At 71.5% G+C, this 56,929-nt stretch carries 49 protein-coding genes (2 of these 49 only partly in view); 20 read left to right on the forward strand and 29 right to left on the reverse strand.

Annotated features, from left to right (window positions below; all coding sequences use genetic code 11):
* Window positions 1–836 carry the 5' portion of a PRC and DUF2382 domain-containing protein gene (locus tag ACZ3I4_RS36500; protein ID WP_465386661.1) on the reverse strand. Its footprint begins 49 nt before the window's first position, so the window shows 836 of its 885 coding nt (coding positions 1–836); its start codon is at window positions 834–836; the stop codon falls past the left edge of the window.
* 245 nt (window positions 837–1,081) lie between these two features.
* On the opposite strand from ACZ3I4_RS36500, the gene ACZ3I4_RS36505 reads away from it, so the two are divergent.
* The gene (locus tag ACZ3I4_RS36505; protein ID WP_465386662.1) at window positions 1,082–3,334 is read left to right on the forward strand and encodes a catalase; all 2,253 of its coding nucleotides are present in this window, start codon (window positions 1,082–1,084) and stop codon (window positions 3,332–3,334) included.
* Window positions 3,335–3,338: 4 nt separating this feature from the next.
* Here the strand turns inward: ACZ3I4_RS36505 and aat are convergent, their stop codons facing one another.
* Complete coding sequence (gene aat, locus ACZ3I4_RS36510; protein WP_465386663.1) at window positions 3,339–4,064, reverse strand: leucyl/phenylalanyl-tRNA--protein transferase; 726 nt, start codon at window positions 4,062–4,064, stop codon at window positions 3,339–3,341.
* Window positions 4,065–4,081: 17 nt separating this feature from the next.
* Entirely contained in the window at window positions 4,082–5,092 is a 1,011-nt protein-coding gene (locus ACZ3I4_RS36515) for a M14 family zinc carboxypeptidase (protein ID WP_465386664.1), read from the reverse strand.
* Between the two features lie 89 nt (window positions 5,093–5,181).
* Here ACZ3I4_RS36515 and ACZ3I4_RS36520 point away from each other — a divergent pair, with 89 nt between their 5' ends.
* From ACZ3I4_RS36520 to ACZ3I4_RS36545, 6 genes are all read left to right on the forward strand, one after another.
* Window positions 5,182–5,523, forward strand: coding sequence for an ArsR/SmtB family transcription factor (locus ACZ3I4_RS36520; protein WP_465386665.1), 342 nt, complete (start codon window positions 5,182–5,184; stop codon window positions 5,521–5,523).
* Between the two features lie 3 nt (window positions 5,524–5,526).
* Window positions 5,527–6,027 (forward strand): SRPBCC family protein, encoded by a 501-nt coding sequence (locus ACZ3I4_RS36525; protein ID WP_465386666.1) that lies wholly within the window; start codon window positions 5,527–5,529, stop codon window positions 6,025–6,027.
* Window positions 6,027–6,704, forward strand: a complete 678-nt coding sequence (locus ACZ3I4_RS36530; RefSeq protein ID WP_465386667.1) for a dihydrofolate reductase family protein — start codon at window positions 6,027–6,029, stop codon at window positions 6,702–6,704. Before ACZ3I4_RS36525 ends, ACZ3I4_RS36530 begins: the two co-directional genes overlap by 1 nt.
* Before the next feature lie 98 nt (window positions 6,705–6,802).
* Window positions 6,803–7,375: an NADPH-dependent FMN reductase gene (locus ACZ3I4_RS36535; protein ID WP_465386668.1), complete on the forward strand. Its 573-nt coding sequence runs from the start codon at window positions 6,803–6,805 to the stop codon at window positions 7,373–7,375.
* A gap of 154 nt (window positions 7,376–7,529) precedes the next feature.
* Window positions 7,530–8,381, forward strand: coding sequence for an FAD binding domain-containing protein (locus ACZ3I4_RS36540; RefSeq protein WP_465386669.1), 852 nt, complete (start codon window positions 7,530–7,532; stop codon window positions 8,379–8,381).
* A gap of 11 nt (window positions 8,382–8,392) precedes the next feature.
* On the forward strand, window positions 8,393–9,256 hold the full coding sequence (locus ACZ3I4_RS36545) for a P1 family peptidase (RefSeq protein ID WP_465386670.1): 864 nt from the start codon (window positions 8,393–8,395) through the stop codon (window positions 9,254–9,256).
* Between the two features lie 69 nt (window positions 9,257–9,325).
* Here the strand turns inward: ACZ3I4_RS36545 and ACZ3I4_RS36550 are convergent, their stop codons facing one another.
* Window positions 9,326–9,481, reverse strand: coding sequence for a hypothetical protein (locus tag ACZ3I4_RS36550; protein WP_465386671.1), 156 nt, complete (start codon window positions 9,479–9,481; stop codon window positions 9,326–9,328).
* 143 nt (window positions 9,482–9,624) lie between these two features.
* Between ACZ3I4_RS36550 and ACZ3I4_RS36555 the strand changes: the two genes are divergently transcribed.
* A complete protein-coding gene (locus tag ACZ3I4_RS36555; protein WP_465386672.1) occupies window positions 9,625–10,659 on the forward strand; it encodes a Mom family adenine methylcarbamoylation protein in 1,035 nt (344 codons plus the stop codon).
* Here the strand turns inward: ACZ3I4_RS36555 and ACZ3I4_RS36560 are convergent.
* From ACZ3I4_RS36560 to ACZ3I4_RS36570, 3 genes are all read right to left on the reverse strand, one after another.
* On the reverse strand, window positions 10,622–12,217 hold the full coding sequence (locus tag ACZ3I4_RS36560; protein ID WP_465386673.1) for a PfkB family carbohydrate kinase: 1,596 nt from the start codon (window positions 12,215–12,217) through the stop codon (window positions 10,622–10,624). The genes ACZ3I4_RS36555 and ACZ3I4_RS36560 overlap by 38 nt on opposite strands.
* A gap of 169 nt (window positions 12,218–12,386) precedes the next feature.
* Entirely contained in the window at window positions 12,387–15,413 is a 3,027-nt protein-coding gene (locus ACZ3I4_RS36565) for an FtsX-like permease family protein (protein ID WP_465386674.1), read from the reverse strand.
* Window positions 15,410–18,352, reverse strand: coding sequence for an FtsX-like permease family protein (locus tag ACZ3I4_RS36570; protein WP_465386675.1), 2,943 nt, complete (start codon window positions 18,350–18,352; stop codon window positions 15,410–15,412). Before ACZ3I4_RS36570 ends, ACZ3I4_RS36565 begins: the two co-directional genes overlap by 4 nt.
* 87 nt (window positions 18,353–18,439) lie before the next feature.
* Between ACZ3I4_RS36570 and ACZ3I4_RS36575 the strand changes: the two genes are divergently transcribed.
* Window positions 18,440–19,309, forward strand: a complete 870-nt coding sequence (locus ACZ3I4_RS36575; protein WP_465386676.1) for an LLM class F420-dependent oxidoreductase — start codon at window positions 18,440–18,442, stop codon at window positions 19,307–19,309.
* Here ACZ3I4_RS36575 and ACZ3I4_RS36580 read toward each other — a convergent pair.
* Both ACZ3I4_RS36580 and ACZ3I4_RS36585 read right to left on the reverse strand, forming a co-directional pair.
* Window positions 19,306–19,845 (reverse strand): hypothetical protein, encoded by a 540-nt coding sequence (locus ACZ3I4_RS36580; protein WP_465386677.1) that lies wholly within the window; start codon window positions 19,843–19,845, stop codon window positions 19,306–19,308. The two genes, ACZ3I4_RS36575 and ACZ3I4_RS36580, sit on opposite strands and share 4 nt — an antisense overlap.
* A gap of 110 nt (window positions 19,846–19,955) precedes the next feature.
* Window positions 19,956–22,442: an ATP-binding protein gene (locus tag ACZ3I4_RS36585; RefSeq protein ID WP_465386678.1), complete on the reverse strand. Its 2,487-nt coding sequence runs from the start codon at window positions 22,440–22,442 to the stop codon at window positions 19,956–19,958.
* Window positions 22,443–22,573: 131 nt separating this feature from the next.
* Here ACZ3I4_RS36585 and ACZ3I4_RS36590 point away from each other — a divergent pair, with 131 nt between their 5' ends.
* The gene (locus tag ACZ3I4_RS36590) at window positions 22,574–24,004 is read left to right on the forward strand and encodes a gamma-aminobutyraldehyde dehydrogenase (protein ID WP_465386679.1); all 1,431 of its coding nucleotides are present in this window, start codon (window positions 22,574–22,576) and stop codon (window positions 24,002–24,004) included.
* Window positions 24,005–24,164: 160 nt separating this feature from the next.
* Here ACZ3I4_RS36590 and ACZ3I4_RS36595 read toward each other — a convergent pair whose 3' ends face one another.
* Window positions 24,165–25,370, reverse strand: coding sequence for a saccharopine dehydrogenase family protein (locus tag ACZ3I4_RS36595; protein WP_465386680.1), 1,206 nt, complete (start codon window positions 25,368–25,370; stop codon window positions 24,165–24,167).
* A 221-nt stretch (window positions 25,371–25,591) separates the two neighbouring features.
* Between ACZ3I4_RS36595 and ACZ3I4_RS36600 the strand changes: the two genes are divergently transcribed.
* The 3 genes from ACZ3I4_RS36600 to ACZ3I4_RS36610 are packed head-to-tail and all read left to right on the forward strand — an operon-like array spanning window position 25,592 to window position 28,323.
* Window positions 25,592–26,050, forward strand: a complete 459-nt coding sequence (locus ACZ3I4_RS36600; RefSeq protein ID WP_465386681.1) for an Lrp/AsnC family transcriptional regulator — start codon at window positions 25,592–25,594, stop codon at window positions 26,048–26,050.
* Window positions 26,047–27,309 (forward strand): NAD(P)/FAD-dependent oxidoreductase, encoded by a 1,263-nt coding sequence (locus tag ACZ3I4_RS36605; RefSeq protein WP_465386841.1) that lies wholly within the window; start codon window positions 26,047–26,049, stop codon window positions 27,307–27,309. Before ACZ3I4_RS36600 ends, ACZ3I4_RS36605 begins: the two co-directional genes overlap by 4 nt.
* A gap of 60 nt (window positions 27,310–27,369) precedes the next feature.
* Window positions 27,370–28,323: an AraC family transcriptional regulator gene (locus ACZ3I4_RS36610; RefSeq protein ID WP_465386682.1), complete on the forward strand. Its 954-nt coding sequence runs from the start codon at window positions 27,370–27,372 to the stop codon at window positions 28,321–28,323.
* A gap of 3 nt (window positions 28,324–28,326) precedes the next feature.
* On the opposite strand, the gene ACZ3I4_RS36615 is transcribed toward ACZ3I4_RS36610, so the two are convergent.
* From ACZ3I4_RS36615 to ACZ3I4_RS36630, 4 genes are all read right to left on the reverse strand, one after another.
* Window positions 28,327–28,689: a VOC family protein gene (locus ACZ3I4_RS36615; protein WP_465386683.1), complete on the reverse strand. Its 363-nt coding sequence runs from the start codon at window positions 28,687–28,689 to the stop codon at window positions 28,327–28,329.
* Window positions 28,690–28,758: 69 nt separating this feature from the next.
* Complete coding sequence (locus ACZ3I4_RS36620) at window positions 28,759–29,628, reverse strand: AraC family transcriptional regulator (RefSeq protein WP_465386684.1); 870 nt, start codon at window positions 29,626–29,628, stop codon at window positions 28,759–28,761.
* 72 nt (window positions 29,629–29,700) lie between these two features.
* Window positions 29,701–30,543 (reverse strand): DUF72 domain-containing protein, encoded by an 843-nt coding sequence (locus ACZ3I4_RS36625; RefSeq protein ID WP_465386685.1) that lies wholly within the window; start codon window positions 30,541–30,543, stop codon window positions 29,701–29,703.
* A 34-nt stretch (window positions 30,544–30,577) separates the two neighbouring features.
* A complete protein-coding gene (locus ACZ3I4_RS36630; RefSeq protein ID WP_465386686.1) occupies window positions 30,578–31,564 on the reverse strand; it encodes a LacI family DNA-binding transcriptional regulator in 987 nt (328 codons plus the stop codon).
* 30 nt (window positions 31,565–31,594) lie between these two features.
* Between ACZ3I4_RS36630 and ACZ3I4_RS36635 the strand changes: the two genes are divergently transcribed.
* Window positions 31,595–32,761 (forward strand): MFS transporter, encoded by a 1,167-nt coding sequence (locus ACZ3I4_RS36635; protein WP_465386687.1) that lies wholly within the window; start codon window positions 31,595–31,597, stop codon window positions 32,759–32,761.
* Window position 32,762: 1 nt separating this feature from the next.
* Here the strand turns inward: ACZ3I4_RS36635 and ACZ3I4_RS36640 are convergent, their stop codons facing one another.
* Window positions 32,763–34,385 carry a hypothetical protein gene (locus tag ACZ3I4_RS36640; RefSeq protein WP_465386688.1) on the reverse strand — a complete coding sequence of 541 codons (1,623 nt, stop codon included), beginning with the start codon at window positions 34,383–34,385 and terminating at the stop codon, window positions 32,763–32,765.
* An 86-nt stretch (window positions 34,386–34,471) separates the two neighbouring features.
* Here ACZ3I4_RS36640 and ACZ3I4_RS36645 point away from each other — a divergent pair, with 86 nt between their 5' ends.
* Both ACZ3I4_RS36645 and ACZ3I4_RS36650 read left to right on the forward strand, forming a co-directional pair.
* Window positions 34,472–35,731: a prolyl oligopeptidase family serine peptidase gene (locus ACZ3I4_RS36645; RefSeq protein ID WP_465386689.1), complete on the forward strand. Its 1,260-nt coding sequence runs from the start codon at window positions 34,472–34,474 to the stop codon at window positions 35,729–35,731.
* A 54-nt stretch (window positions 35,732–35,785) separates the two neighbouring features.
* Window positions 35,786–36,970, forward strand: a complete 1,185-nt coding sequence (locus ACZ3I4_RS36650) for a low temperature requirement protein A (RefSeq protein ID WP_465386690.1) — start codon at window positions 35,786–35,788, stop codon at window positions 36,968–36,970.
* A gap of 98 nt (window positions 36,971–37,068) precedes the next feature.
* Here ACZ3I4_RS36650 and ACZ3I4_RS36655 read toward each other — a convergent pair whose 3' ends face one another.
* Together ACZ3I4_RS36655 and gabT are read right to left on the reverse strand one after the other, a co-directional pair.
* Window positions 37,069–38,451, reverse strand: coding sequence for an aspartate aminotransferase family protein (locus tag ACZ3I4_RS36655; protein WP_465386691.1), 1,383 nt, complete (start codon window positions 38,449–38,451; stop codon window positions 37,069–37,071).
* Between the two features lie 18 nt (window positions 38,452–38,469).
* Window positions 38,470–39,762, reverse strand: a complete 1,293-nt coding sequence (gabT, locus tag ACZ3I4_RS36660; RefSeq protein WP_465386692.1) for a 4-aminobutyrate--2-oxoglutarate transaminase — start codon at window positions 39,760–39,762, stop codon at window positions 38,470–38,472.
* A gap of 106 nt (window positions 39,763–39,868) precedes the next feature.
* On the opposite strand from gabT, the gene ACZ3I4_RS36665 reads away from it, so the two are divergent.
* Window positions 39,869–41,293, forward strand: coding sequence for an aldehyde dehydrogenase family protein (locus ACZ3I4_RS36665; RefSeq protein WP_465386693.1), 1,425 nt, complete (start codon window positions 39,869–39,871; stop codon window positions 41,291–41,293).
* Between the two features lies 1 nt (window position 41,294).
* Here ACZ3I4_RS36665 and ACZ3I4_RS36670 read toward each other — a convergent pair whose 3' ends face one another.
* The 10 genes from ACZ3I4_RS36670 to ACZ3I4_RS36715 all read right to left on the reverse strand — a co-directional run bounded on the left by ACZ3I4_RS36670 (window position 41,295) and on the right by ACZ3I4_RS36715 (window position 51,982).
* Window positions 41,295–41,669 (reverse strand): type II toxin-antitoxin system VapC family toxin, encoded by a 375-nt coding sequence (locus ACZ3I4_RS36670; protein WP_465386694.1) that lies wholly within the window; start codon window positions 41,667–41,669, stop codon window positions 41,295–41,297.
* Window positions 41,666–41,893 (reverse strand): type II toxin-antitoxin system Phd/YefM family antitoxin, encoded by a 228-nt coding sequence (locus tag ACZ3I4_RS36675; protein ID WP_465386842.1) that lies wholly within the window; start codon window positions 41,891–41,893, stop codon window positions 41,666–41,668. The genes ACZ3I4_RS36670 and ACZ3I4_RS36675 overlap by 4 nt, the downstream gene beginning before the upstream one ends.
* Before the next feature lie 123 nt (window positions 41,894–42,016).
* Window positions 42,017–43,390 (reverse strand): NAD(P)/FAD-dependent oxidoreductase, encoded by a 1,374-nt coding sequence (locus tag ACZ3I4_RS36680; protein WP_465386843.1) that lies wholly within the window; start codon window positions 43,388–43,390, stop codon window positions 42,017–42,019.
* A 3-nt stretch (window positions 43,391–43,393) separates the two neighbouring features.
* Window positions 43,394–44,251, reverse strand: coding sequence for an ABC transporter permease (locus tag ACZ3I4_RS36685; RefSeq protein ID WP_465386695.1), 858 nt, complete (start codon window positions 44,249–44,251; stop codon window positions 43,394–43,396).
* On the reverse strand, window positions 44,248–45,111 hold the full coding sequence (locus ACZ3I4_RS36690; protein ID WP_465386696.1) for an ABC transporter permease: 864 nt from the start codon (window positions 45,109–45,111) through the stop codon (window positions 44,248–44,250). Before ACZ3I4_RS36690 ends, ACZ3I4_RS36685 begins: the two co-directional genes overlap by 4 nt.
* A 1-nt stretch (window position 45,112) precedes the next feature.
* Entirely contained in the window at window positions 45,113–46,366 is a 1,254-nt protein-coding gene (locus tag ACZ3I4_RS36695; RefSeq protein ID WP_465386697.1) for a polyamine ABC transporter substrate-binding protein, read from the reverse strand.
* Window positions 46,367–47,521, reverse strand: coding sequence for an ABC transporter ATP-binding protein (locus tag ACZ3I4_RS36700; protein WP_465386698.1), 1,155 nt, complete (start codon window positions 47,519–47,521; stop codon window positions 46,367–46,369). It abuts the gene before it with no gap.
* Window positions 47,522–47,560: 39 nt separating this feature from the next.
* Window positions 47,561–49,000, reverse strand: coding sequence for an aminobutyraldehyde dehydrogenase (locus ACZ3I4_RS36705; RefSeq protein WP_465386699.1), 1,440 nt, complete (start codon window positions 48,998–49,000; stop codon window positions 47,561–47,563).
* A gap of 160 nt (window positions 49,001–49,160) precedes the next feature.
* The gene (locus ACZ3I4_RS36710; RefSeq protein WP_465386700.1) at window positions 49,161–50,498 is read right to left on the reverse strand and encodes an aminotransferase class III-fold pyridoxal phosphate-dependent enzyme; all 1,338 of its coding nucleotides are present in this window, start codon (window positions 50,496–50,498) and stop codon (window positions 49,161–49,163) included.
* Window positions 50,495–51,982, reverse strand: coding sequence for a CoA-acylating methylmalonate-semialdehyde dehydrogenase (locus ACZ3I4_RS36715; RefSeq protein WP_465386701.1), 1,488 nt, complete (start codon window positions 51,980–51,982; stop codon window positions 50,495–50,497). Before ACZ3I4_RS36715 ends, ACZ3I4_RS36710 begins: the two co-directional genes overlap by 4 nt.
* Before the next feature lie 58 nt (window positions 51,983–52,040).
* Here ACZ3I4_RS36715 and ACZ3I4_RS36720 point away from each other — a divergent pair, with 58 nt between their 5' ends.
* Together ACZ3I4_RS36720 and ACZ3I4_RS36725 are read left to right on the forward strand one after the other, a co-directional pair.
* Complete coding sequence (locus ACZ3I4_RS36720; protein WP_465386702.1) at window positions 52,041–53,363, forward strand: aminotransferase class I/II-fold pyridoxal phosphate-dependent enzyme; 1,323 nt, start codon at window positions 52,041–52,043, stop codon at window positions 53,361–53,363.
* A gap of 32 nt (window positions 53,364–53,395) precedes the next feature.
* Entirely contained in the window at window positions 53,396–53,962 is a 567-nt protein-coding gene (locus ACZ3I4_RS36725) for a Uma2 family endonuclease (RefSeq protein ID WP_465386703.1), read from the forward strand.
* Between the two features lie 187 nt (window positions 53,963–54,149).
* On the opposite strand, the gene ACZ3I4_RS36730 is transcribed toward ACZ3I4_RS36725, so the two are convergent.
* On the reverse strand, window positions 54,150–54,413 hold the full coding sequence (locus ACZ3I4_RS36730) for a hypothetical protein (RefSeq protein WP_465386704.1): 264 nt from the start codon (window positions 54,411–54,413) through the stop codon (window positions 54,150–54,152).
* Between the two features lie 110 nt (window positions 54,414–54,523).
* On the reverse strand, window positions 54,524–56,278 hold the full coding sequence (locus ACZ3I4_RS36735) for a serine/threonine-protein kinase (RefSeq protein WP_465386705.1): 1,755 nt from the start codon (window positions 56,276–56,278) through the stop codon (window positions 54,524–54,526).
* A gap of 139 nt (window positions 56,279–56,417) precedes the next feature.
* Here ACZ3I4_RS36735 and ACZ3I4_RS36740 point away from each other — a divergent pair, with 139 nt between their 5' ends.
* A protein-coding gene (locus tag ACZ3I4_RS36740) for a LacI family DNA-binding transcriptional regulator (protein ID WP_465386706.1) crosses the window boundary here: on the forward strand, window positions 56,418–56,929 show its beginning. The gene runs 520 nt beyond the window's last position; only the first 512 of its 1,032 coding nucleotides appear in the window; the start codon lies at window positions 56,418–56,420; its stop codon lies beyond the right edge, outside the window.

The following is a 56,929-nucleotide window of genomic DNA, read 5'->3' on the forward strand; positions in this document are numbered from 1 at the left end:
CGCTCCTTGCGCACCTCGCCGCCGACGGTCTGCTCCTCGCGTACGGTCTCCTTGCCCAGGCGCACCCGCTCGACCGGCACCACCTCGGTGTCGACCGTGGGGCGCTGGGCGTGCAGGGTCACCTCGTGCTCGGACTCGGTGATGTCCGGGCCACCCAGCGCGGCATCGCGGTTGGCTTCGGTGATGGGCTCGCGCTCGAGGCGCACTTCCTCCCGCTCGACCGGCACCGTGACCTGCTGCTGCTCGGTCACCACGTACTTGCGCAGGCGGGCCCGGCCGGCCTGCTCGACCTCGGTGTCGACGTTGAGCCGCTCCTCGGACCGGGTCATGGCGCCGTCGCCGCCGGTGCGGCCCAGATCGGTGCGGTCCAGGTCGGTGCGGTCCAGGTCGGTGCGGTCGGTGCCGGCCGAAGCGCGCCGCCCGGTGTTGTCGATGGCCGGGTCCGCGTAGCCGGCGTCCGGCCCGCTGTAGCCGGCGTCGGCCGTGGTGCGGCCCGCCTCGTACGAGCGGTAGCTGTCCTCCCAGCTCAGCCCGTAGTACTGGTACAGCCGCCGGACGTCGTCGCCCTCCAGCGGCTCGTCGTCGTCCGCGTCGATGTTCGGCGCGTCCTTGACCGTGGCCTTGTCGAACGGCACCATGAGCCGGTCGTCGCGCAGATCGGCGTTCTCCAGGGGGACCAGGGACTCGTTCAGGCCGAACAACCCGGTGCGGACGCTGGCCCACGCGGGCCGTCCGAACCCGTCGTCCCACACCTGGCCGACACTGCCGATCTTGTCGCCGTCAGGACCGTAGACGTCGGTGCCGTGAAGCCGGTTGGCGTGCTCGAGGTTCAACATCGGGGGGGCTCCTTTCGCTGGTTTCGCCTCCGGACCCCGACCTACCCGGTGCCCCGGGCGTCATGCCGCCGACCACGCGAATGAGTCAGACGTTCACCCGATCCGTTTGCATCTGGCCCCGGCGGGCATGCGTGGCCCCGGCGGGCCACCCAGCGGGCATTTTCCTGATCTGATCCAGTTTGTGACGATCCTCCCCGGGTAGGTCTGGCCCCGGTAGTAACGAAACACAGGAGGAGCGCCGACCGATGAGCACAAGCAAGCCCGCCAAGAAGGTCAAAGACGTCGTCGAGGCGGCCGCCGCGAAGGTGTCGGAGGCTCTCAGCGATCGCATTCCGGGCTCGCCGGGCAGCCGGACGCCGGCCGTCGAGGAGCCGACCACGCCGCAGGGCCCGCCACCGCCCAAGAGCGAGCAGGACGCCCCCGAGACCGTCACGCCGACCGGCGCCCCCACCGGCGCGCCCAAGGTCAGCAAGTCGCAGCAGGGCGAGTTCCTGACCACCTCGCAGGGCGCCCGGCTGCGCGACACCGACCACTCGCTGAAGGCCGGCCCGCGCGGGCCGATCCTGCTGCAGGACCACCACTTCCGCGAGAAGATCACGCACTTCGACCACGAGCGCATCCCGGAGCGCGTCGTGCACGCCCGCGGCGCCGGGGCGCACGGCATGTTCACCGGTTACGGCACGGCCACCGAGATCACCAAGGCCGGGTTCCTCGCCAAGGGCAAGGAAACCCGGGTCTTCGTACGCTTCTCGACCGTCCTGGGCTCGCGCGGCTCGGCCGACACCGTGCGCGACACCCGCGGTTTCGCCACCAAGTTCTACACCGACGAGGGCACGTTCGACCTGGTCGGCAACAACATCCCGGTGTTCTTCATCCAGGACGCCATCAAGTTCCCCGACGTCGTGCACGCGGCCAAGTGGCACCCCGACCGCGAGATCCCGCAGGCGCAGAGCGCGCACGACACGTTCTGGGACTTCGTCTCGCTGCACACCGAGGCGCAGCACCACACCATGTGGAACATGTCCGACCGCGGCATCCCGCGTTCGTACCGGCACATGGAGGGCTTCGGCGTTCACACCTTCCGGCTGGTCAACGAGGCCGGCGAGACGGTGCTGGCCAAGTTCCACTGGAAGCCCAAGCTCGGCGTGCACTCCCTGGACTGGGAGGAGGCCCAGATCGCGGCCGGCGTCGACCCCGACTTTCACCGGCGCGACCTGTACGACTCGATCGAGGCCGGCGCGTTCCCCGAGTGGGAGCTCGGCCTGCAGGTCTTCCCGGACACCCCGGAGGAGACGTTCGCCGGCATCGACCTGCTCGACCCGACCAAGATCGTGCCGGAGGAGCTGGCGCCGGTGCAGCCGGTGGGCAAGCTGGTGCTGACCGGCGTGCCGACCAACTTCCACGCCGAGGTCGAGCAGGTCGCCTTCCACCTCGGCCACCTGCCGCCCGGCATCGACGTGACCAACGACCCGCTGCTGCAGGGCCGCCTGTTCTCGTACCTGGACACGCAGCTGAGCCGGCTCGGCGGGCCCAACTTCATGCAGATCCCGATCAACCGCCCGCACGCGCCGGTCAACGACATGCTGCGCGACGGGCTGCACCAGCACGCGGTGCACGGCGGGGTCGCGCCCTACCGGCCGAACTCGCTCGACGGCGGCAACCCGTTCACCACCGACACCGGTTTCCTCGACATTCCCGTACGGGTGGCCGAGTCGACCAAGGTGCGGGAGAACCCGGTCTCGTTCGACGACCACTACACCCAGGTGCGCCAGTTCTGGCAGAGCATGTCGCCGGTCGAGAAGGAGCACATCGTCCGGGCGTACACGTTCGAGCTGGGCAAGTGCTACGAGCAGGCGATCAAGGAGCGTCAGGTGCAGTGCCTGGCCAACATCGACCCGGTGCTGTGCGAGCAGGTGGCCACCGGCCTGGGCCTGCCCGTGCCCGAGCCCACGGTCCCGTTCGCCGCGGTCGAGCCGAGCCCGACGCTGTCGCAGGTCGTCGGCGAGTGGCCCGCGGACGGCCGGCTGATCGGCATCGTCGTCGACCCGGCGGCCGGGCTCGACGGGGTGGCCGCGGTGCGTTCGGCGATCTTCAGCGCCGGCATGGTGCCGCTGGTCATCGCCCCGCACGGCGGTGAGGTCGGCGGCGTGACCGTGCAGCGCACGTTCGCCACCGCCCGGTCGATCGAGTTCGACGCCATCCTGCTCGCGGGCGCCCCGGCCCCGGCTCCCGACGCGATCCCGGCCCGGGACGCCAAGGCCGGCGCCGAGGCTTCCGTCACCGTCGACCCGCGGGTGCTGCTGCTGGTCGAGGAGGCCTGGCGGCACGCCAAGGCGATCGGCGCGTGGGGCGCGGGCGCCGAGGTGCTGGCCCAGGCCGGTATCGCCGGCACCCCCGGCGTGATCAGCGCCGACTCGGGCCCGGCGGCGCTGACCGAGCTGCAGCCGCTGCTGGCCAAGCACCGGGTGTGGCCGCGCTTCCCGGCCACCATCGCCTGACCCCTCAGGCGCGATCGGAGTCGGGAGACCACGGCCCACGCCGGGTCTCCCGCTCCAGCGCCTTGTGCAGCTGCTCCTGGAAGTGGTCGAGTTCCCATTCCTGCGCGCCCAGCCGGCGGACGTGCGGGGTCATCATCTGGCAGTCGACGAACCGGAAATCCCAGGCGTGCAGCTGATCGAGCAGTTCCACCAGCGCCAGCTTGGAGGCGTCGGACTCGCGCCGGAACATCGACTCGCCGAAGAACGCCGCGCCCAGCGACACCCCGTAGAGGCCACCGACGAGCCGGTCGCCGTTCCACGCCTCGACCGAATGCGCGAAGCCGAGCTCATGCAGCCGGATGTAGGCCTGCACCATGCCGGGCACGATCCAGGTGCCCCCGTCCGCGCGCGGCGCCGTCGCACAGGCCCCGATCACCTCGGCGAACGCCCGGTCGTAGGTCAGCCGGAAGGGCGCGCGTCGCACCACCTTGCGCAGGCTGCGGCCGACGGTGATCCGGCCCGGCACGAGCACCGTCCGCGGGCTCGGGCAGAACCACGGCAGCACCTCCGAGCCCGGCGAGGGCCAGGGGAAGATCCCGTTCGCGTACGCCACCAGCAGCCGCTCGGCGCCGAGGTCTCCCCCGACCGCGAGCAGCCCGTCGTCGCGCGCCTGGCTCACCGGCGGATAGCCGAACGCCTGCCGCAGACCCCTCAGTTCGAGACCCAGGTTCGCCTCGGCACCCCGCCCCATGCCGCGACGATAGCGGGTCAGGCCGCGTCCACCCGGGCAAGGGTGGAGGCCACACCGGGCACGGCCGGTCCGCGGGCCGGGATGCTGTCGGCGCGGGCCGGATCAACCCGCCGCAGCGAACCGTCGGCGGCGGCCCGGGCGGTCGACACCATCGAGACGTACGCGGAATTGATCTGGAACTGGGTCTGGGCGGACGGAAGGTCGGACAGCTCGACCAGCAGCGAGGCACTGCCGAGGATCCCGTACGCGTTCCGGGCGATGCCCTCGTAGTCGCCACCCGGATAGCGCGTGACGTTGGCCCCCGCACGCTGCGTCATGGCGTCGTAGTTGAAGACCGCCAGCCGTCGCGAGGCCTCCAGCGGTCCGCTTTCGGCCAGCGGGCTCGTCGGCCAGAGCATCGAGGCGGTCGTCTCCCGGCCGTCGGGCTGCAGATAGCGCCCCTGCATGTGATAGTCGACAACCACGCGCGGGTGGGTCGCGTGCCAGTAGCGCAGCACGGCCCGCGACTCCGGCACCGGGTTGTCCTCGATCGGGGTCAGCGGGTTGTGGAACCGGTTGATGTCGTAGCCCACGCCCGGCTGCGTGTACTCCCCCGTCGCGCTCGGGTCGTGGTTGTAGCGCTGGTCGCGCACGGCCCCGTCCGGGTTGGCCTGCACCACGAAGTCGACCGTCACCCGGCTGCGTAGTTGCCGCTGCCAGGGGGCGTTGCCGACACCGAGGGTCCACAGGGCCCGTACGGCGGCCGGGGTTCCCAGAGGCTCGTCGCCGTGCTGCTGCGTGACGAAGAGCAGCCGGGTCCGGCCGTGCCCGACGCTGGCCAGGCGCAACGGCCGCCCCTCGTTGCTGCGGCCGATCACCCCGAGCCGGACGCGCCCGTCACTGGCCCGGGCCACCCGGGACAGGGCCTTTCCCACCTCTTCCGGGCTGGGCCGGGCCAGGATCGAGGGCGGTCCGGCCTGGGCCGGAGCCGGCACGGCGATCAGACCGGCGGCGAGCAGGGCAGCGGTGGCAGCGGTCTTCCATCTCAACGGATTACCTCCCGATCGAGGGACGTCGATGTCCCTGTCACTCTAAGGGAGCCTTGACGTTTTCCCATATCGGAATATGATTCTCGCTCATGGCACGAGCAGCGACGACGTCGGACGCGTTCAACGCGATCGCCGAGCCGCAGCGCCGGGACATTCTGGCGCTGCTGCGGGCGGGTGAGTGGCCGGTCTCCGACCTGGCCGAGCGGCTGGGAATGAGCCAGCCCGGGGCGTCCAAGCACCTGCGGGTGCTCCGCGAGGTCGGGCTGGTGCGGGTGCGCGGGGTGGGCAAGCAGCGGCTGTACGGCCTGGACGCCCGCGGGCTGCGCCCGATCCACGAGTGGGTCGGCGGGTTCGAGCAGTTCTGGAACGAGAGTTTCGACCGGCTCGACACGTACGTCCAGGAACTCAAGCAGACACGACAGGAGGACTGACCGGTGACCGGAGCAGAGCAGGACACGAACGCGGCGACGGCCGATCGGGAGATCGTGGTCTCCCGGGTCATCGACGCACCGCGCGAGCTGGTGTTCGAGGCGTTCACCGAGGTCCGCCACCTGTCGCGGTGGTGGGGGCCGGACGGGTTCAGCACCACCACCCGGGCCTTCGAGTTCCGCGCCGGCGGGGAGTGGGACTTCGTGATGCACGGGCCGGACGGCACCGACTACTCCGAGTGGATCACCTGGACCGAGATCGTCCCCCCGGAGCGGATCGAACTGCGGCACGGCGAGTCCCGCGACGACCCGAACGCCTTCGAGTCGGTCCTGACCTTCACACCGGACGGGGTGGCGACCCGGATCGTGATGCGCACGCTGTTCCCCACCAAGCAGGTGCGCGACGAAGCGGTCGAGAAGTACCACGCGATCGAGGGCGGCCGGCAGACCCTGGGCAACCTCGCGGCCTACGTCAGCGAGATGGCCCGTACGGGAATGGCGGGCTGATGACCACGGTGTTCTTCAGCGTGACCATGTCGCTCGACGGCTTCATGGCGCCGGAGGAGGTGCCCGTCGAGCGCGTCTTCTCCCCCGAGGGCCGGACCGACCCGGGGGTGCGGCGCTGGATGTCGAAGTGGTCGGAGCTGCAAGCGTGGGCTTTCCCGCTGCGGTTCTTCCGCGAGAACCTCAAGCTCGGCGAGGGCGGCGAGGAGGGACCCGACAACGACCTCGCCCGGGCGACGCACGAACGCACCGGCGCGAGCGTCATGGGCAAGCGCATGTTCGACGGCGGCGCGCTGGCCTGGCCGGAGGAGGCGCCGTTCCACACGCCGGTCTTCGTCGTGACGCACGAGAAGCGGGACCCGTGGGAGCGGCCGGGCGGGACCATCTTCCACTTCGTCAACGACGGCATCGAGGCCGCCCTCGACCGGGCCCGCGAGGCCGCGGGCGACCGCGACGTGCGGATCGCGGGCGGCGGCGCGACGATCCTGGAGTACCTGAACGCCGGCCTGATCGACGAGTTCTCGATCACGCTGTCGCCGGTGCTGTTCGGCTCGGGGATCCGGCTGTTCGAGGGGGTGGACGAGTCCCGGATCGCGCTCGAGCCGCTGCGGTCGGAGCCGTCGTCGCGGGTGACCCACCTGACCTACGCCGTCCGTTCGCGTGCCGGAGCGCCGGGGTAAGAACATAGGCGTGTGATGCTTCCGACTCCCCGAGATCGTCGCGGCCTTGGTGGCGTTAGTGTTTGCGGAAGCAAATACTTCGCGTTCAAGGGAAGAACATGAGCGAGCTCAACCTGCTGGTCGTCATCGGAAGCACGCGCCCCGGCCGGATCGGCCCGACCGTGGCCGAATGGTTCGTCGACGCGGCCAAGGCACACGGCGGTTTCCAGGTGACCGTGGCCGACCTGGCCGAGGAGAACCTGCCGCTGCTCGACGAGCCGCACCACCCGCGGATGCAGAACTACCAGCACGACCACACGAAGCAATGGAGCGAGAAGGTCGCCGCGGCCGACGCCATCGTCTTCGTGATTCCCGAGTACAACTACGGGCTCGGAGCCGCCTTCAAGAACGCGCTCGACTACCTGCACGCCGAGTGGGCCTACAAGCCGGCCAGCGTCGTCAGCTACGGCGGCGTCTCGGCCGGCACGCGCTCGGCCATGGCGCTGACCGGGGCCGCGTACGCCCTCCGCCTGTTCCTGATCCCGGCCGCGGTCAACATCCCGTTCGTGCACAGCCTCGTCCACGACGGTCAGTTCCAGCCGACCGACGTCACCACCGCTGCCGCCACCGCGATGCTCGACGAGCTGGCCCGCGTGGCGCCGGCGTTGCTTCCGCTGCGCGCCCAGCACTGACCAGCACACGGGACCCTGGACAGCCTGTCCACAAGTGAGCAGAATCAGCGACGCGGGGCCCGGATTCCATCGGCATTCATCCGATCGATGACGTCTGACCTTCTCGTCACTGGGTAACCGCTTCTCCCACTCATTGGGGAAGGGGCCTGGGGACGTGGAGTACATCGCTGCCCGCGAGCCCGCGGAAGTGCTCGCGGCGCTCGCTGATGGAGACACCTCGGTGCTCGCGGGTGGACAGAGCCTGGTGCCTGACATGGCGGACGGGCTGATCGCGCCGCGGCGGCTGGTGGACATCAACCAGGTGGCGGAGTTCGATCTGCTGGCCGAGGCGGACGGGGTGCTGCGGGTCGGGCCGCTGGTGCGGCACCGCACGTTCGAGTCGGACGCCGTCGACGGCGGGCTCGGCATTCTGCTGCGCACCGTCGTGCGTTTCATCGGGCATCCACCCGTACGCGCCCGGGGCACGATGCTGGGCAGCCTGGCCTATGCGCATCCGGCCGCGGAATGGCCGGTCGTGGCGGCGGTGCTGGGCGCGGAGTTCGACCTGGTCGGACCGGACGGGCGGCGCAGCCTGAAGGCGGAGCAGTTCTTTATCGACCCGCTGAAGACCGCCCGCCGCCCCGAGGAGCTGCTGGCCGAGATCCGCCTGCCCGTGCTGCCCGCCGGCACCGGCGCGGGCTTTGCCGAGCAGCGTCCCGGGAACGCGAAATACGCCGAGGACGCCGCCATGGCCGCGGTGACCGTGACCGACGGCGTCATCACCGGCGCCGCGATCGGCCTGGTCAACGCCGGGCCCTGCCCCGTGCGGGCCCGCGCCGCCGAGAAGGCGCTGCTCGGCTCGACGTTCTGCGACGCCGCCATGACGGCCGCGGCCGAGGCGGCCGCCACCGTGGACGCGAACCTGAGCCACCGCCCCGACCTCAACCGGCGCGCCCACCGGCGGATCGTCGAACGCCTGACGCGCCGCGCGCTGACCCAGGCCCGCGAAACGCTGGTCATCGGGTAGATCATGGGACGATGACGACTCCGCAGCTCCTCTCGGCCTGGGCCGGCCACTGGTCCGGCGACGGCACGGGCGTCACCGTGATCATCCCGCCGCCCGGCACGATGGGCTCGGGTGAGGTGCGCGGCGGCGCCCCGGCCACCCGCGAGTTCGCCCTGCTCGATCCCGTACGCCTGGTCGGTCGGATCGACGCCGTGGTCCTGTCCGGCGGCTCGGCGTTCGGCCTGGCCGCGGGCGATGGCGTGATGCGGCTGCTGCGCGAACGCGGTCTGGGCTTCCCCACCCCGGCCGGCCCGGTCCCGATCGTGGTCGGCATGTCGCTGTTCGACGCATCGGTGGCCTCGGCCGACCGTCCCGACTTCGCCGCCGGTGGCCGCGCGGCCGCCGAGGCTGCCCTGTCCGGCGCCGGGTTCGCCACCGGCCGGGCCGGCGCGGCCCTGGGCGCCACCACCGGCGGCTGGCGCAACCGCCGCGATCCCGGCGGCCTCGGAGTGGCCGAGGGCCGAGCCGGCGAAGCCACGGTGATCGCGGTGGCCGCGGTCAACAGCTGGGGTGACGTGATCGGCCCGGACGGTCGCCCGCTCGTCGCGCCGTCCCCGGACGCGACCGCACCGGCCCCGTCCCCGTTCCCCACGGCCAACACGACGATCGCCGTCCTGCTGACCGACGCCCGGCTGGACAAGCTCGCCTGCCACCGCCTGGCCCAGAGCGGCCACACCGGATTCTCCCGAGCCTTGAACCCGTCCCACACCGGCTACGACGGCGACGCGGTGGTGGCCCTGGCCACCGGCGAACTGGACGCCGCCATCGACCTGGAGCATCTGCGCATGGTCGCCGCGGACGTGATGGCCGAGGCCATCCGCTCGGCCGTCAATTGACCTCGGACCGGCGACGGCGCCGGACCGCTTGTGCGATTCCGGCACCGTTTTCGCGCGTTGACGAAGAGGCTATGAGCCGACCGCATGGGTGAGGCTCACAACGCCGTAGACGAAGACCGCAATGAACACGGAGAGCAGCAGAAGGAGCACTTTCCGCCAAAACGTCATCAGCGTCATGGCCGCGATGCTCATGACGGTAATGAGAAGCAGATCGCCGGGAGACATTGTTACCTCCTTTTGGGGGTTGCCCTTTCCGTGATTCCCGGACTAAAGTTCGGCCGGGAAGTCGGCCGAGGAGTTTTCGACTCAGCGGCCCACCTTTCTTCATTTCATTTAACAAGACGGCAACAGGTCGTCAACGTAATCTTTTGGCAGCCTTCCCGGCGGCCGTGGCGATGCATTTCTTGCCATTTGCCACGCGTAAACGAATGACATCGAACAACTGGCCACCAATTGGCAGGACACATTCACCTCCCGCCGAGAAATGGGTTACCCGGGTGTCGCCGACGACCGAACAGCCCGATCTGAGCTTGCGTGATTGCCAGGCATCAGCCGACTCCCCGCTGGGCCCGATGGTTGCCGCCGCCGCTCACCGCGAGCGCGTCAACGCACGGGCGCTCAGGGTGCGCACGCTGCTGCAATTGCCCCGCATCGCCGGCGAGGACGGCCGGATGCCGGCGGGGATGGTCCGCGCCGAACTCGACTGGGTCGCCGACCAACTGGTCACCGACGTCACCAAGACCGCCGATCTGCTGTCCGACGGAAACCGTGACCTCCAGGCGCTCACGTTCGCGCCGATCCCCGAGAAGCAGGGCGCGCCGATCATCGCGAACTGCCATTACCTGCGGTCCGCGCGCGAGGGATCCCGCTACTTCGCCCTTCTCGACCCGGCCGGTCTGCCGGTCAGCGTGTGCAGCATCTCGCCGCTGCAGTGGCGCCGGGTCGGCGGACGGATACGGACGGCCTTCGGGATCCCCCGGGAGCGCGTCTGGGACGTGTCACGCGTCTATTCGTGCGACGTTGCCCCGCACAACGCCATTTCCTACCTGCTGGCCCGCGTACGGGCGTGGGTCCGGCAGCACGAGCGAGGCGTCGAACTGCTCACCACCGCGGTCGACCGCAATCTCGGCTTCGGCGGCGCGAGCTATCGGGCCGCGAACTGGCAGCACTGGTTCACCGTGAGCCCCCGGCCGTATCTCTATCACAACCGCGGGTACATCAGCCCGCGGCAGTTACGCATGCGGTTCGGGTCGGCCAATCTCGGCGAACTGCAGGGCCTGCACCCGGATCAGACCTTCGAGAAGAGCAGCGCCACCTTGCAGGAGTCGCTCATTTTCTGCTGGCGGGTGCGCGGAAAAACCGAGTTCATCGCCGAGAGCGATCGCCCGCTGATTCATCGCTGACGACCGGGCCGCCCGGAGACTTCTGACGCGGGGCCACCTGGAAACGCGACCGGGTGAGCAACTGGTCGACCCGCCACCGATCGGGCATGGGATTCTGCAGCGGATAGTCGGCGGCCGCGGCGGCCATCGCGGCGGTCGCCCAGAGGGCCACCCCTTCGGAGAACACCTTGCCGTTGTCGATCAGTTTGGCCGCGAGCGCGGCACAGAACGCATCCCGCGACGCCGACGATTCCTTGTAGGCCGAGGGAAAAGTCGGAACCGTGAAGGTGCCGAGTTCGGTCGCGGAATAGATGGTGCAGCCACCGGCGAGCGGCACGCAGAGCGTCTCCACCCCGTACGCGAGCAGTTGGCGGGCCACCACGTCGACGTCGAGCTGGTCATGGCCGGACGCCGCGAACCGGCCGAGTTCCCACGGGTGAGCGACCAGGTAGTCGGCCTCCGCCAGCGCCTGACCCGAGATCCCGTCGTTCGAATAGGGCTGGCCCGGCGTGACGATGACGGTGACATGGTGATATTCGGGGGCCCGGAGGCGGGCGGTGGCCCGTTCCACCGTCTCGCGGGGAATCTCGAAGGTGATCAGGACGGCATCGGCCCGGCCCAGTTTCGTCAGGCAGTTGTCGATGTCGCGGGCGTCGACCCGCAGCTCGCGCTCGTTGCGCCAGTTCACCGCGATGCTGTCGCCCAGCTCGAACTCGATGATGCCGGTGAACGGGGTCTGAGCCTCGGGCACACGTTTGATCATCGACGTGTCGACGTTCTCGCGCCGCAGATACTCCAGGATCTCGTCGCCGAACCGATCGCCGGCCACGGCGGCCAGCAAGGACACGTCGAGGCCGAGGCGGGCCGCCGCGACCGCCTGGTTGAGGCCCTTTCCGCCGGGCGACAGCACGAACGCGTACGCCTCGTTCGAGGTCTCCCGGGCCGGGATCGATTTGGTCTTGAAGGTGGCGTCCATGACCGCGGCCCCGATCACGATGACCCGGCCCTGATGATGGCCGTTGAGCCGCGGACCGGTGGGTTCCTCGATCGGCAGCCGGGCCGGGGCGTTGCTGGCCCCGACCGAGTGTGTCTCCCGCAGCACCAGCTGCCGGGACAGCTCTCGCAGCAGAAGACCCTCCAGGCTCCCCCGCAGCGCCCGGTCGCTGGGTCTCTCGATCGGCTGGGCCTCGAGCGCGTCGTGCAGGCCCGACCAATTCGCCAGCAGCGCCCGTCTCCGGCGGCTCAGAAGATCCGAATAGACGCCGTCGACGTCCCGCGCCGACATACCGTGCTGGAGATAGTGATCTCGGTAAAGGCCCAGCCCGAGGATCACGTCGGCCACGATCCGGTCGGTGCCGTTCAATCCGTCCCGTACGCATTCCCGGACCACGGCTACGGCGGCGTTGGCCATGTCGAGGCCGGAAATTGCCGAATATCGCCGCACCGCGGACAGGTTGAGTAACGGCTCGGCCAGGCCGCGGGCTTCCGCCTGCAGTCGCGCCGGTCGCAGGCCTTCACGCGTTCGCAGCTTTTCCAGCGCGTGGCAGAGAACCAATTGATCCGCCGTTTGCACAGTCATGAACGTCTCCGCCGGCCGGACAGGTCGCGAAAGTTCAGTATGCATTGCCGCCCGGCCGGCGCAACAATTCCAAAATTGATCTCGGGGCGCGCGGAAAACTCGAGGCGCGCGGAAACTCAGGGCGCGCGGAACTCGGGACGCGCGGAACTCGGGGCGTACGGGAAAGTGGTCAGCGGATCCGGCGGAGGGTCCGGCGGCCGGCCAGGACGGCCACGCCGGCCAGCACGAGCAAGGCGGCGAGCACGGTCGCCGCGATCGTCACGGCCCGGGGCCATCCGGCCAGGGGGATGGCGGACGGGGTCAGGCCGGCCAGCGGCAGGGCCCAGCCGGTCAGCCACCAGCCGAGCATCGAGACGGCCAGGCCGGCCAGCACGGCCACGACGATCAGCACCGGGTACGTCCACAGCGTGGCCTGGCGCAGGGCCGACCGGGTCAGGCCCTGGCCGCGCAACGCCGACAGGTCCTCGACGCGGCGGTCGCGGTCGACCGAGGCGGCCAGGATCAGGGCGCCCGCGGCCAGGGCCGTGGCCAGGACTGCGACGATGACGTAGAACCACAACGCGACCGCCGGGCCCTGGGTGTCGAGCCGGGCACGGACCTGCGACGCGCGGACGTCGGCGGTGATCGGCAGGCCGTGGGCGGCCAGTTGGGCGGCGATGCCGGCGGGGGCCCGGGAGTTCAGCCACACCATTCCGTTGCTGCTGGTCGCGCCGTCGGTGGCCAGGTGGTCGGCGTACGCAAGGTCGGTCAGTACGGCCGGCGAACCCGCTCCGGGCACGGCCGGCAGCGACGGGCCCGCGGCGACCGGCACGGGCCGGGCGTCCAGGCCCTTGATGGCGGGCAGCGCCCCGATCCCGGACGTGGCGACGGGCAGCGGAGAGGGGGCCGTGGCCGGCTGCACGAACATGCCGGAGGGCAGCCCGTTCAACGACGTCACCTCGATGGACAGCCCGCCGGAACCGGCCGCGGCGATCCGGCCGCCCTCGGTGGTGCGCCAGCCGGCCGGGTCGCTCAGCACGTCGCCCGGCACGCCGTCGCCGGGTGCTCCCCCGGTCAGCTTGTGCACGGTGATCTGCCCGGACACGTCGAGGGTGCCCTGGCCGCCGGCGATCCGCAGGGAGTTCAGCGTGCAGCCCTTCGCACAGGCCGGAACCGTCTGCCCGTACGTCGCCCGGCCGTTGCGCAGCACCCCGAGCTCGACGATCTCGTCGTTCCCGCCTTCGCGCGGCGACAGCACCATGCTCAGGGCCACCGCCTTGCCGGGCTGGAAGCCGGTGGCCGTGAGATCCAGCGCCACCTTCGCGCCGTCCACCTCGACCGGTGGGGCCGCGCCCGGGCCGCGCAGGGCGGCCGCGACCGAGGCCGCCGAGGGGCCGCCGGACGGCCAGGCCGCCACCGCCGCCAGCCGGGAGGTGTCGACCGCCACCACGGCGGGCGTGCCCGGATCGTGCGGCAGCCGCATCGCGGCCATCGCGAACGACCCCGACGGGTCCACGGCCCGCACCGCGGCCAGCAGGTTCTGCCGTCCGGTGGGGCCGAGCTGGAGCACCCGCGTCGCGCCGGTGCCGATCACCGACTCGTCGGCCCGTCCGCGGGCCGCCACGTCGACCGCCGAGGCCGCGTACCCGACCACCGCGACCGCGGCCGTGAGCAGCGCGAACAGCCAGACCGCGCCGGGGCGGCGAGACACCTGGAAGCCGGCCAGGGCCACGCCCAGGCGGCCGCGCCGCAGGGCCCGCCGGCCGAGCACCGTGGCCAGGGGCACCAGCAGCCGGGCGGCGACGAGCGAACCGGCCACCAGCACCAGGGCGGCCGCGGCGGTGCCGACGCCGCGCAGTTCGGTGGTCAGCTGCAGCACGGCGATCGCGGCCAGGATCACGACGACGACCTCGGCCGCGACGGCCCGGGCGCTGTTGGGCACGGCCGGCGCGCGCCGCAGCAGCTCGGCGACGGGGGTGGCGATCTGGCGGCGTTCGGCCAGCACGGCGGTGAGAACGGCCGCGCCCGCGGCGACCGGCGCCCAGCGCAGCGAGCCGAGGCCAGGGTCGGCCCCGACGCCGGGGAACCGGTAGGCGCTGAATGCGTTGACGAGCAGTTGCCCGGCCAGGCAGCCGAGGATCGCGCCGGCCAGGATGGAGACGAGGTTTTCGCCGGTGGCCAGCCACCAGCGCTGCCCCCAGCGGGCGCCGCGCAGCGCGACGACGGCGAGCTCGGGCCGCCGCCCCTCGGTGCCGTAGCCGACGGCCAGGAAGATCGTCAGGCAGGCGAGCAGGACCAGGGCGACGGCCAGGACGGGCACGATGCGGTGCCCGGCGTCGCGACCGGAGTCGATCCGGGCCAGCAGAGCGGGCAGTTCGCTGCGCAACTCGACGCCGCCGCCCAGCGAGGTCGCGCCGGTCTCCATCTCGGCCAGTCCGTCGCGTACGGCGGGAAGGTTGTCGACGTCGAGGGCGCCCGGCCGCGGATAGGCGTCGAGACCGGCCTCGACACCGCCCCGGTCCATCGCGTGCAGGGTGGCGCTGGTGACGAAGGCGGGGCGGCCGGCGCCCGCGGGAAGGCCGGGCGAGGGCTCGAAGTAGCCGTGCTCGCCCCAGAAGATGTCCTGCGGGGTGGGCACCCGATAGAAGCCGGCGACCAGGAACCGCTTGGGCTCGCCGTTGGGCACGTAGCGCGGCGGCTCCCCGCGCGGCACGATCCGCACGGCCGCGCCCAGCTCGACCGAGTCACCCGGCGCCAACTCGAGACGTTTGCCGGTGTCCTCCGGCAGGATCACATCGGACTCGCCGATCAGGCAGCGGCCGGCCGTCATGACCAGGTGCTGGCAGACGTTCTGGCGATAGACGAACCGGGTCGCGTTGGCGACGGACGGCTCGACGCCGATGGCCGGGAACTCCACCGAGTAGACGTAGTCGAAGCCCGGCATGCCCAGCAGCACCGAGCCGTTGCGTTCGAGGTCGGGACCCGAAGGCGGGGCGTTGGGCTTGGCCGTGCGCTGGTCGGTCTGATAGGCCCGCACCGACACGGCCAGCTCGTCGGTGACCGCGGTGCCGACCTGGCCGGCGGCCACCGCCCGGTCGGCCGCGCGCAGATAGGCCGGGGCGGCCACCGCGGCGGCCACGCCGAACATGGCCAGCAGGGCGACGACGACGGCCTGGCCGCGGCGGGCCCACACCATGGCCAGGACGATGGCGATCACGAGAGCTCCCGGCGCAGCCGGCGGACCGACAGCCAGGCCGTCAGGCCCAGCACGACCAGGCCCACCCCGGCCGCGGTGGCCACCGCGGGCCAGGCGAGCGCGCCCGGCGGCGGGATCACCCGCCAGCCGTCCGGGAACGGCGGGGCGGTGAGGGCGGCGATCGGCCGGGCGGCCAGCGCGGCCGCCAGCCCGCCGAGGAGCCCGGTCAGGGCGACCGCGCCCGCCCCCGCGTACGCCGTGCCGAGCGCCACCCGGCGGGTCAGGCCCTGGGCCCGCAACGCCCGCAGGTGCTCGAGTTGCGGCTCGCGGTCGACCGCGGCGGCCACGCCGAGCAGACCGGCCGCGATCAGCGCGGCCACGGCCGCGCCGAACAGCCCGAACGGCGTCGTCACGACCGAGGCGTCGCGGGCCAGGTCGGTGGCGCGGGCGGCGGCGGTGCGGTCGGCCAGCACGGGCAGGCCGATGGCGTCGACGACCGAGGCCGGCGCGTCGGCCGTGAGCCACACCTGCAGGGTGCCGCCCTGGTCGCTTTCGCCGGCCACCCGCCGGGCCGCGTCGAGGTCGGTGAGCAGGCCGTCGCGGCCGAGTACGGGCAGCACGCCGGCGGTGGCGGCGACGCGGACCGGGGTGGCCGGATCGCCGAAGCGGCCCACGGCCGAGTCGTCGAAGACCCAGGTGCTCGGCACGGGCCCGGCCAGGACGACCGGCTGGGGCAGCGGCGAGTCGGCCACCGCCACCTTGATCGAGCCGGTCGGCACGGTCTGCAGGGTCAGGCCGCCGTCGCCCGCGGCGAGGCGCACGGCCGGGGTGCTGAACTCGCCCCGCCAGTGCCTCACGTCGGCCAGCTGGGCCGTGGTGAGCACGGTGGCCGGCGGGTTCTGCTGGGTCAGCGAGCGGATGGTGACCGAGCCGTCGTCGGAGCCCTCGGGCGTGTACAGCTCCCAGCCGACCAGCCGGCAGCCGGGCGCGACGGCGCAGCGCGGCACCGCGGCCGAGGACGTGCCCGCGCCGGACCGCAGGCCCTTGAACTCGACCCGGACCGGCTCGCCGGTGCCCTCGTGCTGCAGGGTCGCGCCGAGCAGGGTGGTGGTCGTGCGGCGGCTGGTGACGGCCACGGTCAGCCGGTCGCCGGTGACCAGGGGCAGGGCCGCCGGGACGGGCGCGCCGGCCAGCGCGCGCACCGGGCCGTAGTCGGGGCGCCAGGTGGCCACGGAGGCGAGCCGGCTGCTGTCCACGGCGAGCACCGGCGGGGAACCTCCGGTGTCGACCACGGCGGCCATGGCGTAGCGGCCCTGGGGATCGGCGCGGCGGATGGCGTACAGGAGCTCGGTTCTGGTGGTGGCCGAGACGGTGAGCACCCGGGCCGCGCCCAGCTCGACGTCGGCGCGATCGGCCCGTTCGGTGCGCCCGGCCGCGTACGTGCCGAGGGTCAGCGCCATCATCGCGACGGTGACCACCACGAGGGCGAAGACGCGATCGGTGCCGGGCTGACGGGACACCCGTACGGCGGTGAGCCCGAGCCGGATCCGGCCCGCGCGCAGCGCCACCGCACCCACCCGGTCGGCCGTGCGCCGCAGCACCCGGGCCAGCAGCAGGCCGACGGCCAGCGCGACCAGCGGGGCCGCCACGAGACCGAGCCCGCGGCCGCCCGAGCGCGCCTGATAGGCCGCCCCGGCCGCCAGAGCGATCAGGGCCAGGTCGACGACCCCGGAACGCCAGTCGCGCCGGGCCGACGGGACCCGCCGCAGCAGCGCCACGATCGGGGCTCGCTGCTGCAGCGCGTCCACGGCCAGCAGCACCAGCAGCGCGAGGCCGAGCGAGGCGATGACCAGGCCGAGCGACAGCAGCAGCGCCGCCCACAGTTCGACGGTCACCGGCAGCGTGCCGGCCAGCGGCCAGGCGATCAGGAAACCGGCCACCCACCCGGCCAGTCCGCCGCCGGCGATCGGCAGCAGATGCTGGCTGAGCGCGAGGCGCAGGATGCCGCGGGAGGTGCTGCCGCGCAGTTTGAGCAGGGCGGCGTCGGCGCGGCGCTCGCGGCCGGTGTACCGGCCGGCCAGGGCGATCGCGAACCAGGCGAGGACGGCCAGCTGGCCCAGCGTGAGGGCCACGCCCCGGGCCACGGCCAGGCGCTCCTCGCGAACCCGGTCGACCAGTTTGCCCGTCGGGGCCGACAGCGCGAGCTGCGCGGCCGCGAAGCTCGGGGCCGAGCGGTTGACCAGCCCGTTGAGGTCGTACGCGCCGTCGCCGCGGAGCAGGGGCAACGGCACCTCCAGATCCCACGCGTACGTCTGGCGGGTCAGCAACGGATCCCCGAACGTGTCGAGCGAGGTGAACATCGGGTCCAGGGAGCCCTGCGCGCGGAACAGCTTGTCGCTCCAGTACCCGCTGCCCGGCTCGGCGAGCTCGTAGACGCCGGTCACCTCGTACGTCATCGGAATGGACGAGGTGGCCGAGCGCAGCCGGAACTGGTCCCCCGCCCGCAGTTTGAGCCGGCGGGCCGTGTCGGCGCTGATCGCGGCGTCCCCCGCGGCGGCCGGGCACGCGCCGGTCAGCCGCACGTGGTCGCAGAATCCGTCCCGGTAGGCGATCGGCAGCCCGGTCGAGGCCCCGCTGCGCCCCGGATAGTTGTAGGTCGCGTCGGCGATCACCCCCAGCACCGGCTTTCCCGACGGCACCGGCAGCATTCCGCGTACGGTCGAGGCGAAGCCGTCGAGGGCGCCGCGCGGATCGCTCGTGCTCTCCCCCGGCTGACGGACGAGGATGACGCGCTCCTCCACCGGCGAGCGCTGCACCTCGGCCCCGGCCGACTGCGAGGCCACGCTGAGCCCGTACCACGCGGCGCAGCTGGCCCCGGTCGCCAGGAGCGCGGCGAGCAGCGCCATCAGCAAGGCCGGCCCGGAACGCCGGCGGACGGCGCCCAGAGCTATGTAGTACATGGTGTTCCCGCTTCCCCCGTGAAACGTGATCACCCGACACTCTGGTCCCGCGGGCGCAGTTTGCCAAGCGTCGATTAGGTTGAGGTCATGAGCGTACGTTTCGGGGTGTTCGTGCCGCAGGGCTGGAAGATGGACCTGGTCGAGATCGCCGATCCGGTCGAGCAGTACGAGGCGATGACCGAGGTGGCCCGGGTCGCCGACGCCGGCCCGTGGGATGCGATCTGGCTGTACGACCACTTCCACACGGTTCCCGAGCCCACGTTGAACACGGTTTTCGAGTGCTGGACGGCGACGTCGACGCTGGCCCGCGACACCAGCCGGGTGCGGATCGGACAGATGGTCGGCTGCAACGGCTACCGGCAACCGAGCCTGTACGCCAAGATCGCGTCCACGGTCGACGTCGCGTCGAAGGGCCGGCTGATCGCGGGTCTGGGCGCCGGCTGGTACGAGCACGAGTGGAAGGCGTACGGCTACGAGTGGAAGGACGTGCCCCAGCGGATGGGCGAGTTCCGCGAGGCCGTCGAGATCATCCACAAGATGTGGACCGAGGACCGGCCGGTGTTCAGCGGCAAGCACTACTCGATCGACCAGCCGATCAACCAGCCGCGCCGCAAGCCCGACTTCTGGCTCGGCGGGGGCGGCGAGAAGGTGACGCTGAAGCTGGTCGCGCAGTACGCCGACGGCTGCAACGTGGGCGGCGGCGACCCCGAGATCGTGCGGCACAAGCTGGGCGTGCTGCGCGAGCACTGCGACCGGCTGGGCCGCGACTACGCGTCGATCACCAAGTCGACGACGATCGAGCTGGACCTCACCGAGTCCACCGCCGACACCATCGCCCGGGTCGAGCGGGTGGCCGAGGCGGGCGCCGACTACGTCCTGTTCTACATTCCGCGGGTCGCCTACGACCACGCCCCGCTGCGGCGCCTGGCCGAGGAGCTGGTGCCGCAGTTCCGCTAGGGCGTCGTGCCGGTCCGGAGCCGCCGGGTGATCTCGCCCGAGTCGGCCTGCAGGGCCCAGCCCTTCGACGTCGCCTTGAGCGTGGCCTTCGTGACCGTGCTCTTGGCGCCGTCGGGGCAGGGCTGCCCGGCGGCCGGGCCTACCGTCGTGCCCGAGATGCCGAAACGCGGCCCGGTCAGCCAGAAGCCGGCCAGCTTGCCGGTGTAGCCCTGCGCGCCGCGGCCCTTGTCGCTGAAGGCCGCGTCGAACAGCTCGAACCGGCCGTACTCGCGGTGGTGCACCAGCGTGAACGTACGCTTCCCGCAGGTCACCGAATATGTGTCGTCGGTCCAGAAGTCGTGGTTGAACACGATTCCCGGCGCCTTGGCCGTCAGCGTCGCGTCGGTCCAGCCGAACGCCTTGAGCAGGTCGGCCTTGGCCACGTAGCCCTTCTTGGTCACCGGGTCGTAGGTCACCGCCGCGTCCGCGGGCCCGCCCATCGCGATCCCGGCGGCAACAACCGCCCCAGCGACTACGACCCGACCCAGCGCGCGCATTCCCCGACCCCCTCGTGTGCCCTTCTCCGACTCCTAACGATCATTCCCGCCGGACGACCCTGTTCGCCGCGAAACCGGCAGCTAGGGGGCTACGGGGAGCCGGCCGGAGGTCAGTCGGCGGTGACCGGCAGGGTGACCGCGAAGACGCTGCCGCCCGCGGGGACGGGAGCCGCCGACACCGAGCCGCCGTGGGCATCCACGATGGCCTTGGTGATGGCCAGGCCCAGACCGGTGCCCTTGGTGCCGGTGCGGACGGCGTTGCTCGCCCGGAAGAAACGGTCGAACAGGCGGTCGTACTCGTCGGCGGGCACCCCGATGCCGGTGTCGGCGACCTCGATCACCGCGTCGCCGTCCTCGTCGGCCGTCAGGTGGGCCGAGACCGAGATGGTGCCGCCGTCCGGGGTGTACTTGACGGCGTTGGTCACCAGGTTGTCGAGGACCTGACGCAGCCGTACGGGATCGGCGTGCACCGGAAGGTGGCGCGGCACCTCGATCCGCACGGTCAGGCCCTTGGCGTCGGCGGCCGGCTGCTGGGCCTGCACCGCCTCGCGCACCAGCCGGGCGGCCGAGATCGGCTGGGGGTCGATGTACAGCCGGCCCGCCTCGAGACGGGCCAGGTCGAGCAGGTCGTCGACCAGGTGCTGCATGTGCGCCGAACGCCGGTCGATCACCTCGGCCAGGCGGCGCTGCTCGTCGCTGAGGTGCGGATCGTCGAGCAGGGTCTCGCTGTAGCTGCGGATCGCCCCGAGCGGGTTGCGCAGCTCGTGGCTGACCACGCCGACCATCTCCTCGCGGCTGGCCACCAGCCGGGCCTGGGTCGCGGCCAGGCTCAGCGCCAGCTCCTCGGCCCGGCGCCGCTCCATGTGCCGGCCGAGGTGCGCGCACACGCCGTCGAGCAGGTCGAGGATCTCCGGGTCGGGTTCCATCGGCACGGCCGTGAGGAACAGCAGCACCCCGAGGATCTTGTCGTCCGAGCGCACCGGCACGCCGATCGCGCTGTGCAGGCCGGCCGCCCGCACCTGGGCCGCTTTGAGCACCGTACGGGGGTCGTCCAGCACCTCGGGGATCCACAGCTCGGCGCCGCCGTCCCAGACGTGCCCGGCGATGCCGACTCCGCGGCGCACGAGCGGCGGCCGGTCGACGACGCCGTGGCCCGGCGCGGCCCAGTTGCCGACCCGCACGATCGTGTCGGACAGCTCGTCGACCTGCCAGAACTCGCCGATCGCCCAGTCCAGCCCGGCGCCCACCGCGGCCACCGTACGATCGGCCGCCTCCCCCGCGCTGTGCGAGTCGGCCAGCCCACGGGCCACCGACAGCCGCAGCTCGCGGAACATCTCGGCGCGGCGCTGCTCGGTGATGTCGTGCATCGCCACCACCGCGCCCAGGCGGCGGCCGTCCGGGGTCTCCAGCGGGCGCGCGTTCGCGTGGAAGCGGCGGGCCGGTTCGCCGTCGCGCGCGATCACCAGCTCGGCGCCGTCCACCCGCTGACCGGCGTACGCCTTCACCAGCGGGATCTCCTCGGCGGCGAGCGGCGTACAGCCGTCGGCCGCGTACATGTCGTAGGCGCGGGACCAGTCGGCGGCGGGCAGGTCCTCGCGTACCCCGCAGCCGTGGATGTCGCGCATCGCCTGGTTGAACAGCGTCAGCCGGCCGTCCTCGTCGCACGCGCCGACCCCGGTGTCCAGGCTGTCCAGCAGGGCCTGCAGGAACGCCCGCTCGTGCTCGAGCTGGCGGCGCTCGGCCTGCCGGTCGGTGATGTCGTGCAGGAACGCGTGGAACCCGCTCGCGGCCTGCAGCACGCTCATCTCGACCGGGAACTCGGCGCCGTCACGGTTGCGCGCCACCAGCTCGACGCGCCGGCCCACGAGCGTGGAGAGCCCGCCGATGTGCAGCCGGGCCAGCCCCGCCGAGTGCGCGGCCACGAACCGCTCCGGGATGATCAGATCGGCGACCGGGCGGCCCAGCGCGTCCGGCGCGGGATAGCCGAACAGTCGCTCGGCGGCGGCGTTCCAGCCGGTCACCATGCCGTAGGCGTCGATCGAGACATGCGCGTCGGGGGCGGTGTCGAGCATGCCGCGCAGCCGGTCCGCGGTCAGGGCCAGCTCGCGATGGCCGGACCGCAGCGCGATCTCGGTCTCGGCCGCCGCCGCCAGGTCCTCGATGAGCAGCAGTTCGCGCGGTTCCCAGTCCCGCGGCCGGTCGTCCTGCACGCCGAAGGCGCCGATCGGGTAGCCGTCGGGACTGCGGATCGGGAAGCCCGCGTACGCGATGACGCCGTCCGCGAGCCCCGGATGCCCGGCCATCCGGTCGTCGGTGCGGACGTCGGTGATCAGGAGCGGGGCGTTGGTGTCGACCACGATCATGCAAAACGTGCGGTCGGGTGGCGTGCCGGAGTGCCCGGCCACGTGCCGCCGGTCCGCGCCGACCAGCGACACGAGCGCCTGGGCGGCGCGCAGCTGATGGGCGGCCGTGCGGGCCAGCCGGTCCAGCGACGGACAGGACGACCCGTTCAGCATCCCGGTGCCGCGCACGCGTTGCAGGCGGGCGGCGTCGGTCAGCCGGCCGTCCGCATCGGTCGTGCCCGCTGTCGGCCCCACTCTCTCCGCTTCGGCCGGGCGCCCGCGGGGCTGAGGCGTAATACGGAAGTCATCACCCGCACCTCTTGTCTGCTACGGAATCAGTGGAAGGATGGCGGCCAAACAGTGGAGATCCTGCGTCTGGAGACCGTGTGACCGCCAAGACCGTGCTGCACAACTTCATCGGCGGCGAGTCGGCCGCGCCCGCCGAAGGCCGCTACGAGGACCTGATCGACCCGGCGACCGGCGAGGTGTTCGCGTCCGCCCCGGTGTCCGGCCGGCCCGACGTCGACAAGGCGATGGAGGCCGCCTCGTCCGCGTTTGAGAAGTGGCGGAACACCACGCCCAGCGAGCGCCAGCAGGCGCTGCTCAAGTTCGCCGACGCGATCGAGTCCCGCGCGGGCGAGCTGGTCCGGGCGGAATCGCAGAACACGGGCAAGCCGCTGGGCCTGACCGCCAGCGAGGAACTGCCCCCGGCCGTCGACCAGATCCGGTTCTTCGCGGGCGCCGCCCGGCTGCTCGAGGGCCGGTCCGCCGGTCAGTACATGGCCGGTTTCGAAAGCTACGTGCGGCGCGAGCCGATCGGCGTGTGCGCGCAGGTCACGCCGTGGAACTACCCGCTGATGATGGCCGTCTGGAAGCTCGCGCCGGCGATCGCGGCCGGCAACACGGTCGTGCTCAAGCCGTCCGACACCACCCCGGTCACCACGGTCATGCTGGCCGAGATCGCCGCCGAGTTCCTGCCGCCGGGCGTGCTCAACGTCGTGGTCGGCGACCGCGACACCGGCCGGGCGCTGGTCACCCACAAGACGCCGCAGATGGTGTCGATCACCGGCTCGGTCCGCGCGGGCATGGAGGTCGCCGAGGCCGCCTCGGCCGACCTCAAGCGCACCCACCTCGAGCTGGGCGGCAAGGCCCCGGTCGTGGTCTTCGACGACGCCGACATCGCGGCCGCGGCCGAGGCGATCGCCGTGGGCGGCTACTTCAACGCCGGCCAGGACTGCACCGCCGCCACCCGGGTGCTGGCCTCCCCGCGGGTCTACTCCGACTTCGTGGACGCGCTGGCCGAGCAGGCCAAGGCGACCAAGACGGGCGCCGCCGACGACGAGGACGTGCTGTTCGGGCCGCTGAACAACAGCCGCCAGTTCGAGCGGGTGTCCGGGTTCGTCGACCGGCTGCCCGACCACGCGGCGCTGAACGCGGGCGGTGTCCGGGTCGGCGACCGCGGCTACTACTACGCGCCGACGGTGGTTTCCGGTCTCAAGCAGACCGACGAGGCGATCCAGGACGAGATCTTCGGCCCGGTCATCACCGTCCAGCAGTTCACCGACGAGGACGAGGCGGTCGCCTGGGCCAACGGCGTCGAATACGGCCTGGCCTCCTCGGTGTGGACCCGCGACCACGCCCGCGCGATGCGGATGACGCAGCGGCTCGACTTCGGCTGCGTGTGGGTCAACTGCCACATCCCGCTGGTCGCCGAGATGCCGCACGGCGGTTTCAAGCACTCCGGCCACGGCAAGGACCTTTCCGTGTACGGCCTGGAGGACTACACCCGCTTGAAGCACGTCATGCACGCTGTGTAGATGGCGTCGCTCCGCGTCGCGTGGCGATTGCCTTGTAACCGGTGAGGAGGCACGCGATTTCCCGCCGCCAGCAAACCCCGCTGCCGTCGGAAAATCGAGTGCCTCCTCACCGGCGGCAATCGCCGGTTCTGGCCGCTCACAAGCGCAAAACCCGCGGGTGTCAGCGTTCCTGCAGCTCCCAGGGGCTGCCGTATTCGGTCAGCTTGTCGAGGAACGGGACCGGGTCGAAGGCCTCGGGGCCGAGGACGCCCGCGCCGGTCCAGATGCCGGCGGCGAGCAGTTCGAGGGCCACGACCGGGTTGACGGCGGTCTGCCAGACGACGGCCTGGGCGCCGTACTCGCGCATCGACCACTCGTTGTCGACCAGGTGATACAGGTACACCTCGCGCGGGTTGCCGTCCCGGCCGAGACCCTTCACCCACGTGCCGGCGCAGGTCTTGCCGGTCATCCGGTCGCCCAGTGTGGCCGGATCGGGCAGCACGGCCGCGACCACGTCCCGCGGGGACACCTCGGCCCCCTTGACCCGCACCGGCTCCGTCCGGTCCAGACCGAGCTTGCGCAGCGTCTTGAGCACGTCGATGAACTCGGTGCCCAGCCCGTACTTGAAGGTGACCTTGCCGGCGTCGACCCAGCGCGGGATCAGCAGCACCTCCTCGTGCTCGACGTGCACGCACTCCACCGGCCCGATCCCGCCGGGAAAGTCGAACACCTCGGGCTCGGCGAACGGCTCGGTCGTGTACCAGCCGCGCCCGCGCTCATAGACGACCGGCGGGTTGAGGCACTCCTCGATGGTCGTCCACACCGAGAACGACGGCGCGAAGTCGTAACCCTCGACAACCAGATTCGCCCCGTCCCGTACGCCGATCTCGTCGATCGAGGAGAACAGGTGCTCGGCCGCGTACTTGGCGAAGATGTCCGACAGCCCCGGTTCGACGCCGATGCCGACCAGCGCCAGCCGCCCGTCGGCCTCCCACTGCGAGGCCGCCGCGAACTGCTCGTCGCCCAGTTTCACACCGGTTTCCTCGTACGGGGAAACGGGGTGGGGGTGGGAAAGCGACATCGCCATGTCGAGGTAGTGCGCGCCGGCGGCCGCGGCCCCGTCGAACACCGGCATGACGAAGCGGGGGTCGACGGCGTTGAAGACGTGCGTGATGTCGTGCTCGCGGCACAGCGCGGACACCGCCTCGGCGCTGGACGCGTCAATCTTGGCCGGGACGAAGCGGGCGTCGCCGGTGCGCTGGGCGGCGGTGGTGGCGCGGCCGAGGTCGTAGTCGGCCACGACGAACAGGTCGAAGAAGTCGCGGCGGGCCGCGATCAGCGCGGCGGCCGATCCAACACCGCCCGCTCCGACGGCGAGGATGCGCATGAGAGACCGTACCTTTCGGGGATTTCGGACCTTCGATCACTGAAACCGTGCCCCAAGAGCCTTGACGCCACGGAAAAGCTTGTCAAGGGCGATCAACTCTGCGATAAACGCAGTGGCCGTTGCCGAGTCGAGGAGGCGCATCGGTGCGGATTCCATCGACGACCGCAAACCGGACGAGTGATTCGATTGCCGTCCACCAGTCCGCCGGGAAGAATCGCGGCGTGACGGCGGACGTGGCACTCGACGACATCAACAAGCAGATCATCGAGCACCTGCAGCGCGACGGGCGGATGTCCTACGCGACGCTGGCGAAGACGATCGGCCTCTCCGAGGCGGCCGTGCGGCAGCGCGTGCAGCGCCTGCTCGACGGCGGCCTCATGCAGATCGTGGCGGTGACCGACCCGCTCACGCTCGGCTTCGCGCGGCAGGCGATGGTCGGCCTCAAGGTGAACGGCGACCTGCGCGCCATCGCCGACGAGATCGCCCAGATCCCCGAGGTCGACTACGTGGTGATCTGCGCCGGCGGCTTCGACCTGCTGGTCGAGCTGGTCTGCACCGACGACGAGCACCTGCTCGACCTGCTCAACGAGAAGGTCCGGTCGGTCAAGGGCGTGATCGCCTGCGAGACCTTCATGTATCTGAAGCTGGCCAAGCAGACGTACGCGTGGGGAACCCGATGATTCCGTCCTTCTGGCTGAGCACCCTCGAGCCGGTCACGCCGCGGCCACCGCTTCCGGGCGACCGGTCGTACGACGTGGCGATCGCCGGGGGCGGCTACACCGGATTGTGGACGGCCTACTACCTCTCGCAGATCGCCCCGTCGCTGTCGATCGCCGTTCTCGAGGCGTCGTACTGCGGGTTCGGCGCGTCGGGACGCAACGGCGGGTGGGCCTCGGGGCTGTTCCCGGTCAGCGAGGCCAAACTCGCGCGCCGGTACGGCGCCGACCGCGCGCGTGCGATGCATGCTGCACTGGCGGACGCGGTCGACGAGGTGGGACGGACCGGCATCGACTGCGACTACGCCAAGGGCGGCACGATCTCGCTCGCCCGATCACCGGCCCAGCTGCGGCGGGCCCGCAAGTCGCCCGGCTTCCTCCCCCGCGAGGAGGCGGCCGCGATCTGCAACGCCACCGACGTGCTCGGCGGCGTCTACAGCCCCGACTGCGCCGCCCTGCATCCGGCCCGGCTCGTCCGGGGCCTGGCCTCCGCGGTCGCCGATCGCGGCGTCGACATCTTCGAGGGCACGCGCGTCCGGTCGCTGTCCCGCGGCTCGGTCGTCACCGACCACGGCACGGTCACAGCGGGCACGGTGGTCCGCGCCCTCGAGGGCTACACGGCCCAGCTCGCCGGCCACCGCCGCGCGCTCGCCCCGGTCTACTCGCTGATGATCGCGACCGAGCCGCTGCCCGCCTCCGACTGGGAGCGGATCGGCCTGGCCCGGCGCGAGACGTTCACCGACGAGCGCCACATGATCATCTATGGCCAGCGCACGTCCGACGACCGGCTCGCGTTCGGCGGCCGCGGGGCGCCCTATCACTTCGGGTCGCGCGTCGAACCGTCGTACGACCAGGTGCCCGCGGTCTTCGGCAGCCTGCGCGACACCCTGGCCGGCATGTTCCGGATCCGGCCCGAGATCGCGTACCGGTGGGGTGGCCCGCTCGGCATCCCCCGCGACTGGATGCCCAGCGTCGGCCTGCGTGACGGTGTCGCCTGGGCCGGCGGCTACGTGGGCGACGGCGTGGCGGCGGCCAACCTGGCCGGTCGTACGCTGGCCGACCTGATCGCCGGCCGGGCGACTGAGCGGACCACCCTGCCCTGGGTGGGTCACCGGTCCCGGCCGTGGGAGCCGGAGCCGATCCGCTGGCTGGGGATCAACGCGGCGTTGCGGGCGACCTCCCTGCGCGACGCGCTCGAGAAGCACCCGGCCCCGGCCCGCTGATACGGTTTCCACGTAGTCGCTTCCGATTCCCGGCAGAAGAGGCGCGATGTGGACAGGCCGGTGACGCGGCTCGACTTCGCGACCGACGACCCCGCCCAGGCACACGACGTGCTGAGCCAGATCTACACCGGCTACCGGTTCCGGATGCACAACGTCCGGCGGGCGTTCAGCTATCGGCAGGAGGCGGTCGGCGCCGGGCCGATGACGCTCGCCCGGGTCCGATACACGATGGACGTCTCCGTGCGGTTCCACACCGCCGGCAACCTCATCTTCGTGGTGCTGGCCGGCGGGCTGCTCGAGACCCGCGACGGGCGCGAGGTGGCGGTCAGCCGCCCCGGCGACGTGCTGCTGCACCGGCCCGGCCGGTCGCTGACCAACCTGTGCAGCGACTTCGACATGTACGGCCTGACCCTGGACGCCGGCCTGGTCGCCGACGCCGCCGCGGCCCGGACGGGAACGGACCGGTCCGCCTTCCGGTTCGACGCCATGACCGCGGCGACACCCCAGTTGGGCCTCTACTGGCGGCACACCATGACCTACCTGTACGAGCTCTTCACCGGCGACCCCGAGCCCCTGCGCAGCCCGCTGGCCGTCAGCGCGGCCGCCGACCTGGCCGCCGCGGCCGCGCTGGTCGCCTTCCCGAACACGGCCATGGCTGCCCCGCACCGCCCGGCCACCGGCCCGGTCCCCCCGGCCGCGGTGCGCCGGGCCGTCTCGTTCATCGAGAGCCACCCGGCCGAGCCCCTGAACGCAAACCGGATAGCCGAGGCCGCCCGCGTCACGCCCCGCGCGCTGCAGGCGGCCTTCCGCCGCCACCTGGACACCACACCGATGGCCTACCTGCGCCGGGTGCGGCTGGACCGGGCCCACCGCGACCTGCTGGCCGCCGACCCCACCGAGGGCGACACGGTGACGGCCACCGCCCGCCGGTGGGGCTACCTGGATTTGAGCCGTTTCGCCGCCGACTACAAGGCCGCGTACGGCCGCACACCCGGGGAAACCCTGCGCCACTGACTTCTACGGCCCGGTGCGGGTCAGGTTGACCAGATTGCCGTCGGGGTCGTGCACGTGCGCGACCCGCTGGCCCCAGGGCATGTCGTTGGGCGGGCCGAGCACCTTCCCGCCGCAGGCCGCCACCCGGTCGAGCAACCCGTCCACGTCACCGACCTCGACGCTCAGGGCGAACCGCGGGGCCGGCGACGTGTCCGCGCCGGGCTCGTTGACCAGGCCCAGGGCCGAGTCGCCGAGCGCGAAGCCGACGTAGAAAACCTCGCCCTCCGCCGGATAGCGCATGGTCTCGACGGCCCCGAACACCCCCTCGTAGAAGGCGCGCAGCCGGTCGAGGTCAGGCGTGCTGAGGAACAACTGGACAGTGGACATGGGGCCTCCCGGGCTCGTGGAACTACTCCATCCCGGGTAGGACCGCGCGGGCGGCCCGGACTCATCGGTTCAGGCCGGTTCGATCGGGAGCCACAGCTCGGTGAGCGCGGTGCTGAAGTCGCCGGCCCGCTCGAGGACGGCGACGATCGACGGGCCCGGGCGCAGACGCCACGGGTTGGACGGGAACCAGTCCGTGGCGGTGGCGGCCCACGTCGACTGCAGCGACTGGGGGTAGGCGCCGCTGCTGCGGAACACCGCCCACTGGCCGGCCGGGACGTCGATCGTGTCCAGCCCGTCCGGGATCGGGGTGTCCGTGGTGACGGCCACGCCGTGCAGGTAGGTCAGCTCGCTGCCCTCGGCGGCGTCCGGAAGGTGGTCGTCGGTGACGGCCAGCAGGCCCGCCGGTTCGGTGTCGGACAGGGCCTTCAACCGGGCGTGCTCGGCCGGCGGCACCGCGGCCACGTGCTGCTGGATGTGGGGATTGACGCCCTCGTGGATGAGCGGGACGCGTACGGCGTGGCCGGTCAGGCGGAACGCGGGGCGTTCGGTGATGCGGGTGTCCATGGGGTTGCTCCCTTCGACGGTCAGGCGGAACCTGAGCTGCGGTTGTGTGCGAAGGGGACCACCGTCGCGGCGTACGTCACCGGGGTTCGCGCCGTGCACGGCCCGGAACGCGCGCCCGAACGCCTCGGCCGAGCCGTAGCCGTAGCGGACCGCGATGGTGAGCAGATCGTCCGCGGCCCGGACGACGTCGGCCGCGGCCACGGTCATCCGGCGCCGGCGCACGTACTCCGACAGCGGCATCCCGGCCAGCGACGAGAACATGCGCCGCAGGTGGTATTCGGTCGTGCCGAGCGACCGGGCCGCCGCGGCCACGTCGAGCTCCTCGCCGAGACGGTGCTCGACCAGCTCGACCAGGCGGTTGAGTTCCGAGATCACGATGGCCTCCCTTCGCGATCAAGCCTGCGGGACCGCACCCGGGCGCCGCCCGACCATCGTGGCCCGATGCGATCAGAAGAGCGTCGTCGGCTGGGGCTCGGGCAGGGGCGTCAGACCGGGCACGAGGGCGGCCACCTCGGCGTGGAAGCGGCGGGCCAGGGCCGGTGCCTCGGCGTTGTCGGGGGTGTGCACGAACACCGTCGGCGAGCGGCCCTCGCGCAGCCAGCGCGCGATCACCGGCAGCCAGCGCTGCCAGCCCTCGACCGTACGGGCGGGGTCGTCGCGGCCGAGATAGCGGATGATCGGGAACTCGGTGAGGGCGTGGGGGCGTACGGGCAGACGGGGTTTCTTCGACCACGCGTCCCGCTCGGCGTCGCTGGTCGGCGGGCTCGCGAACATGACGCTCGTGTCGAAGGGGACCAGCTCGGCGCCGGCCGCGGTCAGCAGCCGCTGCAGGGGACGGGGGTCGTCGGCGAAGGCCGGATGGCGCACCTCGACCGCGTAGCGGTAACCGGCGGGCCGGCGCTGGAGGAAGTCGGCCAGCGCGGGCAGGTCGGAGGGCGCGAACGAGGCCGGAAGCTGGATCCAGAGCGCGTGGATGCGTGAGCCGAGGGGTTCGATCGCGTCGAGGAAGATCCGGCAGGCCTCGTCCCCGCCGGTCTTGAGGCGCTCGTCGTGAGTCACCTTGCGCGGGAACTTGAGGACGAACCGGAAGTCGGCCGCGGTCTGCTCGGCCCACGTCGTCACCGTGTCGCGGGTGGGCGTGGCGTAGAACGTCGTGTTGCCCTCGACCGCGTTGCACCACTCGGCGTACGAGCGCAGCTTTTCGGTCCCCGACACCGGCCACGATTTGTGCGTCCACTGCGCACAGCCCACATGCAGCCGACCGGCCGGCTGCCCCTGTGCCACGCTCACCCGGAAAACCTATCGCGCACCGGCGCCGCCCCGATCACCCGGTGGACGCCCGCGCGACCACCCGCCACGAGTCCTGCTGGGAGGGCGCCGGCTCACCCAGCGCGGCCGCCGCGCACGCCGCGCCCTGCTCGCGCAACGACTGGGCCACGGTGGTCAGGCCGGCCGACCGTGCCAGGGCCGAGTCGTCCCAGCCGGCCACCCGCCCCGACGGCAGCAGCCGCATCGCCGCGTGGGCCATTGGGTCGTTCATCGCCGCGACCGCGTCGGCGTCGGGGGCCGCCTCGAGCAGCAGCGCCATCATCCGGGCGGCCTCGGCCTCGTCGTTGCTGCGGCACACGGCGACGGGCACCGAGGACCAGGCGAGGCCGAGTTCGGCGACCGCCTCGCGGTAGCCTTCCAGCCGGTCGCGGGTCACCGGATAGGCCGCCGAAGCCAGGCCGGTCCGCACGAATGTCTCCCGGCGCCGGTCGACCGGGAAGCTCAGCACCGCGGGCCGTCGCGCTCCGGCGAACACCACCAGCCCCACCGCCCGCGCCGCGGCCCGGTTGTCGATGGCGAACGCGCCCCCGTGGACGACCACCGGCCGCCCGGAACCCCGCGCCGCCTCCAGCACCGGGTCGTCGTCGGTGGTCGTCCACATCACGTAGGCGTCGACGGCCGCCGCGGCCACCCGGTCGCGGTCGTCCTCGCCCGCGCCGGTCGGGACGATCAGCATGCCGTAGCCGCGGTCGGCGCACACCTCGGCGATGCCCGCGAGGAACTCCACCGCCTGCGGGTTGTCGAAGGCGTAGGTCAGGTGCTCGCCCAGCACCACCCCGAGCGTCCGGGTCGCGCCGTAGCGCAGCGAGCGCGCCGACGGATCGGGGCCGCCGTAGCCCAGCCGGGCCGCCGCCGAGAGGACTGCCTCACGTGTCTCGGGCGAGACCCGCTGCGGCCGGTTGTACGTGTACGAAACGGTCATCGGCGACACCCCGGCCGCCCGGGCCACGTCGGCCATGGTCACGCGGCGCCGCTGTTGCATGGCCGGATCCTATCTGTGTAGCGTTACACAATGCTGAAGACGGCGGCTTACGGAGCTCTCGCGGCGTTCGGCGCGTTCTGGGGCACGTGGGGTGCGGCCATCCCCCGCGTACGGGATCAGGCCGCTCTCGACGACGCCCGCCTCGGCACCGCCCTGCTGTTCATCAGCGCCGGCGCCCTGCCCGCGATGCTGCTGACCGGCCGCGCCCTCGACCGCTGGGGTCTGCGCTGCACGGCCTATCTGCTGGTGGCCCTGGGCGCGGCCGGCGTGCTCACCGCCGTCACCGGCCACGGCCTGGTCAGCCTCAGCCTCGGGCTCGTCGCCGTCGGCATGACCAGCGGCGCCGCCGACGTGGCGGCCAACTCGGTCGCGGGCCGGGCCGAGCAGCTCAGCGGCCGCCCGGTCATCACACGGGCGGGCGCCGTCTTCTCGGTCGCGGTCGTCGTCTCCAGCCTGTCCACCGGCGCCGCCTACGCCCTGGGCGCCCCGACCTGGGCCCCGTTCGCCGCCGTCCTCCTGCTCACCGTGGCCGCCGGGGTGGCGATCTACTTCCGCCTCCCCCCGGGCTCCCCGGCCACCGTCCAAGGCGACCCCTCCCCCGGTACGCCGATCTGGCCGCTGCTGCTCGTCGGCGCCCTCGGCGCCCTGGCCTACGCGAGCGAGAACGCGCACCAGAGCTGGAGCGCGGTCTTCATGGAGGACGTCCTCGCGGCCGCGGCCGGGCTCAGCGCGATCGCCCCCGCCGCGTTCGCCGCCGTCGTGGCCGTGACCCGCTTCGCGGTGAGCGCCGTCAGCCCGGCCCACGCCCGCACGGTCGTCGTCAGCGGCTCGATCGTCGCCGCCGCGGGCGCCGCGGTTCTGGGCCACGCGCCGTCGATGCCCGTCGCCCTGGCTGGGCTGGTCCTGGCCGCGGCGGGCACCGCGGCCCTGTTCCCCACCCTGCTCAGCATCGTCTCCCGCAACGTCGCCGAGTCCTCGCGCGGCCGCGCCACCTCGGTCGTCACCGTCGTGTCCTACCTGGGCTTCCTGCTGGGCCCGGTCTACGTCGGCTACTGGTCGGCGGCGACCGGCCTGCGCGGGGCGATGCTGGCCGTGGGGGCGCTCGGGCTGGCCCTGGCGCTGCTGGCGCTGCCCCTGATCCGGCTGAGCCGCTACGCGATCCCGGCGCGCGCATCGGCCGGGGCGGCGCGACCCTGACTCACGACCGGCTGAGCGCCCGCCCCGCCGCGGCGACCAGCACGGAGGCGAACACCCAGCCGCTCACGATCAGGGCCACCGCGACCACCTTGTCCACGCCCACCGGGTCCCACGCCTTCTCGTGGCCCAGGTCGACCAGCGGCACCAGCAGGTCCAGCGTGTAGAGGAACGGGTCCCACACCGGGTGCTCGTCCGCTTTGACCGGGCACAGGCCGGCGGCCCCGGCGCAGGACGCCGCCGCGGCGAACCAGGCGGTCCCGGCCAGCAGCAGGGCGGCGAAGACGGCCGCGGCCCGGCCGGGCTGGTAGCCGTACCCGATGGAAACGTCCTGAACCAGGCCCCAGAGCCGCCCGGGCAGCCCGCCGGCCCGGGACTCGCGGCGCAGCTTCTCGCGCAGCACCCGGCGCGCGTCCCGCTCACGCCCGGCGGCCCGGTAGGCGGCGGCCAGTTGCTCGTACGGCTGCGGCTCCACCGACGGGGTGGCCCGGCGCAGCACCTCCAGCCGCTCCGCGACCGGGACGTCCCGCCGCAGCTGCCGATAGGCGAAGCCGGTCAGCACCGGCCGCTCGGGCCAGGCCGTCGCGGAGTCGGCCAGCACCTCGACGGTGGCGTGCCGAAGGTCGACGTCGCCGGGCGGGGTTGCGCACTCCAGCAGCAGCTCGAACGCGACGAGCCCGTCCGCCTTGAGCGACACACCCTCGTCCACGCCGAGCTGTGTGTCGCGCAGGACGACGGTGCCGCCGACCCGGGTGCCCCGCATCGTGACCAGGCCGTCGAAGTGCGCGCCGGCCAGCACGCAGTCGCCCCGCATCTCGGCCCGCGACGCCTGCAAGCCGCCGGCCGTGAGCCCGCTCGCGTGCAGACCGGCGTGCAGATCCGCGCCCTGCAGGTTGACGGTTCCGGCCACCCGGGCCTGGGCCAGCACCACCGACCCGGCGACGGTCAGGTTCCACCCGCCCAGCTCCCCCAGCTCGGCGCCGGGCAGTTCGAGAGGGCCGTCCACGGTGGCCGCGGGCAGGTTGAGGGCGCCCGCCAGCCGGAAACCGCCGGTGCCGTACAGGCCGCGGGTGGTGAGGCTGGGCCCGTGCAGCAGATCGCCGGTCGCCTCGGACACCAGGAGCATGCCGTCGATCCGGGCCAGCCCCAGCAGCAGCGCGCCCCGCCAGGTCAGCCCGGCCGCGGTGAGGTCGCCGCCGATCCGGGCGCCGCGCGCGTCGACGGCCAGATATCGGGGCGGAACCGCGTCGCCGGGGGTCAGGGCCAGGGGCCGGAAGCCGGACGGGGTGATGCCGGCGCCCCCCAGATCGAGCTGAGCGCCGACGACGGCGTCCCGCAGGGCGAGCGTGCCCGAGAGCACCGAGCCGGTGAGGGTCAGGTCGCGCGCCACCTGCAGCCGGTCGGCGTGCAGGCCGGGCAGGCGGCATCCGGTCAGCCGCAACGCGGGGACGGTCAGCCCCTCCAGGTCCGGGGCGTCGGCGAACGTGCAGTCGTCGAACGTGACCGGATGGTCGAGGACGAGGTCGGCCAGGTCGAGGACGCCCGTGACGGTCGCCCCGCGCAGCCGGACGGGCGCGGCGGATTCCCGCAGGAGGCCGCGCAGCTCGCCGGCGTGGGTCACGGTCACCCGATCATTGTGGACGACGGGACCTTCGTGATAGACCAGCATCACTGTAATGAGGTCGTAAGGAAGCCGAAACAAAGGGAGTCCGCATGACCACGCCGATCAGTCGTCGCACCGTTCTGGCCGCGGGCGCGGGCGCCGCCGCGGGTCTCGCCCTCCCGGTCACCGCCGCTCACGCCGGCGGTTCCTCGTCCAAAGTCAGGGTCGGCTTCCGGCTCGACGCCGAGGTGCTCGACGGCGGCGAACAGGTCACCTCGGTCACGCTGCACACCGCCCGGCTCGGCCGCATCGATCCGGCCGCCCTGACGACCGGCACGTTCACCGTGCACGCCAAGGCGACCAGCCCGATCCCGATCGCTCCGGGCGACCAGATCTACAGCGAGTACGACCTGGACCGCGCGGTCACCGCGGCCCGGCTCGACCGGCACGGCAACATCGTGCTCGACCTGGCCACCGCGGAAGGCCAGGTGGGCGGGGGCACGCTCGGCTACATCGCGAGCCGGGGCCGCAACGTCCGGCTGAACCTGGTCTATACGATCACCCAGAACGCCCCCCTGGTGCTGCGCGGCGGCCGGCCGGTCACGATCACCGAGTTCCGCCAGGGCCGGCTGTCCAACCCCGAGGTGGAGGCGTTCGGCTACGGCGTCTCCCGGTCGGGCATGAAGTACCGCCTGTTCGAACCGCGCGCGCACGGCCGCCGCCCGCTGGTGGTGTGGCTGCACGGCGGCGGCGAGGGCGCGTCGCTGCCCGACAACTACTACGACAACGAGAGCCAGCTGCGGGCCAACCGCGGCGCCCTCGGTTTCGCCACCCGCGAGGCGCAGCACATCTTCGGCGGGGCCTACGTCGTGGCCCCGCAGAGCCAGTCCTTCTGGATGGAGGACGGCCCCCGTTTCGCGCCGCAGATCCGGCAGATCGTGGCCGACGTGGTCCGCCGGCACAACGTCGACCCCTCACGCATCTACGTCGTCGGCTGCAGCAACGGCGGCTACATGAGCATGGAGATGACGGTCACCTACCCGTCGCTGTTCGCCGCCTCGGTGCCGATCTGCGGCGTGGTGCAGTCGCTGCAGCCCAACGGCCCGCGCCTGATCACCGACGCCGAACTGGCCGCGATCCGGACCCCGACCTGGCTGGTCACCTCGCGCGACGACACCACGGTCCCGCCCGAGCCCAACACCATCCACGCCCACGACCTGATCCCCGGATCCTTCCTGACCCTGTACGACCACGTCGTCTGGAACGGCCACCAGTTCGCCGGCCACTGGTCCTGGATCTACGTGGCCCGCAACGACCCCGCCCGCAACGGTCAGCACATCTGGCAGTGGATGGCCCGGCAGCGACGCTGACCCGCCCGGAGACATCGATGCGTAAAGAAGTGACCGTGGGGGAACAGCGGGCGGGTGACAACTGACGACCGGCCCGCACCGCTGATCCGACCGCCGAAGCTGCGTACGGAGAAGGAGCGCGGCGCCTCCCGGCTCGAGCTCTTCTTCGACCTGGCGTACGTGCTGGTGGTGGATCAGCTGGCCCGCTCGTTCGCGGGGGATCTCAGCCTGCGCGGCGCCTCGGTCTTCGCGGCGCTGCTCGTCGTGACCTGGTGGTCGTGGGTGACCACCACCCTGTACGCCAACCGGTTCGACACCAACGACGTCATCTACCGGCTGGCCAAGCTGGGCGCGGCGGGCGCGGTGATCGGCATGGCGGCGTCGGCGCAGGCCGCGACGGGCAGCGAGGGCACGCAGTTCGCCATCTGCTATCTCGCCACCCGGGTCATCCTTCTGCTCCTGTACGCCCGCGCCTGGCGCCACGTGCCCGACGCGCGGCACACGATCGTCATCTACATCACCGGCGCGGCGGCGGCCACCGTGCTCTGGGCGGCGTCGCTGCCTCTGCACGGCTGGCCGCGCTACCTGCTGTGGGGCGCCGGCATCCTGGTCGAGGCGGTCGCACCGCTGATCGCCACCCGGCTCGGCGACAACACGCCGCTGCACCTCGACCACCTGCCCGACCGTTTCGCCCTGTTCGTGATCCTGGTGCTGGGCGAGTCGGTGCGCTCGGTCGCCGTCGGCGTGCACGAGCAGCACTGGGTGGCGTCCTCGGTGGTGTCCGGGGTGGTGGCGTTCGCCGCCGTCGCGGGCCTGTGGTGGATCTACTTCGACCTGGGTGGGGCGGCCGGCAAACGCCAGCTGGTCGAGGACGGCGAGGACGTGGAGAACGGCGTGGCCGACGCGTACCTCTACGGCCATCTGCCCCTGATCATCGGCCTGGCCATCGCCGCCGTGGGCATCGAGCAGTTCATCACCCACCCGGCGGGCGCCCTCGACTCGTCCGGGCGCTGGGCCCTGCACGGCGGCGTGGCCCTCTATCTGGCCGGCCTGGCCGTGGTCATGTGGGGCACGTCGGGCCGCTGGCGGTCGGCCTGGCCCTGGCCCACGGCGGTGATCCCGTTCGTCGCCGTCCTCGGCTTCTTCGAGTCCCTCGACCCGATTCTGGCCGTCATCGCCGTGACCGCCCTGCTGATCGCCACGGTGCTTGCCGGCATGTGGCAACAGCGCCACGGAGCCCTGCGAACCACCGAGGCCTGACAAAAAGATCGTCGCACCACCGAGGCCTGAGGAAAAGATCGGGCGCCCGCCGCTCACGGGGGAAGCGGCGGGCGCCCGACGCCCCTTGCGAGAAAAGATCAGAGCCGGTTGGAGGCCTCGGTCAGCACCGAGCGCAGGATCTGCTCGATCTCGGCGAACTGAGCCTCGCCGGCGATCAGCGGCGGCGCCAGCTGGATGACCGGGTCGCCGCGGTCGTCGGCCCGGCAGTAGAGGCCGGCCTCGAACAGCGCCGAGGACAGGAAGCCACGCAGCAGACGCTCCGACTCGTCCTCGTTGAACGTCTCCTTGGTCGCCTTGTCCTTGACCAGTTCGATGCCGAAGAAGTAGCCGTCACCGCGGACGTCGCCGACGATCGGCAGGTCGGTCAGGCGGTCGAGGTAGGACCGGAACAGATCGGTGTTGTCGCGCACGTGCCCGTTCAGATTCTCGCGCTCCATGATGTCCAGGTTGGCCAGCGCCACCGCCGAGCCGACCGGGTGGCCGCCGTACGTGATGCCGTGCGCGAACCAGTTGGTGCCCTCGAGGAACGGCTCGGCCAGCCGGTCCGACGCGATCATCGCCCCGAGCGGAACGTAACCGCTGGTCAGGCCCTTGGCCACGGTGATGATGTCGGGCGTGTACCCGTAACGCCGGCCGCCGAAGTACTCGCCCAGCCGGCCGAAGCCGCTGATCACGTCGTCCGAGACCATCAGCACGTCGTACCGGTCGCAGATCTCGCGGACCCGCTGGAAGTAGCCGGGCGGGGGCGGGAAGCAGCCGCCCGCGTTCTGCACCGGCTCGAGGAACACCGCGGCCACCGTCTCGGGGCCCTCGAACTCGATGGCCTCGGCGATGCGGTCGGCCGCCCACACGCCGAACTCCTCGAGCGACATGCGCTCGTCGGGGCGGCGGTAGTAGTTGGTGTTGGGCACCCGGAACGTCGAGGGCACCAGCGGCTCGAAGTCCTGCTTGAGGGCGGGGATGCCGGTGATCGACAGGGCGCCCATCGAGGTGCCGTGGTAGGCGATCGCGCGGGACAGCACCTTGGTCTTGGTCGGCTTGCCGGTCCGCTTGAAGTAGGAGCGGGCCAGCTTCCACGCCGACTCGACGGCCTCGGAGCCGCCGGTGGTGAAGAAGACCCGGTTCAGGTCGCCCGGGGTCAGGTCGGCCAGCCGGGCCGCCAGCTCGACGGCCTTGGGGTGCGCGTACGACCAGATCGGGAAGTAGGCCAGCTCACCGGCCTGCTTGGCGGCCGCCTCGGCCAGCTCCTGACGGCCGTGGCCGGTCTGCACGACGAACAGCGCGGACAGGCCGTCGAGGTAGCGCCGGCCGGCGGAGTCCCAGATGTAGCAGCCGTCGCCGCGCACGATCATGGGGACGTCGGCCTTCTGATAGGACGACAGCCGGGTGAAGTGCATCCACAGATGGTCGCGGGCGGCGCCGGACAGCTTCTCGTAGTCGGGTGACTGAAGGTCGGTCAACGGGGGGCTCCTGAACTTTTACTGAACGACGGAGAAGGCTTGTTCGAGCAACGTGAGTCCGCGATCGAGCTCGTCGTCGGAGATAATCAGCGGCGGCAGCAGCCGGATCACGTTGCCGTAGGTGCCGCAGGTGAGCAGGAGCAGGCCCAGCTCGTGCGCGGTCCGGGCGACCGCGGCGGTGGCTGCGGCGTCCGGCGCCGGGCCTGCCGGGCCGTCCTCGCCGGGTATCACGACCTCGAGGGCGAGCATCGCGCCGCGTCCGCGCACCTCGGCGATCGCGGGATGCTTGGCCGCGAGAGCCTCCAGGCGGGGCCGCGCGATCGACTCGATGCGGAGGGCGGCGGCGGCCAGATCGAGTTCCCGCATGGTCTCGATCGAGGCGAGCGCGGCGGCGCAGGCGATCGGGTTCCCCCCGTACGTGCCCCCGAGCCCGCCCGGGTGCACGGCGTCCATGATCTCGGCGCGTCCGGTGACCGCGGCCAGCGGCAGCCCGCCGGCGATGCCCTTGGCCGTGGTGATCAGATCCGGTTCGACACCCTCGTGCGACGAGGCGAACCATTCCCCCGTACGGCAGAAGCCCGTCTGGATCTCGTCGGCGATGAACACCGCGCCGGCCGCCTTGCTCCAGGCCGCGATGGCCGGCAGGAACCCGTCGGCGGGCACGACGAAACCGCCCTCGCCCTGGATCGGCTCGATCAGCACGGCGGCGACGTTGCTCGCGCCCACCGTCTTCTCGATCTGCCCGATCGCGTACGCCGCCGCCTCGGCCCCGCCGCGGCCGTCGCGCAGCGGGTAGGACATCGGCACGCGGTAGATCTCTCCGGCGAACGGGCCGAAGCCCTGCTTGTACGGCATGACCTTGGCGGTGAGCGCCATCGTCAGGTTCGTGCGGCCGTGGTAGGCGTGGTCGAACACGACGACGGCCTGACGCCCGGTGGCGTGCCGCGCGATCTTCACCGCGTTCTCGACCGCCTCGGCGCCCGAGTTGAACAGGGCCGAGCGCTTCTCGAAGTCACCCGGAGTGAGCGCCGCCAGCTCCTCGCACACCGCGACGTACTGCTCGTACGGGGCGATCATGAAGCAGGTATGGGTGAAACGCTCGACCTGAGCCTGCACCGCCGCGACGACCCGGGGGGCGGCGTTGCCGACGTTGGTGACGGCGATCCCCGCCGCGAAGTCGATCCACTCGCGGCCGTCCACATCGGTCATCGTGCCGCCGGCGGCGCTGCTCACGTAGGACGGGACCATGCTGCTGACCCCGCGGGCGACGACCGCGGCCCGGCGCTTGTGCAACTCGGCCGACGTGGGCATGGCTCAACTCCTTCGGGCTTGTGGCCCCGATCATTTCACTGATTCCGTCGCATGCAAGAGGCCCGACAACTATTTCCGTGTTACGTCTGCGGGTAGGGTCCGGGCCGTGATCCCCTTCTACGTTGCCGGGAAGCCGGCCAGCAGCGCGGACGTCCTCACCGTGCGTCACCCGTACGACACGCAGGTGGTCGGCGAGACGTCGAACGCCACCGCCGAGCAGGTCGAGGAGGCGGTGGCGGCGGCCGTGTCGGCCACCGGCCCGGCCGCCGCCCTGTCCGCCGCCGACCGGGCCGGCGCCCTCGACGAGATCAGCCGGCAGATCGGCCGCCGCGCCGCCGAGTTCGCGGCCCTGATCACCGCCGAGAACGGCAAGCCGGTCAAGTGGGCCCGGGCCGAGGTCGCGCGGGCCGTGTCCACGTTCCGCTGGGCCGCCGAGGAGGCCCGCCGGTTCTCCGGCGAGCTGCAGCGCCTGGACACCGATCCCGCCGCGGCCGGCCGGATCGCTCTGGTCCGCCGGGTGCCGCGCGGGCCCGTGCTGGGCATCGCGCCGTTCAACTTCCCGCTCAACCTGGTCGCCCACAAGGTCGCGCCGGCCCTGGCCGTCGGCGCGCCGATCATCTGCAAGCCGGCGCCCGCCACTCCCCTGACGGCCCTGCTGCTGGGCGAGATCCTGGCCGGCCTCGACCTCCCGTACGGGATGTTCTCGGTTCTGCCGCTGCCCAACGAGCGCACCGCCGAGCTGGTCAAGGACCCGCGGCTGCCGGTGGTGTCGTTCACCGGCAGCGGCCCGGTCGGCGCGCTGATCCAGGACGCCGCGCCCCGCAAGCACGTGACGCTCGAGCTCGGCGGCAACGCGGCCGCGCTGGTCGCCGCGGACTGGGACGACCTCGCGTTCGCGGCCCGGCGGATCGCCACGTTCGGCAACTACCAGGCCGGCCAGAGCTGCATCGCCGTGCAGCGGGTCTTCGTGCACCGCTCGCATCTGGAAGCGTTCACCCCGCTGCTGCTGGAGGCCGTGTCGGCCCTGCGTACGGGCGATCCGCGCGACGAGGCCACGGACGTCGGACCGGTGATCGACTCGCGGGCCGCCGACCGCATCGAGCAGTGGATCGCCGAGGCCGTGACGAGCGGCGCCCGCGTCCTGACCGGCGGCGCCCGGACGGGCACCACGATCGCCCCCACGGTGCTGACCGACGTGCCCGCCGACGCCAAGGTCTGCGCCGACGAGGTCTTCGGCCCGGTGCTGGTGCTCACCGCGGTCGACTCCGACGAGGCCGGCCTGGACGCGATCAACGACTCCGCGTACGGCTTGCAGGCCGGCGTCTTCACCCGCCGCCTGGACCTGGCCTTCGAGGCGTCGCGCCGCCTGCAGGTGGGCGGCGTCATCATCGGCGACGTCCCCAGCTTCCGGGCCGACCAGATGCCGTACGGCGGGGTGAAGGCCAGCGGTTCCGGCCGGGAGGGCGTGGCCAGCGCGATGGACGATTACACCGAGCCCCGCGTCATGGTCCTGACCGGACTGGCCCTCTGACTCACACCTTCAAAAGGTCGACGTCGTAGAGGCTCATCGCGGCATCCCGGGAGGCCAGCGTCAGGCCGTCGACCGAGGCCTGCGCGACGAGCATGCGGTCGAACGGATCGCGGTGGTGCGGGGGAAGCCGCCCCGCCGCGATCGCGTGCCGGTGGGTGACGCCGAGCTCGCGGAAACCGAGACCGGCGATCCGCTCGGCCAGGTCGGCCGGGCCGCCGAGCTTGCCCGCCGCCTGTTTGATCGTGATCTCCCACAGCGACACCGGGGACAGATGGACGTCGGGGTCGTGCCGCAGACGGTCCAGGAACTCCGCGCTCAGCGTCGCGTCGCCGGTGATGGCCCACAGCGCGACATGCGTGTCGAGCAGGAGACTCATCCGCCGATCCCGAAATCGCCGGCGACCTCGGCGTTCGTCTCGGGCGAGTCCCAGTCGCCGGAGAGGTCGACCTGCCCGGCGAGAGAGCCGATGCCGGTGCGATTGACGCGGCGCACGAGCGGCACCACCTTGGCCACGGGCACACCGGCCCGGTCAATGATGATCTCTTCGCCCTGTTCCACACGCTCGATGATGCGAGACAGATGAGTCTTGGCCTCGTGCATGTTGAAGTGGACCTCACCCTGGGCGAAATGGGAAAACTCGGCCGGCACGGCACCACCTCCGCGGTTAGCTAAGAGCTTAGTCCGGTCTGGCCAAGGTCACCAATCGTGGCCGCGGCGCCGCGGTCAGGAGTCGAAGCCCAGGCCCACCCGGTCGAGGGTGCGCAACCACAGATTGCGGCGGCCGGCGTTGCGGTCGGCCTGGGCTATCGACCAGCGGGTGAGCTGGATGACGCCCGAGCGCACCGGCTCCGGCGGGAACGGCACCGGTTTGCTGCGCACCATCTTGAGCGACGTGCGTTCGGTGCGGGCGCCGGCGAGCAGGTCGAGCATGACGTTCGCGCCGAAGCGGGTGGCGCCCACGCCCAGCCCGGTGTAGCCGGCCGCGTACGCCACCCGGCCGCCGTGGGCCGTGCCGAAGAAGCTGCTGAACCGGCTGCACGTGTCGATCACGCCGCCCCACTTGTGGCTGAAGCGCACACCCTCGAGCTGCGGGAACGTCGCGAAGAAGTGGGACGCCAGCAGCTCGAACGTCGCGTCGCGCTGGTCGTGCGCGGGATCGATGCGGCCGCCGTTGTAGTAGACGGCGTCGTAGCCGCCCCACAGGATCCGGTTGTCCGCGGTCAGCCGGTAGTAGTGGAACTGGTTGGCCGCGTCGCCGATGCCCTGACGGTGCCGCCAGCCGATCGAGGCCAGCTGAGCCTGCGACAGCGGCTCGGTCATCAGCACGTAGTCGTACACCGGCACCACGAAATGGCCCAGCCGCCGCAGCAGCTTGCCGTGCGCCCCGGTGGCCAGCGCCACCTTGGCCACGTCGAGCCGGCCGCGCCAGGTGTGCAGCCGCATCCCGGCCCCGTGCGGGGCGAGACGCTCCACCGGCGACTGCTCGTGGAAGCGCACGCCCAGCGACCGGCAGGCCTCGCGCAGACCCCAGACCAGCCGCGCCGGGTCGATCATCGCGCAGCCCTCGCGGTCCCAGACCCCGCCCAGGTACGTCGGCGAGTCGACCTCGGCCCGCACCTGCTCACGGTCGAGCAGTTCCACACCGGGGCGCAGCTCCGAGCGCATGTCCAGCAGTTGCCAGTCCTCGGTGGCGACGCTCAGTTCCCCCGTACGGGAGAAATCGCACTCGATGCCGTAGCGCTCCACGGTCGCCGCGATCTCGTCGAGGTTCTGCCGGCCCAGTTTCTCCAGCGTGACCATCTCGTGCGGGAAGCGGCTGACGCCGTTGGCGTATCCGTGGGTGAGCGAGGCCGAGCAGAACCCGCCGTTGCGGCCGGACGCCGCCCAGCCCGCGGTCCCGGCCTCGATCACCACCACGTCGCGGCCGGGGTCGCGTTCCTTGGCCATCAGGGCCGTCCACAGTCCGCTGTATCCGGCCCCGACCACCGCCAGGTCGGCGGTCCCGATCCCGTCGAGCGGGGCGGCCGGGGCCGGCGCCCCGGCCTGGGTGAGCCAGTAGGGCTCAGTCGTCGCATCCTTCAGCGATGAAGGCACCAGTTATCAATCCCGCTTAGCCTTGCTCGACGACCGGATGTTGGCGAACAGCGCGAAGAAGACGCCGACCGCGAAGATGAGCGTGCCCATGACGTTGACCTGCGGCGGGATGCCGACGCGGGTGGCGCCCCAGATCCACAGCGGGAACGTCTTGGTGGTGCCGGCGGTGAAGGCGGTGACGATGAAGTCGTCGATCGACAGGGCGAACGCCAGCAGCACGCCGGAGAAGACCGCGGGCAGGATGATCGGGAAGGTGACCTTCCAGAACGTGGTCCACCCGTTCGCGCCCAGGTCGGCCGCGGCCTCCTCGATCGAGCGGTCCAGCGTCATCACGCGGGCGCGCACGACGACGGCCACGAACGAGATCGAGAACATCACGTGCGCGATCGTGATCGTCACCGGGCCGGGGCCGGCGCCGACCGAGACGAACAGGCTGAGCAGCGACGCCCCCATGATCAGCTCGGGCGAGGACATCGTCGCGAACATGATCAGGTTGAGCGAGCCGGAGCCGCGGAACCGGTAGCGGCCCAGCGCGTAGCCGATGCCCGTGCCCAGCGCGCCGGAGAGCAGGCTGGCCACGATCGCGATGACGATCGAGGTGATCAGGGCCCTCGTCAGGTCCGGGTATTCGAAGAGCCGCCCGTACCACTTGAACGTGAACCCGGACCAGGTCTGGTTGTAGCGGCCGGGGGTGTCGTTGAAGCCGAACAGGATCATCACGGCGATCGGCAGGGCGAGCCAGGCGATGATCAGCCAGGTCCACGTGTGGAGCAGCCCGCCCCCGGTGATCCGGCGTTTCGGCTTGATCCGCGTGGCCTCGTCCACCGGCGCGGACTGCTGACGATCGAGCGTCGGTGCGGTCATCGGGCGGCCACCTTCATGACGTCCTCGGTGCCGAGGATGCGTGCGTACGTGAAAACGCCGATCAGCAGCACGAACATCAGCACGAAGGAGAGCGCCGACGCGGTCGGATAGTCGGAGTTCTCCAGGAACTGGGCCTGGATGACCTGGCCGATCATCGTGGTCTCGGAGCTGCCCAGCACCTCGGAGTTGACGTAGTCGGAGCTGGCCGGCACGAAGGTCATCAGCACGCCGGCGAACACCCCGGGCAGGGCGAGCGGGAAGACCACCTTGCGGAACGTGGTGGCCGGGTTGGCGTACAGGTCCCGTGCCGCCTCGACCACCCGCGGGTCGATCCGCTCCAGCGCCACATAGATCGGCAGCACCATGAACGGCAGGAAGTTGTAGACCAGCCCGGCGATCACCGCGAACGGCGTGCCGAGGATGTGGAACGACTGGCCGATCAGGCCCGCGTCGCGCAGCGGGCTCAGCACCGGACCCTCGTCGGTCAGGATCTGCCGCCACGAGATCGTGCGGAGAACGAACGAGACGAAGAACGGCAGCAGGATCAGGAACAGGTACGTCGGCTTGCGCCGGCCGCCGTAGAAGGCGATCCAGTACGCCACCGGGAACGCCAGCACGACCAGGACGATCGTCGCGATGGCGCCGTAGACGAGCGACCGGATGAGCTGCGTGTCGTACGCGGAGATGGCCTCCGTGTAGGTCTGCCAGTGGCCGGTGAAGCGGTAGCCGTGGACGATGTCGCCCTCCTGGAGGGAGAGCGACAGCATCGCGACCATCGGCACCGCGAAGAAGACCAGCAACCAGATTCCGCCGGGCAGAACCAGCAGGTAGGGCGCGATCTTTTGTTTGACGCGGTTCATGTCATCCCAGCACGATAGGTTCGAAGGTCTTCTGGAACTTCTGCTGCTCGGACGTGGCCTCGAACGCTACGTAGTAGCTCAGCTTGTCGTACTCGGTGGCGGTCGGGAACACCAGTTTGGAGTCCGCGACGGCGAGCAGGGCGTCCTTGTCCTCACCGGTCGTCTTGCCGGCGTGGGTGCGGATGACCGGCTGCGCGGCGGGCACCGGGCAGACGTAGTTGATGTACTCGGCGATCGTGGCCGCGTTCTCGATGTCGTAGAAGAAGTCCATCAGCGTGATCGCGTCGACCGGGTTCGTGGCCGTGATCGGGATGGTCATGTTGTCGGTCCAGATCGTGCCGCCCTCTTCGGGGATCACGAACCGGAAGTCCGAGTTGTCGGAGATGTTCTTCTGGAAGATGTCGCCCGACCAAGCCTGGGTCAGCCAGACCTCGCCGCTGCCCAGCGCGTCGATGTAGCCCTGGTCGTAGTAGTTGCGGACGATGTCGGCGTCCTTCTGCTTGCGCAGGTGCTCGGCCGCCTTCTCCCAGTCGGCCGCGGTCGACTTGGCCGGGTCGACGCCGATCGCCATCAGGCCGAAGTTGCCGAGCTCCTGAATGTCGGAGAACATGCCGACCTTGCCCTTGAACTTCGGGTCCCACAGGTCGGCCAGCTTGGTGATCTCGCGGCCGGTCTTGTTGATGTCGTACGCGATGCCGGTCATGCCCGAGGCCCACGGGATCGAGTAGGCGTTGCCCGGGTCGAAGGCTTCCTTCTTGTACGCGGCGCCGGCGTTCTTGGCGTAGTTCGGCAGCTTCGAGTGGTCGAGCGGGGCCAGGAAGCCCGAGTCGCGGAACTGCGTGAACTGGAAGCTGTTGGTGATGACCATCAGGTCGTACCCGATGGACTGGCCGGCCGACAGCTGCGGCTGCACCTTGGCGAACCAGGGACCCATCTCCTGGATGGCCTCGTCGTACTTCACCTTGATGCCGGTCTGCTTGGTGAACTTCTTGAGCTCGGGCTGCTTCGGGTCCATGTAGAGCGGCCAGTTCGCGAAGTTGAGCGTGTTGTTCTGGACCTTGCCGTTCCAGAACTTGGCCACGGCGTCGGGCTCGGCGCTGGCCGGCGCCTGCGTGCCCTGACCCTGTACGCCGCAGGCGGCGAGGGCGCCACCGAGGGTGGCGAGTCCGGAGAGCCGAAGCGCGTCCCGACGACCGAAGCGACGCTGGGTCAGACCACGGAGGAGGGAGGGGTCGGAGAAGTTCGACGCGGACATTCAGACTCCGATCAGATATGAGTGCTGGGGGGCCCAGGTGAGGTAGACACGATCACCGCGGACCGCAAGATCCTCGGCGTTCGATGCATTTTGATCGAAGACAGTAAAGTCCGCGCCGGCCGCGGTGGCTACGGTGTAATTCGTTGAAGTTCCGTGATAAACAACCTCGGTCACTGTGCCCGAGAGCACACTGCCGCCGGTGGCGGTGACCGGCGGGACCCCCCGGTGCAGATCGATCTTCTCCGGACGGATCGACACCTCGAGCTTGTCGCCGGTGCGCACCGGCTGCGCCACCGGCACGACCACCCGGTCCTGCGTCGTATAGGTGAGCAGGGCCAGCCCGCCCTCGACCCGCTCGACGTGCCCCTCGACGACGTTCGAGGTGCCGATGAAGCCGGCCACGAACCGGCTCGCCGGCCGCTCGTAGATCTCGCGCGGCGAGCCCAGCTGCTCGATCACGCCGGCGTTCATGACCGCGATCCGGTCCGACATCGTCAGCGCCTCGCCCTGGTCGTGGGTGACGTAGACGAAGGTGATGCCGACCTCGCGCTGGATCCGCTTGAGTTCGATCTGCATCTGCTGGCGCAGTTTGAGGTCGAGCGCGCCCAGCGGCTCGTCCAACAGCAGCGCCCGCGGGCGGTTGACCAGCGCCCGGGCCAGCGCGACCCGCTGCTGCTGGCCGCCCGACATCTCCCTGGGCGTGCGCTTCTCCATGCCGGTCAGCGAGACGATCTCGAGGATCTCGCCCACCCGGCGGCCGATCTCGCTCTTGGCGACCTTCTTGCGCTCCAGACCGAAGGAGACGTTCTGGTACGTGTTGAGGTGCGGGAACAGGGCGTACGACTGGAACACCATGTTGACGTCGCGCTTGTTGGCGGCCACGCCGGTGACGTCCTGGCCGTCGAGGAAGACCTTGCCCGCGGTCGGCTCCTCGAAGCCCGCGATCATGCGCATCGTCGTCGTCTTGCCGCAGCCGGACGGGCCCAGCAGCGAGAAGAACTCACCCTGCCCGATCGCCAGGTCGGTCCGCTTGACGGCCGGCACGGTCTCGCCGTGCGACAGGTAGTTCTTGTTCACGCCGACGAACTCGATCGCCGGGGTGTCGCCGGTTGCCGCCGTCCGGGCGCGTACGGCGCTGTGCTGGGGGGTGGTCATGGCGTTCCTCTGTCTATCGGGGGTCCAGCGCTACCGGGCTCAGGAGCCGAGGTAACTCATCACGTGCTTGATCCGGGTGTACTCCTCGAACCCGTACATCGAAAGGTCCTTGCCGTAGCCGGAGTGACCGAACCCGCCGTGCGGCATCTCGGACACGAACGGAAGATGCGTGTTGATCCAGACGGCGCCGAAGTCGAGCCGGCGCGACACCCGCATCGCGCGCCCGTGGTTCTGCGTCCACACGCTCGCGCTCAGGCCGAACCGCACGTCGTTGGCCCAGCGGACGGCGGCGTCCTCGTCGTCGAACTGCTGGACGGTGATGACCGGGCCGAACACCTCGTCCTGGACCATCTCGTCGCGCTGGCGCAGGCCGGCCACCACGGTCGGCTCGAGGAAGTAGCCGCGCTCGCCGATCCGCTTGCCGCCGGCGACGATGCTCGCATGGCCGGGCGCGCGCTCGAGGAAGCCCTGCACCCGGGCCAGCTGGCCGGCATTGTTGACGGGCCCGAAGAACGCTTCGGGGTCGTCGGGCCCGCCGACCCTGGTGTTGCGGGCCGCCTCGGCCAGCGCGTCGGTGAAGTCGGCGGCGACCCGGCCGTGCACGAGCACCCGGGTGGCCGCCGTGCAGTCCTGCCCGGCGTTGAAGTAGCCGGCGCCGGCGATGGCCCGGGCGGTGGCGGCGATGTCGGCGTCGTCGAACACGATGACCGGGGCCTTGCCGCCCAGCTCGAGGTGGGCCCGCTTGAGGTCGGCGGCGGCCGAGACCGCGACCTCCATGCCGGCCCGGGTCGACCCGGTGATCGAAACCAGCTGCGGGGCCGGGTGGGCGACCACGGCCCGGCCGGTGCCGCGGTCTCCGCAGACGACGTTGAGCACGCCCGGCGGCAGGAACTCGGCGGCGATCTCGGCCAGCAGCAGCGTGCTCACCGGGGTGGTGTCCGAGGGCTTGAGCACCACCGAGTTGCCGGCGGCGATGGCCGGGGCGAACTTCCAGACCGCCATGACCATCGGGTAGTTCCACGGGGTGATCTGCGCGCACACGCCGATCGGCTCGCGCCGCACGTACGAGGTGTGGTCGCGCAGATACTCCCCCGCGGACTTGCCTTCCAGGATGCGTGCCGCGCCCGCGAAGAAGCGCAGCTCGTCCAGCAGCGGGCCCATCTCCTCGGCCCGGGTGGCCTCGACCGGCTTGCCGGTGTTCCGGCACTCGGCCGCGATGATCTCGCCGGCCCGGGCCTCGACCGCGTCGGCGATCCGCAACATCGCGCGCTGCCGTTCGGCCGGGGTGGCGTCGCGCCAGGCCTCGAAGCCGCTTTCCGCCGCCGTCATCGCCGCCGCCACGTCCCGCTCGGACGAGACCGGTGCGAGCGCGTACGCCTCCCCGGTGCTCGGGTCGATGACCTGCGAGGTGGCCCCATCTGCGGTTTCGGCATATTCGCCACCGACGAAGTTACGCAGAACGGGCAGCGCGACGCTCACGGAATAGGACCTCCGATAGAGGGCTTGTGACAGCTCCCACACAAACGACTGCGAGACCTTGACACACGCGGAGGACGGAAGACAAGGGAATCCGAAACTAATTTCCAAACTCGAAACGGAATCAGGGGCGGACCGCCGGTGGGAGCTACGCAATCCTCGGTTATCCGCGGTAATACCTGTCGGCCACCGAGAGGGCGCCGTCGAGGATAGACAGTCCCTCACGCACCTCGTCGGCGGTGACCGTGCAGGGCGGCACGACATGCACCCGGTTGAAGTGGGTGAACGGCCACAGCCCGCCTTCCTTGCAGGCCGTGGCCAGCTCGGTCATCGGCCCGGCGTCGGCGCCGGAGGCGTTGAACGGCACGAGCGGCTCGCGGGTGGCGCGGTCCCGCACGAGCTCGATCGCCCAGAAGACCCCCAGCCCGCGGACCTCGCCCACGCTCGGATGCTTTGCGGCCAGCTCGGCCAGGCCGGGCGCGATCACGTCGTCGCCGATCGCCCGGGCGTGCTCGACGATTCCCTCCTCCTTGAAGATCTCAATGGAGGCGACGGCCGACGCGCAAGCCAGCGGATGGCCCGAATATGTCAGCCCACCGGGGAACGGCCGCTCCCGGAACGTCTCGGCGATCTCGTCCGAGATGATGACGCCGCCGAGCGGGAGATAACCGGAGTTGACCCCCTTGGCAAAGGTGATCAGATCGGGGGTGACACCCCAGCGGTCCACGGCGAACCACTCGCCGCAGCGCCCGAAGCCGGCCATCACCTCGTCGGCGATGAACACGATCCCGAACTCGTCGCAGAGCTCGCGGACTCCGCGCAGATAGCCCGGCGGCGGCACCAGGATGCCGTTGGTGCCGACCACCGTCTCCAGCAGGACGGCGGCGATCGTGCCCGCGCCCTCGAAGACGATCGTGTCGCGCAAGTGCTTGAGTGCCCGCTCGCTCTCCTGCCCGGCGTTCTCCGAATAGAAGGGCGAGCGGTACGCGTACGGGCCCCAGAAGTGCACCACGCCGACGGCGACCGGCTCGTTGGCCCAGCGGCGCGGGTCGCCGGTCGCCGTGATCGCGGTCGCCGTCGAGCCGTGATAGCTGCGGTAGGCCGAGAGCACCTTGTGCCGGCCGGTGTGGCCGCGAGCCAGCCGGATCGCGTTCTCGTTGGCCTCGGCGCCGCCGTTGGTGAAGAACACCTTGTTGAGCGGGCCGGGGGCGAGCTCGCTGATCAGCCGGGCCGCCTCGCCGCGCTTGTCGTTGGCGAAGGCCGGCTGAATCGTGCACAGCTTGGCCGCCTGCTCCTGGATCGCCGCGACGAGCCTCGGGTGCTGGTGGCCGATGTTCATGTTGACCAGCTGCGACGAGAAGTCGAGGAACCGGTGGCCGTCGTAGTCCCAGAAGTAGGACCCCAGGGCCTTCTCCACCGGCAGCGGGTTGATCGAGCCCTGCGCCGACCAGCTGTGGAAGACGTGGGCGCGGTCGTCCGCGCGTACGGTCTCCGCGCTCATCGGTTCGTCGGGAAGCCGAGGTCGATCGCCGACGTCCCCGGGTCGGGCCAGCGGGAGGTGACGACCTTGGAGCGGGTGAAGAAGTGGATGCCGTCCGGCCCGTACATGTGGGTGTCGCCGAACAGCGAGGACTTCCAGCCGCCGAACGAGTAGTAGGCCACCGGCACCGGGATCGGCACGTTGACGCCGACCATGCCCGCGTTCACGTCGAACTGGAACTGCCGGGCCGCGCCGCCGTCCCGGGTGAAGATGGCGGTGCCGTTGCCGTACTCGTTGTCATTGATCAGAGCAACCGCTTCCGCGTACGTCTCGGCGCGCACGACGGCCAGCACCGGGCCGAAGATCTCGTCCAGGTAGACGTCCATGTCCGGCTTGACGTTGTCGAGCAGCGTGACCCCCAGGAAGTACCCGTCGCCCGGCACCTCCGCCTCGCGGCCGTCGGCGACCACGGTGGCGCCCTCGGCGGCCCCCTTGGCGATGTAGCCGGCGACCTTCTCCCGGTGCTGGGCGGTGATCAGCGGGCCCATCTGCGACTCGGGGTCGGTGCCGTCACCGATGCGCAGCTTGGGCAGGCGGGCGGCGATCGCGTTGACCAGCGGGTCGGCGATGTCCCCGACGGCGACGACGACCGACACGGCCATGCAGCGTTCGCCGGCCGAGCCGTACGCGGCGTTGACCGCGGCGTCGGCGGCCGCGTCGAGCTCGGCGTCGGGCAGCACCAGCATGTGGTTCTTGGCGCCGCCGAGGGCCTGCACCCGCTTGCCGTGCGCGGTGCCGGTCTCGTAGATGTACTTGGCGATCGGGGTCGAGCCGACGAAGCTCACCGCGGCGATGTCCGGGCTGGTGAGGATCGCGTCGACCGCCTCCTTGTCGCCGTGCACGACCGTGAAGACGCCCTCGGGCAGGCCGGCCTCCTGCCACAGGCGGGCCAGGAACAGCGACGAGGACGGGTCCTTCTCGCTGGGCTTGAGCACGAACGCGTTGCCGGCCGCGATCGCCGTGGTGCACATCCACAGCGGCACCATGGCCGGGAAGTTGAACGGGGTGATGCCGGCGACCACACCGAGCGGCTGCTTGATCGAATAGACGTCGACGCCGGTCGCCGCCTGCTCCGAGAACGAGCCCTTCATCAGGTGCGGGATGCCGGTCGCGAACTCGGCGTTCTCCAGCCCCCGGGCCACCTCGCCGGCCGCGTCGGACAGCACCTTGCCGTGCTCGCTGGTGATGATGGCAGCCAGCTCGCCGCTCCGCTCGGCCAGCAGCTCGCGGAACTTGAACAGCACCGCCGAACGCTTCGACAGCGAGGCCGAACGCCACTGCTTCGCGGCCTCGGCGGCGACCGCGACGGCCTGCGCGACCTCGTCGGCCGACGCCAGGTCGACCTCGGCGGTCTGCTCGCCGGTGGCGGGGTTGAAGACGGGCCCGACCCGGCCCGACGTGCCGGGGCGCTCGGCGCCCCCGATCCAGTGCGCGATGCGATTCATGCTCGGAGATTACGTAACAGCTGTAGACCGAACAATGCTCGGAACGTACTGTCACAAAGTGTTTTCAGACCTCCGGCTGACCGATGTCTCGGCCAAGGGCCTGGCCGAGGCCGTCGGGCGCGCGGTCGGCGACGGCGTCCTGCTTCCGGGCAGCAAGCTTCCCCCCGTACGCGCGGTGGCCGCCGAACTGCACATGTCGCCGACCACGGTCAGCGCAGCCTGGCAGCTTCTGCGCCGGGCCGGAACCATCCAGACCGACGGACGTCGCGGTACGGTCGTCGCCTCCTCCCGGGCCGACGGGCCGGGCCGCTACCGTGCGGCCCTGCGCGGGCGTTCCGGGTTCGCGCTGGACCTGTCGACCGGCGTACCGGACGCGCGCCTGCTGCCGTCGCTGCCCGCGCTGGCCGGCCTCTCCCCCGCCCCGACGAGCTATCTGGACGAGCCGGTGCTGCCCGGCCTGGCGTCGCTGCTGCGCGACCGGTGGCCCTACCCGGGCGAACGGCTGGCGATCTTCGACGGCGCGATGGACGCGGTCGACCACGTGGCGTCGTCGCTGCTGCGCCTGGGCGACCGCGCGGTGGTCGAAAATCCGTGCTTCCCGCCCCTGCTCGATCTGCTGGAGTCGCTCGGCGTCCAGGTGATCGGGGCCGAGACGGACGCGCTCGGCATGCTCCCCGGCTCGCTGGAGGCGGCGCTCACCCAGCGCCCGGCCGCCGTCTTCCTCCAGCCGCGCGCGCTCAACCCGACCGGCGCCTCCTGGTCGTCCTCGCGGGCGGCCGCGCTGGCCCGGGCGCTCTCCCGGACCCCGCACGTGTACGCCGTGGAGGACGACTCGGCCGGCGACGTGTCCTCGGCCGGCCTGCACTCGCTCGGTTCGCACCTGCCCCGGCAGACCGTCCACGTCCGCAGCTTCTCCAAGTCCCACGGCCCCGACCTGCGTCTGGCCGCGGTCTCGGCCCCCGCCGCCGTCCTCGACCCGATCCTGGAGCGGCGGCTGCTGGGCCAGGGCTGGACGAGCCGCCTCCTGCAGCACCTGCTGCTGACCCTGCTGACCGACCCCGCCTCGGTGGCCGCGGTCGCCGCCGCCCGCGACGAGTACGCCCGCCGCCGTCGCCTGATCGTGACCGCGCTCGCCGCTCACGGCATCTCGCTGCCACCCGGCGACGGCCTCAACCTGTGGCTGCCCGTGGCCGACGAACAGGCCGCCCTGATCTCCCTGGCCAGCAACGGCCTGGCCGCGGCGGCGGGCACCGCCTTCACGGCCGGCGCCTCCACCCCCCACCTGCGCGTCACCGTGGGCCTGATAGCCACCGACCACGAGGCCATCGCCACCCACCTGGCCGACGCCGCCCGCTCCCCGGCCTTGTCCGTCGCACGTTGACGTGGGACTACTAGTCCTGCGACACTTCGCCCATGGCGGAGGCGAGGCAGCACAACCCCGTCGCCTCTTGGACGGAGGCGGAGTACCTGGCGCTCGGCGAGACGGGGAATCGAATCGAGCTGGTGGACGGGGGCCTGTGGGTCAGCCCATCGCCCGGCAATTCCCGCCTGGAGATCACTCACCTGCTTCTCGCCGTTCTGCGCCCGGCGGCACGATCGGCGGGGTTACGCGCCCTGGCCGAACCGAATGTCCGGGTCGGCACCAACCGCATCCTCATCCCGGACGTCGCGGTCGGCATGATGAGCCGAAGCGCGGTGGTCAACGAGGCCGCGGAAATCGTCCTGACCGCCGAAGTGATATCGCCGAGCACCGGCTCGGTCGATCGTGGGCTCAAGATGCACCTCTATGCCCAAGCCAAGATCGACTGCTATTTGATCGTCGAAGCCGACATGCCGGGTTACGAAGGCGTGACTCTCCGCCTGTTCCGTCTGGAGGGCGAGACGTACCGCGAAGCCGGCGTCACCCAGCCCGGCGACACGCTCGTCCTGAATGAGCCGTTCCCCGTCGAAATCAACACGAACGACCTCACCGACTTCTGAGGGGTGCTCGCCCGCAAAACGCCGGACTCGCGGTCACGGCCGCGGGCGTGGTCGAAGAGCCGGCCATCGCTAATCCGTGTGGGCTGGTCTTATCCGGCGGCTTCGGTGGCTTCGCTGGTGGCGAACGGGGTGAGGCGCGGGCCGTGGCCCCGCCTCGCTAGAAGCTTCTGCTTGGGACCGCCGTCTCTCAGGGCATCGGCACGCGGCGCTGCGGTTCCTCGGGCAGGCGGATCGGGCGGGTCAGCAGCTCGGTCACCCCGGGCAGGGGCGCCACCTCGGGCAGCGGGGCTCCGATCTGTGGAGCCGGGCCGGGCACGGGCGTGCCGGCCGACGACGTGCCGGTTGTTCGGGGAGGGGTTCCGCCGACCGGCGCGTTGCCGCCCGCGGGGTCGCAGGCGACGAGGAACGCCGCGGCGACGACCGCAACGGGAAAGCGGGACCAGCGGAACATCAACCCAGCTGACACCCCGGATGGGCGGGGCGCAGGCGGATCAACGACAGTCCGCGCGACTATGCCGGTTCGGCCGACCCCGGTCGGCGCGCGGCGACCGGTTCCGAGGGTCAGTCGGCTGGGCGGAAGCTGTCGAAGACCAGTTGCAGGTCGTCCCGCCGGGCGGACCAGTCGGCGTCGCGGGTCTGCCAATAGAAGCCGTACGCCTGGGTGGGTGAGGTGACGACGCCACGGTTGTTGACGTGCTGGCGGGTGCCGTTCCGGGTGAAGGTGAACTCCCAGTCGGCGGCCTTCTCGAAGTAGTCGACGGAGACGATGCGGATCTCGTCGTACGAGGGGAAGTCGCCTCTCGAAACGCGGTAGTCGGCCTTGCCCCGCCAGTCGGCCACCGGGTTGCGCGCGGGCTTCTTGGTCTGGTCGATGCCGAGCACCTGGGAGCCGTTCCGGAAGTAGACGATCGAGCCTTCCTTGGACCGCGTCCAGCCAGTGGGGACGTAGACGGCGAAGCCCGTGGGGTCGCGGTAGTCGCGCCAGCCGCTGGGCAGGGGCGGCAGATCGTCGTCGTTCCCGGCCGAGGCGGGGGCTGAACCCGAGCCGGAGCCCGGAGTGGACGACGGGGATGGTGACGGCGACGCCGAGCCGGTGGCCGGGGACGACGGCCCGGCCGAGTAGGGAGCGGCCGTCGAGGTGGCGGGGGCCGAGCCCAGCGAGCCGGTGGTGGGATTGTCCTCACCGGATTCGGGGCGGGCCACGGCCCAGACGACGGCGGCCAGCACGACGGCGGCCAAGGCCGAGCCGGCGGCGATCCAGCGCCGGCGGGGGCCCGCCGGGACGGGCGGGGGCGGGTCGTCGGGAACGGGCGCGGGTTCGGCGTGCTGCGGCGGAGGGGCCGGGGGCGCCGACCGCTGCGCCGGCACGGGCGGGGCGGGGGACGCGGGCTCGGCCGGAGGGGCGGTGCGCTGGGCGGGGATGGAAGCGGCGGGGGCTTCTGTGGCCGGTGACTCGCTCGGGGGCAGCGCCAGCTCGTCCGTGGTCGTGGCGGCATCCCGTACGGGAACCAGGGCGTGACCATAGGCGCCCGCGACGGCCGCCCGGAGCTGGTGTTCCGCCTCGGCCAGGCTGGGGCGCTCGGCCGGATCCTTGCGCAGCAGGCCGGTCAGCACGGGCTCGAGCGGACCGGCCTGGCGCGGCGGGTCGGGCTCGTCGGCGGCCAGCGCGGTCAGGGTGGCCAGGGCGTTGGACCGGTGGAACGGGCCGTGCCCCTCGACGGCGGCGTAGAGCGTCGCGCCCAGGGACCACAGGTCGGAGGCCAGGCCGGCCGTGCCGAACTTGGCACGCTCGGGCGACATGTATTCGGGTGAGCCGAGCAGCATGTCGGAGCTGCTGATCTGGCTGTCCCCCTCGATGGTGGCGATCCCGAAGTCGGTCAGCAGCACCCGGCCGTCGTCGGCCAGCAGCACGTTCCCGGGCTTCACGTCGCGGTGGTCGACCCCGGCGGAGTGGGCGGCGCGCAGGGCGGCCAGCAGGTCGAGGCCGATCCGGGCGGCACGGCGCGGATCCATCGGGCCCTCGAGGCGGAGCTCCTCCTGCATCGAGCGGGACGGCACGTACTCCATCACGATCCAGGTGCGGCCGTCGGCCTCGAAGACGTCGAAGATCTGCACCACGTTCGGGTGACCGAGCCGGGCCGCGGCCCGGGCTTCGCGCAGCGTGCGCCGCTGAACCTGGCCGACGTCGTCCGGCACCAGGATCTCCTTGATCGCGACGTCGCGTTGCAGCACCTCGTCGCGGGCGTGCCAGACCTTGCCCATCCCGCCTGCACCCAGAGTCCTGCCCAGGCGGTAACGACCGGCGATCAGTGCCATGAGAGACGCCTTACCCGGTCACCGCCGAGATCAGACGTGTGCACGTGCCCTTATCCGGCTCGTAATGTGCAATACTTCCGGAACTCCGGAACGAAAGTTTCGGGGCGAGGTGGGGGCTAGCGAGGAGAGTCGAATGGCCGTGGGCGGACGACGCGTCACTATCGCGACCATTGCCGAGGCGGCCGGGGTTTCCGTGCCCACGGTGTCGCGGGTGCTCAACGGACGTACGGACGTCTCCCCCGAGACGCGCGATCGCATCGAACATCTTCTCCGCGAGCACGACTACCGCCCTCGTAACTCTCGCCAGCCCCTGCGTGCGGGCCTGATCGACCTGGTCTTTCACGATCTCGACAGCCCGTGGGCGGTCGAGCTGATCCGCGGTGTCGAGGAGGTCACGCACGCGGCCGGCGTCGGCACGGTCATCTCGGCTGTGCACCGGCGCACCGCGTCGACCCGCCAGTGGCTGCAGAACCTGCGGTCCCGTCAGTCCGACGGCGTGGTGCTGGTGATATCGGACGGGGCCGGCCCGGTCTACACCGAGCTGCACCGGCTCAACGTGCCGATGGTCATCATCGATCCGGCGGGCGGCGCCGCGGCGGACGTGCCGACGATCGGCGCGACCAACTGGTCGGGCGGCCGCAGCGCCACCGA

The organism is Actinoplanes sp. NPDC021490 (assembly GCF_055562135.1).

What these genes read in the sequence shown, in the direction of transcription:
- ACZ3I4_RS36730 (WP_465386704.1), bottom strand. Translation starts at nt 54,413, where the DNA reads ATGTTCCGCTGGTCCCGCTTTCCCGTTGCGGTCGTCGCCGCGGCGTTC.
- ACZ3I4_RS36695 (WP_465386697.1), bottom strand. Translation starts at nt 46,366, where the DNA reads ATGTCCGCGTCGAACTTCTCCGACCCCTCCCTCCTCCGTGGTCTGACC.
- gabT (WP_465386692.1), bottom strand. Translation starts at nt 39,762, where the DNA reads ATGCCCACGTCGGCCGAGTTGCACAAGCGCCGGGCCGCGGTCGTCGCC.
- ACZ3I4_RS36580 (WP_465386677.1), bottom strand. Translation starts at nt 19,845, where the DNA reads ATGCGCGCGCTGGGTCGGGTCGTAGTCGCTGGGGCGGTTGTTGCCGCC.
- ACZ3I4_RS36725 (WP_465386703.1), top strand. Translation starts at nt 53,396, where the DNA reads ATGGCGGAGGCGAGGCAGCACAACCCCGTCGCCTCTTGGACGGAGGCG.
- ACZ3I4_RS36675 (WP_465386842.1), bottom strand. Translation starts at nt 41,893, where the DNA reads ATGCACGAGGCCAAGACTCATCTGTCTCGCATCATCGAGCGTGTGGAA.
- ACZ3I4_RS36710 (WP_465386700.1), bottom strand. Translation starts at nt 50,498, where the DNA reads ATGAGCGCGGAGACCGTACGCGCGGACGACCGCGCCCACGTCTTCCAC.
- ACZ3I4_RS36595 (WP_465386680.1), bottom strand. Translation starts at nt 25,370, where the DNA reads ATGCGCATCCTCGCCGTCGGAGCGGGCGGTGTTGGATCGGCCGCCGCG.
- ACZ3I4_RS36615 (WP_465386683.1), bottom strand. Translation starts at nt 28,689, where the DNA reads ATGTCCACTGTCCAGTTGTTCCTCAGCACGCCTGACCTCGACCGGCTG.
- ACZ3I4_RS36570 (WP_465386675.1), bottom strand. Translation starts at nt 18,352, where the DNA reads ATGTACTACATAGCTCTGGGCGCCGTCCGCCGGCGTTCCGGGCCGGCC.
- ACZ3I4_RS36685 (WP_465386695.1), bottom strand. Translation starts at nt 44,251, where the DNA reads ATGACCGCACCGACGCTCGATCGTCAGCAGTCCGCGCCGGTGGACGAG.
- ACZ3I4_RS36545 (WP_465386670.1), top strand. Translation starts at nt 8,393, where the DNA reads ATGACGACTCCGCAGCTCCTCTCGGCCTGGGCCGGCCACTGGTCCGGC.
- ACZ3I4_RS36635 (WP_465386687.1), top strand. Translation starts at nt 31,595, where the DNA reads ATGCTGAAGACGGCGGCTTACGGAGCTCTCGCGGCGTTCGGCGCGTTC.
- aat (WP_465386663.1), bottom strand. Translation starts at nt 4,064, where the DNA reads ATGGGGCGGGGTGCCGAGGCGAACCTGGGTCTCGAACTGAGGGGTCTG.
- ACZ3I4_RS36700 (WP_465386698.1), bottom strand. Translation starts at nt 47,521, where the DNA reads ATGACCACCCCCCAGCACAGCGCCGTACGCGCCCGGACGGCGGCAACC.
- ACZ3I4_RS36605 (WP_465386841.1), top strand. Translation starts at nt 26,047, where the DNA reads ATGATTCCGTCCTTCTGGCTGAGCACCCTCGAGCCGGTCACGCCGCGG.
- ACZ3I4_RS36560 (WP_465386673.1), bottom strand. Translation starts at nt 12,217, where the DNA reads ATGACTGTGCAAACGGCGGATCAATTGGTTCTCTGCCACGCGCTGGAA.
- ACZ3I4_RS36715 (WP_465386701.1), bottom strand. Translation starts at nt 51,982, where the DNA reads ATGAATCGCATCGCGCACTGGATCGGGGGCGCCGAGCGCCCCGGCACG.
- ACZ3I4_RS36505 (WP_465386662.1), top strand. Translation starts at nt 1,082, where the DNA reads ATGAGCACAAGCAAGCCCGCCAAGAAGGTCAAAGACGTCGTCGAGGCG.
- ACZ3I4_RS36550 (WP_465386671.1), bottom strand. Translation starts at nt 9,481, where the DNA reads ATGTCTCCCGGCGATCTGCTTCTCATTACCGTCATGAGCATCGCGGCC.
- ACZ3I4_RS36520 (WP_465386665.1), top strand. Translation starts at nt 5,182, where the DNA reads ATGGCACGAGCAGCGACGACGTCGGACGCGTTCAACGCGATCGCCGAG.
- ACZ3I4_RS36670 (WP_465386694.1), bottom strand. Translation starts at nt 41,669, where the DNA reads ATGAGTCTCCTGCTCGACACGCATGTCGCGCTGTGGGCCATCACCGGC.
- ACZ3I4_RS36530 (WP_465386667.1), top strand. Translation starts at nt 6,027, where the DNA reads ATGACCACGGTGTTCTTCAGCGTGACCATGTCGCTCGACGGCTTCATG.
- ACZ3I4_RS36645 (WP_465386689.1), top strand. Translation starts at nt 34,472, where the DNA reads ATGACCACGCCGATCAGTCGTCGCACCGTTCTGGCCGCGGGCGCGGGC.
- ACZ3I4_RS36630 (WP_465386686.1), bottom strand. Translation starts at nt 31,564, where the DNA reads ATGCAACAGCGGCGCCGCGTGACCATGGCCGACGTGGCCCGGGCGGCC.
- ACZ3I4_RS36690 (WP_465386696.1), bottom strand. Translation starts at nt 45,111, where the DNA reads ATGAACCGCGTCAAACAAAAGATCGCGCCCTACCTGCTGGTTCTGCCC.
- ACZ3I4_RS36735 (WP_465386705.1), bottom strand. Translation starts at nt 56,278, where the DNA reads ATGGCACTGATCGCCGGTCGTTACCGCCTGGGCAGGACTCTGGGTGCA.
- ACZ3I4_RS36575 (WP_465386676.1), top strand. Translation starts at nt 18,440, where the DNA reads ATGAGCGTACGTTTCGGGGTGTTCGTGCCGCAGGGCTGGAAGATGGAC.
- ACZ3I4_RS36535 (WP_465386668.1), top strand. Translation starts at nt 6,803, where the DNA reads ATGAGCGAGCTCAACCTGCTGGTCGTCATCGGAAGCACGCGCCCCGGC.